Origin of the sequence: Paenibacillus brasilensis (genome assembly GCF_009363115.1) — a bacterium.
Taxonomy (GTDB): Bacteria; Bacillota; Bacilli; order Paenibacillales; family Paenibacillaceae; genus Paenibacillus; species Paenibacillus brasilensis.
Map to the genome: position 1 here is coordinate 5,517,102 of NZ_CP045298.1, position 56,878 is coordinate 5,573,979.

General features: G+C 47.0%; 63 protein-coding genes (1 of these 63 running past the window's edge). 6 read left to right on the forward strand and 57 right to left on the reverse strand.

What is annotated here, in order from left to right; genetic code table 11:
- Nucleotides 1-92: 92 nt before the first annotated feature.
- The gene (locus tag GCU48_RS26190; protein ID WP_152382001.1) at nt 93-962 is read left to right on the forward strand and encodes a YitT family protein; all 870 of its coding nucleotides are present in this window, start codon (nt 93-95) and stop codon (nt 960-962) included.
- A gap of 94 nt (nt 963-1,056) precedes the next feature.
- Here the strand turns inward: GCU48_RS26190 and GCU48_RS26195 are convergent, their stop codons facing one another.
- The 8 genes from GCU48_RS26195 to GCU48_RS26230 form a co-directional block, all read right to left on the reverse strand.
- The gene (locus tag GCU48_RS26195) at nt 1,057-1,902 is read right to left on the reverse strand and encodes a sporulation protein YpjB (RefSeq protein WP_152382002.1); all 846 of its coding nucleotides are present in this window, start codon (nt 1,900-1,902) and stop codon (nt 1,057-1,059) included.
- Between the two features lie 131 nt (nt 1,903-2,033).
- Entirely contained in the window at nt 2,034-2,684 is a 651-nt protein-coding gene (locus GCU48_RS26200; protein WP_152382003.1) for a DUF1405 domain-containing protein, read from the reverse strand.
- 278 nt (nt 2,685-2,962) lie between these two features.
- Complete coding sequence (locus GCU48_RS26205) at nt 2,963-3,142, reverse strand: IDEAL domain-containing protein (RefSeq protein WP_025718907.1); 180 nt, start codon at nt 3,140-3,142, stop codon at nt 2,963-2,965.
- 22 nt (nt 3,143-3,164) lie between these two features.
- Nucleotides 3,165-3,671: a gamma carbonic anhydrase family protein gene (locus GCU48_RS26210; protein WP_025718909.1), complete on the reverse strand. Its 507-nt coding sequence runs from the start codon at nt 3,669-3,671 to the stop codon at nt 3,165-3,167.
- A 51-nt stretch (nt 3,672-3,722) separates the two neighbouring features.
- Nucleotides 3,723-4,832, reverse strand: coding sequence for a hypothetical protein (locus GCU48_RS26215; RefSeq protein WP_152382272.1), 1,110 nt, complete (start codon nt 4,830-4,832; stop codon nt 3,723-3,725).
- Nucleotides 4,833-4,998: 166 nt separating this feature from the next.
- Entirely contained in the window at nt 4,999-5,601 is a 603-nt protein-coding gene (locus GCU48_RS26220) for a histidine phosphatase family protein (protein ID WP_152382004.1), read from the reverse strand.
- A gap of 32 nt (nt 5,602-5,633) precedes the next feature.
- Complete coding sequence (locus tag GCU48_RS26225) at nt 5,634-6,260, reverse strand: anti-sigma factor (RefSeq protein ID WP_152382005.1); 627 nt, start codon at nt 6,258-6,260, stop codon at nt 5,634-5,636.
- Complete coding sequence (locus GCU48_RS26230) at nt 6,257-6,853, reverse strand: RNA polymerase sigma factor (RefSeq protein WP_007430814.1); 597 nt, start codon at nt 6,851-6,853, stop codon at nt 6,257-6,259. Before GCU48_RS26230 ends, GCU48_RS26225 begins: the two co-directional genes overlap by 4 nt.
- Before the next feature lie 692 nt (nt 6,854-7,545).
- On the opposite strand from GCU48_RS26230, the gene GCU48_RS26235 reads away from it, so the two are divergent.
- The gene (locus GCU48_RS26235) at nt 7,546-8,160 is read left to right on the forward strand and encodes a class I SAM-dependent methyltransferase (RefSeq protein WP_152382006.1); all 615 of its coding nucleotides are present in this window, start codon (nt 7,546-7,548) and stop codon (nt 8,158-8,160) included.
- A 194-nt stretch (nt 8,161-8,354) separates the two neighbouring features.
- Here GCU48_RS26235 and GCU48_RS26240 read toward each other — a convergent pair whose 3' ends face one another.
- From GCU48_RS26240 to mtrB, 21 genes are all read right to left on the reverse strand, one after another.
- Complete coding sequence (locus tag GCU48_RS26240) at nt 8,355-9,443, reverse strand: prephenate dehydrogenase (protein WP_152382007.1); 1,089 nt, start codon at nt 9,441-9,443, stop codon at nt 8,355-8,357.
- 26 nt (nt 9,444-9,469) lie between these two features.
- The gene (gene hisC, locus GCU48_RS26245) at nt 9,470-10,573 is read right to left on the reverse strand and encodes a histidinol-phosphate transaminase (protein ID WP_152382008.1); all 1,104 of its coding nucleotides are present in this window, start codon (nt 10,571-10,573) and stop codon (nt 9,470-9,472) included.
- A 59-nt stretch (nt 10,574-10,632) separates the two neighbouring features.
- The gene (trpA, locus tag GCU48_RS26250; protein ID WP_152382009.1) at nt 10,633-11,439 is read right to left on the reverse strand and encodes a tryptophan synthase subunit alpha; all 807 of its coding nucleotides are present in this window, start codon (nt 11,437-11,439) and stop codon (nt 10,633-10,635) included.
- Entirely contained in the window at nt 11,436-12,632 is a 1,197-nt protein-coding gene (trpB, locus tag GCU48_RS26255) for a tryptophan synthase subunit beta (RefSeq protein ID WP_025718917.1), read from the reverse strand. The genes trpA and trpB overlap by 4 nt, the downstream gene beginning before the upstream one ends.
- Nucleotides 12,629-13,315, reverse strand: coding sequence for a phosphoribosylanthranilate isomerase (locus GCU48_RS26260; protein WP_152382010.1), 687 nt, complete (start codon nt 13,313-13,315; stop codon nt 12,629-12,631). Before GCU48_RS26260 ends, trpB begins: the two co-directional genes overlap by 4 nt.
- The gene (trpC, locus tag GCU48_RS26265; protein ID WP_152382011.1) at nt 13,312-14,106 is read right to left on the reverse strand and encodes an indole-3-glycerol phosphate synthase TrpC; all 795 of its coding nucleotides are present in this window, start codon (nt 14,104-14,106) and stop codon (nt 13,312-13,314) included. Before trpC ends, GCU48_RS26260 begins: the two co-directional genes overlap by 4 nt.
- Nucleotides 14,096-15,142, reverse strand: coding sequence for an anthranilate phosphoribosyltransferase (gene trpD / locus GCU48_RS26270; protein WP_152382012.1), 1,047 nt, complete (start codon nt 15,140-15,142; stop codon nt 14,096-14,098). Before trpD ends, trpC begins: the two co-directional genes overlap by 11 nt.
- A 75-nt stretch (nt 15,143-15,217) precedes the next feature.
- The gene (gene trpE, locus GCU48_RS26275) at nt 15,218-16,768 is read right to left on the reverse strand and encodes an anthranilate synthase component I (RefSeq protein ID WP_152382013.1); all 1,551 of its coding nucleotides are present in this window, start codon (nt 16,766-16,768) and stop codon (nt 15,218-15,220) included.
- Between the two features lie 375 nt (nt 16,769-17,143).
- Nucleotides 17,144-17,518, reverse strand: coding sequence for a chorismate mutase (gene aroH, locus GCU48_RS26280; protein ID WP_152382273.1), 375 nt, complete (start codon nt 17,516-17,518; stop codon nt 17,144-17,146).
- 3 nt (nt 17,519-17,521) lie between these two features.
- Nucleotides 17,522-18,616 (reverse strand): 3-dehydroquinate synthase, encoded by a 1,095-nt coding sequence (gene aroB / locus GCU48_RS26285; protein WP_152382014.1) that lies wholly within the window; start codon nt 18,614-18,616, stop codon nt 17,522-17,524.
- Between the two features lies 1 nt (nt 18,617).
- Nucleotides 18,618-19,787 (reverse strand): chorismate synthase, encoded by a 1,170-nt coding sequence (gene aroC / locus GCU48_RS26290; RefSeq protein ID WP_152382015.1) that lies wholly within the window; start codon nt 19,785-19,787, stop codon nt 18,618-18,620.
- A 225-nt stretch (nt 19,788-20,012) separates the two neighbouring features.
- Nucleotides 20,013-20,813 carry a CheR family methyltransferase gene (locus GCU48_RS26295; protein WP_025718927.1) on the reverse strand — a complete coding sequence of 267 codons (801 nt, stop codon included), beginning with the start codon at nt 20,811-20,813 and terminating at the stop codon, nt 20,013-20,015.
- A 30-nt stretch (nt 20,814-20,843) separates the two neighbouring features.
- The gene (gene ndk / locus GCU48_RS26300) at nt 20,844-21,287 is read right to left on the reverse strand and encodes a nucleoside-diphosphate kinase (protein WP_025718929.1); all 444 of its coding nucleotides are present in this window, start codon (nt 21,285-21,287) and stop codon (nt 20,844-20,846) included.
- Between the two features lie 111 nt (nt 21,288-21,398).
- Nucleotides 21,399-22,373 carry a polyprenyl synthetase family protein gene (locus tag GCU48_RS26305; RefSeq protein WP_025718931.1) on the reverse strand — a complete coding sequence of 325 codons (975 nt, stop codon included), beginning with the start codon at nt 22,371-22,373 and terminating at the stop codon, nt 21,399-21,401.
- The gene (locus tag GCU48_RS26310) at nt 22,370-23,236 is read right to left on the reverse strand and encodes a menaquinone biosynthetic enzyme MqnA/MqnD family protein (protein ID WP_152382016.1); all 867 of its coding nucleotides are present in this window, start codon (nt 23,234-23,236) and stop codon (nt 22,370-22,372) included. The genes GCU48_RS26305 and GCU48_RS26310 overlap by 4 nt, the downstream gene beginning before the upstream one ends.
- Nucleotides 23,193-23,855: a UbiX family flavin prenyltransferase gene (locus tag GCU48_RS26315; RefSeq protein ID WP_025718935.1), complete on the reverse strand. Its 663-nt coding sequence runs from the start codon at nt 23,853-23,855 to the stop codon at nt 23,193-23,195. Before GCU48_RS26315 ends, GCU48_RS26310 begins: the two co-directional genes overlap by 44 nt.
- Nucleotides 23,855-24,727, reverse strand: coding sequence for a UbiA-like polyprenyltransferase (locus GCU48_RS26320; RefSeq protein ID WP_152382017.1), 873 nt, complete (start codon nt 24,725-24,727; stop codon nt 23,855-23,857). The genes GCU48_RS26315 and GCU48_RS26320 overlap by 1 nt, the downstream gene beginning before the upstream one ends.
- Nucleotides 24,720-25,448: a demethylmenaquinone methyltransferase gene (locus tag GCU48_RS26325; protein ID WP_152382274.1), complete on the reverse strand. Its 729-nt coding sequence runs from the start codon at nt 25,446-25,448 to the stop codon at nt 24,720-24,722. The genes GCU48_RS26320 and GCU48_RS26325 overlap by 8 nt, the downstream gene beginning before the upstream one ends.
- Nucleotides 25,449-25,457: 9 nt before the next feature.
- On the reverse strand, nt 25,458-26,327 hold the full coding sequence (locus GCU48_RS26330; RefSeq protein WP_152382018.1) for a heptaprenyl diphosphate synthase component 1: 870 nt from the start codon (nt 26,325-26,327) through the stop codon (nt 25,458-25,460).
- 114 nt (nt 26,328-26,441) lie between these two features.
- Nucleotides 26,442-26,993, reverse strand: a complete 552-nt coding sequence (locus GCU48_RS26335; RefSeq protein ID WP_152382019.1) for a hypothetical protein — start codon at nt 26,991-26,993, stop codon at nt 26,442-26,444.
- Between the two features lie 98 nt (nt 26,994-27,091).
- Nucleotides 27,092-27,322, reverse strand: a complete 231-nt coding sequence (gene mtrB, locus GCU48_RS26340; protein ID WP_013310730.1) for a trp RNA-binding attenuation protein MtrB — start codon at nt 27,320-27,322, stop codon at nt 27,092-27,094.
- A gap of 157 nt (nt 27,323-27,479) precedes the next feature.
- Between mtrB and GCU48_RS27255 the strand changes: the two genes are divergently transcribed.
- Nucleotides 27,480-27,653, forward strand: a complete 174-nt coding sequence (locus tag GCU48_RS27255; RefSeq protein ID WP_167518787.1) for a hypothetical protein — start codon at nt 27,480-27,482, stop codon at nt 27,651-27,653.
- An 86-nt stretch (nt 27,654-27,739) separates the two neighbouring features.
- Here GCU48_RS27255 and GCU48_RS26345 read toward each other — a convergent pair whose 3' ends face one another.
- From GCU48_RS26345 to GCU48_RS26445, 20 genes are all read right to left on the reverse strand, one after another.
- Nucleotides 27,740-28,012: an HU family DNA-binding protein gene (locus GCU48_RS26345; RefSeq protein WP_013310732.1), complete on the reverse strand. Its 273-nt coding sequence runs from the start codon at nt 28,010-28,012 to the stop codon at nt 27,740-27,742.
- Between the two features lie 248 nt (nt 28,013-28,260).
- Nucleotides 28,261-29,247 carry an ABC transporter permease gene (locus GCU48_RS26350; protein WP_025720965.1) on the reverse strand — a complete coding sequence of 329 codons (987 nt, stop codon included), beginning with the start codon at nt 29,245-29,247 and terminating at the stop codon, nt 28,261-28,263.
- The gene (locus GCU48_RS26355) at nt 29,244-30,761 is read right to left on the reverse strand and encodes a sugar ABC transporter ATP-binding protein (protein WP_152382020.1); all 1,518 of its coding nucleotides are present in this window, start codon (nt 30,759-30,761) and stop codon (nt 29,244-29,246) included. The genes GCU48_RS26350 and GCU48_RS26355 overlap by 4 nt, the downstream gene beginning before the upstream one ends.
- A gap of 73 nt (nt 30,762-30,834) precedes the next feature.
- Nucleotides 30,835-31,950 carry a sugar ABC transporter substrate-binding protein gene (locus tag GCU48_RS26360; protein WP_152382021.1) on the reverse strand — a complete coding sequence of 372 codons (1,116 nt, stop codon included), beginning with the start codon at nt 31,948-31,950 and terminating at the stop codon, nt 30,835-30,837.
- Between the two features lie 686 nt (nt 31,951-32,636).
- Nucleotides 32,637-34,115, reverse strand: a complete 1,479-nt coding sequence (gene spoIVA / locus GCU48_RS26370) for a stage IV sporulation protein A (RefSeq protein WP_025720972.1) — start codon at nt 34,113-34,115, stop codon at nt 32,637-32,639.
- Between the two features lie 492 nt (nt 34,116-34,607).
- Nucleotides 34,608-35,183 carry a histidine phosphatase family protein gene (locus GCU48_RS26375; protein ID WP_025720976.1) on the reverse strand — a complete coding sequence of 192 codons (576 nt, stop codon included), beginning with the start codon at nt 35,181-35,183 and terminating at the stop codon, nt 34,608-34,610.
- 36 nt (nt 35,184-35,219) lie between these two features.
- Nucleotides 35,220-35,570 (reverse strand): 2Fe-2S iron-sulfur cluster-binding protein, encoded by a 351-nt coding sequence (locus tag GCU48_RS26380; RefSeq protein ID WP_152382023.1) that lies wholly within the window; start codon nt 35,568-35,570, stop codon nt 35,220-35,222.
- 43 nt (nt 35,571-35,613) lie between these two features.
- Nucleotides 35,614-36,264: a hypothetical protein gene (locus GCU48_RS26385; RefSeq protein ID WP_152382024.1), complete on the reverse strand. Its 651-nt coding sequence runs from the start codon at nt 36,262-36,264 to the stop codon at nt 35,614-35,616.
- Between the two features lie 177 nt (nt 36,265-36,441).
- A complete protein-coding gene (locus GCU48_RS26390; RefSeq protein ID WP_025720982.1) occupies nt 36,442-36,717 on the reverse strand; it encodes a stage VI sporulation protein F in 276 nt (91 codons plus the stop codon).
- Between the two features lie 173 nt (nt 36,718-36,890).
- Nucleotides 36,891-37,931, reverse strand: coding sequence for an NAD(P)H-dependent glycerol-3-phosphate dehydrogenase (locus GCU48_RS26395; protein ID WP_152382025.1), 1,041 nt, complete (start codon nt 37,929-37,931; stop codon nt 36,891-36,893).
- Nucleotides 37,924-38,532: a glycerol-3-phosphate 1-O-acyltransferase PlsY gene (plsY, locus tag GCU48_RS26400; RefSeq protein ID WP_152382026.1), complete on the reverse strand. Its 609-nt coding sequence runs from the start codon at nt 38,530-38,532 to the stop codon at nt 37,924-37,926. Before plsY ends, GCU48_RS26395 begins: the two co-directional genes overlap by 8 nt.
- Nucleotides 38,533-38,543: 11 nt before the next feature.
- Nucleotides 38,544-39,866 carry a ribosome biogenesis GTPase Der gene (der, locus tag GCU48_RS26405; RefSeq protein WP_025720987.1) on the reverse strand — a complete coding sequence of 441 codons (1,323 nt, stop codon included), beginning with the start codon at nt 39,864-39,866 and terminating at the stop codon, nt 38,544-38,546.
- A gap of 146 nt (nt 39,867-40,012) precedes the next feature.
- Nucleotides 40,013-41,239, reverse strand: a complete 1,227-nt coding sequence (gene rpsA / locus GCU48_RS26410) for a 30S ribosomal protein S1 (protein ID WP_152382027.1) — start codon at nt 41,237-41,239, stop codon at nt 40,013-40,015.
- 120 nt (nt 41,240-41,359) lie between these two features.
- Nucleotides 41,360-41,953 carry a lysophospholipid acyltransferase family protein gene (locus tag GCU48_RS26415; protein WP_152382028.1) on the reverse strand — a complete coding sequence of 198 codons (594 nt, stop codon included), beginning with the start codon at nt 41,951-41,953 and terminating at the stop codon, nt 41,360-41,362.
- Nucleotides 41,950-42,657, reverse strand: a complete 708-nt coding sequence (gene cmk, locus GCU48_RS26420) for a (d)CMP kinase (RefSeq protein WP_152382029.1) — start codon at nt 42,655-42,657, stop codon at nt 41,950-41,952. Before cmk ends, GCU48_RS26415 begins: the two co-directional genes overlap by 4 nt.
- A gap of 129 nt (nt 42,658-42,786) precedes the next feature.
- Nucleotides 42,787-43,446, reverse strand: a complete 660-nt coding sequence (locus GCU48_RS26425) for a flagellar brake protein (RefSeq protein ID WP_152382030.1) — start codon at nt 43,444-43,446, stop codon at nt 42,787-42,789.
- A 173-nt stretch (nt 43,447-43,619) separates the two neighbouring features.
- Nucleotides 43,620-45,005 carry a germination protein YpeB gene (gene ypeB, locus GCU48_RS26430; RefSeq protein WP_152382031.1) on the reverse strand — a complete coding sequence of 462 codons (1,386 nt, stop codon included), beginning with the start codon at nt 45,003-45,005 and terminating at the stop codon, nt 43,620-43,622.
- 263 nt (nt 45,006-45,268) lie between these two features.
- Nucleotides 45,269-45,964: a glutamic-type intramembrane protease PrsW gene (prsW, locus tag GCU48_RS26435; RefSeq protein WP_025720999.1), complete on the reverse strand. Its 696-nt coding sequence runs from the start codon at nt 45,962-45,964 to the stop codon at nt 45,269-45,271.
- 83 nt (nt 45,965-46,047) lie between these two features.
- A complete protein-coding gene (locus GCU48_RS26440; RefSeq protein ID WP_025721001.1) occupies nt 46,048-46,662 on the reverse strand; it encodes a genetic competence negative regulator in 615 nt (204 codons plus the stop codon).
- Between the two features lie 198 nt (nt 46,663-46,860).
- Entirely contained in the window at nt 46,861-47,229 is a 369-nt protein-coding gene (locus tag GCU48_RS26445) for a hypothetical protein (protein WP_025721002.1), read from the reverse strand.
- 93 nt (nt 47,230-47,322) lie between these two features.
- On the opposite strand from GCU48_RS26445, the gene GCU48_RS26450 reads away from it, so the two are divergent.
- Nucleotides 47,323-48,222, forward strand: a complete 900-nt coding sequence (locus GCU48_RS26450; RefSeq protein ID WP_152382032.1) for a polysaccharide deacetylase family protein — start codon at nt 47,323-47,325, stop codon at nt 48,220-48,222.
- Between the two features lie 107 nt (nt 48,223-48,329).
- Here GCU48_RS26450 and GCU48_RS26455 read toward each other — a convergent pair whose 3' ends face one another.
- Together GCU48_RS26455 and GCU48_RS26460 are read right to left on the reverse strand one after the other, a co-directional pair.
- Nucleotides 48,330-48,671 (reverse strand): hypothetical protein, encoded by a 342-nt coding sequence (locus tag GCU48_RS26455; RefSeq protein ID WP_152382033.1) that lies wholly within the window; start codon nt 48,669-48,671, stop codon nt 48,330-48,332.
- Complete coding sequence (locus tag GCU48_RS26460) at nt 48,668-49,255, reverse strand: type II CAAX endopeptidase family protein (RefSeq protein WP_152382034.1); 588 nt, start codon at nt 49,253-49,255, stop codon at nt 48,668-48,670. The genes GCU48_RS26455 and GCU48_RS26460 overlap by 4 nt, the downstream gene beginning before the upstream one ends.
- A 469-nt stretch (nt 49,256-49,724) precedes the next feature.
- On the opposite strand from GCU48_RS26460, the gene GCU48_RS26465 reads away from it, so the two are divergent.
- Together GCU48_RS26465 and serA are read left to right on the forward strand one after the other, a co-directional pair.
- Nucleotides 49,725-49,949: a hypothetical protein gene (locus GCU48_RS26465; protein WP_025721010.1), complete on the forward strand. Its 225-nt coding sequence runs from the start codon at nt 49,725-49,727 to the stop codon at nt 49,947-49,949.
- 18 nt (nt 49,950-49,967) lie between these two features.
- Nucleotides 49,968-51,560 carry a phosphoglycerate dehydrogenase gene (gene serA, locus GCU48_RS26470; RefSeq protein ID WP_152382035.1) on the forward strand — a complete coding sequence of 531 codons (1,593 nt, stop codon included), beginning with the start codon at nt 49,968-49,970 and terminating at the stop codon, nt 51,558-51,560.
- A 192-nt stretch (nt 51,561-51,752) separates the two neighbouring features.
- Here the strand turns inward: serA and GCU48_RS26475 are convergent, their stop codons facing one another.
- The 6 genes from GCU48_RS26475 to GCU48_RS26500 form a co-directional block, all read right to left on the reverse strand.
- Nucleotides 51,753-53,213: an ATP-binding protein gene (locus tag GCU48_RS26475; RefSeq protein ID WP_025721014.1), complete on the reverse strand. Its 1,461-nt coding sequence runs from the start codon at nt 53,211-53,213 to the stop codon at nt 51,753-51,755.
- A gap of 1 nt (nt 53,214) precedes the next feature.
- Entirely contained in the window at nt 53,215-53,931 is a 717-nt protein-coding gene (locus GCU48_RS26480; protein WP_152382036.1) for a response regulator transcription factor, read from the reverse strand.
- Between the two features lie 109 nt (nt 53,932-54,040).
- Complete coding sequence (locus GCU48_RS26485; RefSeq protein WP_025721016.1) at nt 54,041-54,799, reverse strand: pseudouridine synthase; 759 nt, start codon at nt 54,797-54,799, stop codon at nt 54,041-54,043.
- A gap of 78 nt (nt 54,800-54,877) precedes the next feature.
- On the reverse strand, nt 54,878-55,408 hold the full coding sequence (locus GCU48_RS26490) for a spore maturation protein (RefSeq protein ID WP_152382037.1): 531 nt from the start codon (nt 55,406-55,408) through the stop codon (nt 54,878-54,880).
- Between the two features lie 7 nt (nt 55,409-55,415).
- Nucleotides 55,416-56,150 carry a nucleoside recognition domain-containing protein gene (locus GCU48_RS26495; protein WP_025721020.1) on the reverse strand — a complete coding sequence of 245 codons (735 nt, stop codon included), beginning with the start codon at nt 56,148-56,150 and terminating at the stop codon, nt 55,416-55,418.
- A gap of 68 nt (nt 56,151-56,218) precedes the next feature.
- Nucleotides 56,219-56,878 carry the 3' portion of a D-alanyl-D-alanine carboxypeptidase family protein gene (locus GCU48_RS26500; RefSeq protein ID WP_152382038.1) on the reverse strand. Its footprint extends 603 nt past the window's final position, so the window shows 660 of its 1,263 coding nt (coding positions 604-1,263); its start codon lies beyond the right edge, outside the window — the gene reads right to left on this strand; it ends in the stop codon at nt 56,219-56,221.

Sequence of the window (56,878 nt, forward strand, 5' to 3'; positions counted from 1 at the left end):
TACCATAAAAAGGTATACTAAACATAAGGATCTACGGTTTTCCCAAATTACAAGAAATCGTTCATCACCAAACTGCTATTGCGAGGGATTATATGAAGATATCCAAATTCATCGAACAGCTTAAAATCATTTTACCCATTCTGCTCGGCACTGCTATCTATGCATTCGGTCTGCTGTATTTCATTATACCCAGTAAACTGATGGAAGGCGGCATTACAGGGATTACGCTATTGCTGAATTATGCTTTTTCGATTTCCCCCTCGCTCTCCACATTACTCCTGAATATTCCTTTATTTTTGATCGGATGGAAAATGCTTGGCGGCAAGCAAATTATATATACGGGGGTAGGTATCGGATCGCTCACTTTTTTTCTGTGGCTGTTTGAAAAAATGATTCATCGGGGATGGATGGGGACTTTTCAAACCGAACACGATATTATACTTTCTTCATTATATGCCGGGGTTACACTCGGGGCCGGGTTAGGTATTGTATTCCGCTTTGGCGGGACTACTGGCGGCTCGGATATTATCGCTCGAATTTTAAATCGAAATTTCGGCTGGAGTATGGGAAGGATTCTGCTGGTGATTGATATTGTCATTATCGGCGCTTCATTACTTTACATACCAAAAGAAAAAATTCTCTATACACTAGTCGCCGTGTTCATCGCGTCCAAGATTATTGATTTTATACAGGAGGGGGCTTATTCAGCCAGAGCTTTTATGATTATCAGTGACCATACGATGGATATTGCCGATATGATTACAAAGGACATGGATCGGGGAGTTACGATTATTCCCGCTGTAGGAGCATTTTCCAAGCAGGCCAAGCATGTTGCCTACTGCGTTGTGTCTCGTCAGGAAATACGGCGTTTGCATCAGATTGTGAAGTCCGTCGATCCTCGAGCGTTTATCATCATTCAGGATGTGCATGATGTACATGGAGAGGGATTCAAAGAGGAATAGCCCGGAAATCCGGGCGAGGACAAACGTATATAGAACAGATCCAAGGCTCCAGCTGCGACTGCTCGAGCAGTTCGGACAATTCAGCTGCTCAGCGTTATCTTGAAAACCCGGTTCGATATTTCCGATACCCTACATAAGTCAGCACCAGCAGTACAATCGTCCCGATTGCCAATTCCGCTCGGCGTTCGCTCTCACGGGGGATAAATGGTGCCAAAGCAGTGGCGTCTTTTTCACGTCCAAACAAGGCATTAAAGGTCGGGTTCCCTTGCTCCAATGCTCCCCTAATCGCTGAAGCATCTACGCTTTGCTGATCCCCCAATCCTTTTACGTAGGAAATCCATGAATCGGTCCGTACGACCTCGCTTGTCTTACCATGGATGAGGGCTGCTGTACGTATCGTCTCATAGTGATCCTCCAGCACTGCGGCTCCAGCCGCAAAACCCTTCATGTTACCTTTAGCAAACTGGGTGTTCAGGCCACTGACATCTTCTTTTAAAATTTTATAATACTGCTGCCATAAGGGCTGGCGCGGATGTGCAAGTGCATCTGTCGCAAGCCGCAAACTGGCCGCTGCCTTCACCCACTCATCAGGCGAAGCTTGCACGGACTGTGTAGCCTGCTGCACCTCAAGGATACTGCCGGATAAAGCATGAATGGCCTCTACAGATAGCGCTGCCTGTACCTGCCCAGTGCTGAACCATCGGCTCACCTCAGCAACATCCGCGCGCGCTTTTTCAATATTCCCGTCCATTACGTCCCGGTACAATATCGCAGCGGCTTGATCCAGTTTTTGAATTTCTTTTGTATTAACAGTAGGTTTTGACTGATCGCGTGCTACCGCTATACCTGGAGGGACGCAGACGAACAGCAGCAGGACCATAGATAACACAATACTCGATACAACACGTAACGTAATACGAAACCCCCGACCCCAAATCATGGGACATCCCTCCTCACCTTACTGTATGGCAAGGTTACCGGGACTAGAACTGGCTTTAGGTGCTTACTGTATGGCAAGGTTACCGGGACTAGAACTGGCTTTAGGTGAATCGTTCGAAACCAGGCTACGACTCAAGCTGTATCTCGATGATACGATGTCTTTTGATTGCGTGCCAGCATAGCCAGCCATCCCGCTACGATACTGAAAAACGTCAGTATATAGGTAAAAGCACACACTTGCGGTACATCATCCGTTAGTGTCTTTGGAAGGTACGGATAAATGCCAAATGTATAATCCATCGTATCGTTTAACAGTGTCCATATAGCGGCCAATCCTAAAGCAATCCAATTGCAGGTAAAAAAACGTACGAATAGCAGTGCTTCAACTGCCATGGCCGTATGAGAAGCCACCAGCATCCAATCCTGCCATATCATATGGTCCCCCTGCGCCACACCCCAAAAAATAATAGTCGAGGCCCAGATACCGTACTTTATACTCGTAACCACAGCCAACGCCTCCATCACCTGACGAATCAGTCTCAAGCTCTTGAGACGTGGAGGATAAAGCAAAAATATGATAGAGAATGTAAAAAACAGACTGGCCGTCGGGCTATCAGGCACAAATACAATTTGCCACAGCGGGTGAAATTTTAGCGTATATTCCAGCTGTCCTCCATACCATATGTACCCATACACTGTTCCAATCAGATTGCACCAGAACAACAGCCACAAAAAAGGCCGGCTCGTCAGGAACGACCGGCTCCACAAATAAGATAACGACATGACCTTCATCCTCCGTTCAAACGATAGAACCCCCACAGGCTCCATCCTTCCAAAACTATATCATATCCAATCGTATAAGAAAAACGTCTATCGACGTACTTTCACGGAAGTCGATCTTGCTTAGCGGAAGTTATTCTCCGATTATAGGATTGTTCAGCTCCGCCTGAAAATTTATAATCTCCAAAAAAACCTGGCCGCAGCTACGGTCAGGTTTGTGATTTATGATCTTGAACTGACGATGGGCCTGAAATGCCCAGCTAAAGCTCCCTAAAATCGTTTCAACTCATCGCTCTCAGCTCATCCGTAAGATGACGGAAAGCTACTTCATCTCCGGAGGCCAGCGCCTCATCAATATCCTTGTAGAGCTTTTCACTCCGGTGTTTACGTAATGCCTCGTCCAAAACCATTTCAGCAGACAGCCCCAACATTACTTCATAAGTAACCTTCATTTTATCCATAGGATGCACCTCCAACATGAGTTTAAGAGATCCTATATTCTTTTCCTTTCGCCACATAGCTGAGTGCCGTTCGTGACATCCGCTGCAAGTCCGCATCGGTCAATTCACGCACCACTTTGGCAGGTGTACCGAGAGAAAGAGTATAGGGTGGTATTTTAGTATTTTCCGTAACGACCGACCCTGCTCCTATTAAAGCATATTCACCAAGCTCCGCTCCGTTGAGTACAATGGCCCCCATACCGATTAAAGTGCCTTTGCCTACCGTACAGCCATGGATAATGGCAGCATGTCCCACCGAAATATCATTCGCCAGCACTAGAGGCTGGTCCGTGTTCACATGGCCCACGACCCCATCCTGAATATTGCAGCGTTCACCGATGATGACAGGCGCCATATCCCCGCGCAGTACGGCATTAAACCATACGGAGGAATCTTGGCCGATCGTTACCTTTCCGACAATTTTTGCTCCTTCTGCCACATAGACAGATGAATGGAGCTGTGGCATATTTCCGTTATAGTGAATCAGCATTATCTTCACCCTCTCATTTTGGGTGAATTCTATCAACATGCGTGCTGCTTGTCAATGGAGCCGTATACCCGGGCCGTTCCGCCCAATGCGGCAGTCCCCAGCCAGCTTCAGCCCCCAGGCCGTCATCTGTACAGATGGTTTTATCGGGTCCTCACCTTGACGAAGCATACCCAGATGTAGCATCATTCGGAGGATCCTCTGATCAAAGACCGAACGGGGCGTATCATAGTAAAACGGTCGGATCAGCGGCCCGATATGTACAAAAAGCGACTCTGAGGATGTCCAGGGCCTGGCACATTCTCCAATCCAATAGACTAGAGAAAGCAGATTGGGAACAGCTCCTTTATACAATCTTAACCAAAACCTGAATAGCTGCATCATTTCATCCTCTATTGCGTGCTCTCTTTGCGCCTCCCCCTTTGCCGTCAGCACAACCCGATCTCCCTTCTCCTCAATGTACCTGGAGTGACGGGCATAATCATACAGTAGTGCCATTCGGTCTGGATAAAACTTAAAAGAGGAACCGTATCCGAAACGCCAGCCTCCCTTGCCCAGCAGTGGCTCCGCAATATGCAAATGCTCCATTAGTTGCTGCTGATTGCGACGGTACCATGCCCCCTCGGGATTTAGCGGAACCTCATGCTCCCCCATGTACTGAAGGAAGAGTCGTAAATCCTCCGCCAAAAGATGTCCCTCTTCCCGGTACGATGACGGTTCACTTACCCGGGACATTCCGTTTTGGAGATCACGCACCATAACACGGCGAAAGCGCTCCTTCATATCCAACGGAATTTGGTACAAATATCTCGTGCTATGCGTAGAACCGTTGAACAGCCAGCCGCTAGAGCGCAGACGGGTCACGATGTCCCGTGGCCGTTCACCATTATTCACGTCCCCATCGACAGATTGTTTGGCAATCGCAATCAATTCCTCCATACTGAAGTAAGGTCGGTCATCGAACAACAGTGCATTCAAAAACCTTATTTCTGACAACCTCAGCTCCCTAACCTGCGTCTCAAAAAAACTGCTGCTGCCAAGCTTCGTCAAAATACCCTGGATTAACTCATGCTTGGAATTGGGCTTACAGTCACAATCGTAATACACCGCAATTCTGTTCAAGTGCACAATATCCGCAAATGTCAGCATATCCGCCAGATTCATCGTTCCATCGCCTCGCCACTGGACTGTCATCCGGAAATGATTCTTACCTGTTGTACCCACAGCTTTGACGGAATGTTCAGACTCTAAACCTATTTTTTGTAAAGGTATAATTAAAAAAACAAAAAGACCACGACTTCTACGGTTCGTAGAATATCGTGGCCTTTCTTTATCTTTTTGAATTACATTCACTTTTTTCTTGTAAATGCTTCATACAATTATACAAAAGGGGTGTCCAATCAGGACCTTCACGCTGAAGTATACTCAATGACAAATTTCCAATTCGTTCCGTATATTTTTCCTGATACAGCGCCTTGTACAAATTAGCCAAAAAACCCCCGTGGGAAACAACCAACAGATTTTTCTCGCGATTTTCCGACCAGATGGCCTCCATAAAAGCCAAACCGCGCTGCTGAAGAGCCTCATCGCTCTCCTGCCCAAGATCAAGCAGGTGCCAGTCGATCCCCCACTTCTCTTCACGTTCAGCCTGTGTCATCCCCTCGACCTGGCCATAAGCACGTTCTCTTAGTCGATCATCCGGCCCCAGCAGCGGAAGCTGCAGAGCAGAAGCAATAATTTCCCCCGTCTCTTTCGCTCTGGAGAGGCTGCTTGTAATAAGCCCGTCCCAATGATAGGGTTCTTCCCTTAATCGCTCTGCCAGCAGGCGTGCCTGCCGTCGCCCTTCCTCATTCAACGGAATATCACTGTGGCCCTGAATTTTACCCACCGCATTCCAGTCTGTCAATCCATGTCTGATCAAACCAATAAGCATTGTGTCGTTCCTCCGCTATTCTGTTATTCAGGCTAATTTCTAACCCTTCTTGTCCGATGGATCCAGCCCAGAGAAAATAAAGCAAGCGCAAGCGCCAACACAGACAACAAGATCCAATATTGCGGGTAAGTAGGAACAATGCTTGCAACCAGCGGTTCCATAATGCCTGTATTCATATCTTTAATGTGATATTGATATTGTGGAGATGTACTTGTAGTTTCCAGCAAGCCTGTCGGTAAAATGCCTGTATCCATGACAGGTGCCGCTTGAGGGGGAGTTTCCTGAGAGGAGCTTCCATTCCAATTCAAAAACAAAAAGCTGCACAAAAATACGGCTAAAAAACCAGCAATCCATACAGACATATACTTACGGGCTGCCGGGTTCACACGCGCACGTCGGTGCTCGCCGGGAACAAGCCACGGTGACTCTTCATAAATGCGATCCATAACCCGGCGATTCATCGCCTCTACCTGCTCATCTGTTATTTCAAAGGAAATATCGCGGATAGCGGATCGACCCTCTTTTGATAAATTCCATTCATTTTCTTCCGAACCAAGCTCCCACTTGTCAGACGAGCTTTTGGCTCGTCTGCGCTCCGAGTCCTGTTTCGATACATTTTTGCCTGTAGCGAACAAATCCTCAGCGTCCCTGGATTTCATTGGCTGCTCATCCCTTCGTTTTCCTCATAGAGAGGCTCAAAAAAATAAGGCTCCAACTGCGTCTTCACACTGGTTCTGGCCCGGAAAAGCAACGACTTCACCGCACTGACCGTCTGTCCTAAAATAGTAGCAATCTCCTGATAATCCAATTGCTCATATTCACGCAAAATCAGCGCTGATCTCTGCTTTTCAGGCAATCTGTTGATCGCTTCACGGACCATCTCTACCTTCTCGCCGCGCAGGACGGCCTGCTCCGGAATTACATCCGGTGGTGCTACCGGTACATAACCGCTCTCCTCCAATGGAACCTGACCGCTACGATGCTTGCGAAGCTCGCTTAGCACTGTATTGCGTGCAATCGTATATAACCAAGTGGAGAACGATGCGTCAACCTCGCGAAAAGAATGCAGGCTCCGGTACGCTTTGTAAAACGTCTCCGAACATAAGTCCTCAGCGATCATTTCCAGGTTCGAACTTTTTAGCATATGATAAACAAAAGCTAAAATTTTACGTTGGTGCCGCCTCATTAATTCTGAATAAACCTCAACATTACCTTGTTTGATTTCCTGAATCATCTGGGAATCTGTCATCATTCGAGTGAGACCCTCCTCGCCCATACATGTGCTGTTTCCCCATCCGATTCTGTCTATATATACCGAACAGGTCAAAAAAAGTTGCGCCCTCTGCGCAAATGATGAAACAGCATCATGGAACATTTGTTATTTTTTTACCCTATGTACTGTCAACATTAACAGTGCTATCCCCGACAATACTCATTATCCCAAATGGACTTACCTATTGTACCACAAAATACCCGCCAGTAAAAAAGTCCAAAATCCCCACGATTTCCATCATTGCCTCCCTAACGCTGGCAACAGATTCAAATATACGACTTTTCAATTGATTTTATGTTTTTTCAAGATAAAGTAGATGGAGTGACTGGTCTATTGAACCCGCTTTATTTTTGGACGCACGGTTTAAATAATCAGTCAAAAAGAAAACGTTTTAAAAAAACATTGACAAAATGAAAACGTATACATATAATAAAAGTACAGTATGGTTTCTCTCCACTCCTATCCTACTCAGCTACTTCAGAAAAGTAGCTACCACCCGGGGCTTTGCCCGGGTGGTCTTTTTTTGTTTTCAATTACTCCTCTTTAGAGTATTCAGTTGCCTCACATGTGGGTTGATAAACTCCGATTTTCAATAATTTACCAATTATTTGATTATTCTATTAAAACACATTATTATATAATAAATTTTTTCAATGGGTAGGAGGCAAGAAATGAATAATAACTGGAACAAGGCAATATATAAGATTTGGTCTCCAATTTATGATAAGTTTTTCAATTCAGGTAGCTTCCTCAATTCTAGAAAGATCATATTTCAAGAAAAGTCATTTCATAGCGCGCAAAAAATACTTTTTGTAGGTGTAGGAACTGGGGCAGATTTAGAATTGATAAATCACTACGGGCTGGATATTACTGCCATAGATTATTCACCTGAAATGCTTAACAAAGCAAAAAAGAAATTTACCAATACCTCCATACAATTCTTAGAAATGGATGCTCAACAAATGAATTTTATGGATGAGCAATTTGATATAGTAGTAGGAAGTTTAATTCTCTCGGTAGTACCTGACGCAAATAAATGCTTCGATGAGATGGTGCGAGTTTTGAAAAAAGACGGGGAACTTATTATTTTCGATAAGTTTTCTCCTAAAGGAAAAAAGCCCTCATTATTCAAAAAAACGCTAAGGCCCGTTATTAAGGTGTTAGGAACCGATATCGGGTTGAATTTTGAAGAACTGTATGAAAAACAAAAACTAAAATTGCGGATCAAAGAGGATGTACCTATAATGTTCGACGGTATGTATAGAAAAGTCATAGTAACCAAGTAACACCTAGAATGATTCCATTTGCTCTTTAAGCAACAAAAAAGCGAGCATAAGAGAACCTTCGCTCGCTTTAAATCTTTTCCTGCAACTTCACTCCCAGAAAGTGTGGTGCTTTTAAGGTGGTCCGTAGCGCAGAGGTTCATTTGAATCTGGAAAGCGGAGCGGTCTCCTTAACGCACACCCACTTTCCCCAATCTTCACACCACTACTTTATAGCCCATCGAACCTAGCAGGCTCTTGGCACGCTCCCAATCCTGCTCCTGCCGGAAGGAAAGCCGCATAATACCGGGGACGTCCTCCCGGCTCTCAATGATTTGCATATTGCTCAGGTTAATGCTGTGATTTCCCAGCTCCATTGCAATCCTTCCGATAATACCGGGCGTATCCGGTACATCAATATACAGATCAAACGTTGAGACGATGACACCTTTGCGGCGCTCCGGCAGTTCACTGCGGAAATGCCCAGCCGTCAAAAACTCGTCAGCGATTCCCTCTCCGTCTTGTGTTCTCAGCAAATGGGTAAAACGCTCAATTTGCCCGTTCCATTCTTCCAACAGGCCTAGCAAAACATCACGATTACTTAGCAAAATGTCCCGCCACACAATCGGATCACTAGAAGCTATCCGCGTAATATCACGGAACCCACCAGCAGCCAATGTCCGGTACAACGGATTTTCATCATTGTACTTTCGCACCTGATTTACCAGTGCGGCTGCAATAATGTGCGGAAGATGGCTAATCGCGCCGACAATATCATCGTGCATGTCAGGTTGGACGCGCACAACCTGAGCCCCTGTGTATTTTAAGAGCTGCTCCAGCGAGCCGTATGCTTCCTCGGGCACATCCTCAGCGGGGGAGAGTACATAATAAGCGTTCTCAAACAGCAACGCCGAAGCAGCCTTTACACCGGAACGCTCCGAGCCAGCCATCGGATGACCGCCGATAAAATAAGCGTTACGCAAAGAAATTTCCGATGCTTTTTTGGCAATCGAGGATTTCGTGCTGCCTACATCAGTAATAATACAACCTGCTTTAAGCGGCAACTGACTTAACAGCTCCAGATAATACTCCAGTAAACCAACAGGGACGCATAAAAAAATAAAATCGGCATCCTCTGCCGCCTCTGCAACCGAAAGAGTCGCGGTGTCCACGACACCACGGCTTAACATCGGTTCCATCAGTTCAGGGAGGTGAGCATGACCCACAACGGTGATGTCCGGCTTCCCTTTAAAACAAAGTGCGAGGGACCCACCAATCAGTCCCACGCCAAAAATGGCAATCTTCATCAATTATCAAATCCCATCTGCGGAAATTATAGGCGTGCTTTCGCCGCTTCCGCCCCCAGGACCTGTTCCAGCGCACGGACAAACAACTCATTTTGCGGCTGCGATCCAATTGACACCCTAATATAAGTCGGATATTTATGATGACCAGCGCGAATGATCACGCCTTTACGAAGCAATTCCTGAAATACCTCACCGGATGGACGACGCACATCCAGCATAATAAAGTTACCGTGTGCCGGAAAAGACTCCAACCCAAGACGCTTCAGCTCATTTTGCAAATAAGCTCTGCCCTCTGCGTTGCGATCCCGACATTCCCGAACAAATTCCTGGTCCTCCAAAGCCGCAATCGCCGCAGCCTGTGCTACCCGTGAAGTATTGAACGGCTCACGAACCTGATTGATCAAACGGATAGTGGACTCGGCTCCCATACCATATCCAATACGCAACGAAGCCAGACCATAGATTTTGGAGAAGGTACGAAGTACAACCAAATTTTCATACGCTGACAACAAGCGGATGCCATCTGGATACGAGCGATCCGTCACAAACTCGGCATAAGCTTCATCCAGCACAACCATCACATGCTTAGGCACCTGCTCCAAAAACGCAAGCAGCTCTGCTTCGGGTACAATCGTGCCTGTCGGATTATTCGGATTACAAACCCAAATAATTTTTGTACGGTCATTGATTTGAGCCAGCATAGCATCCAAATCATGCACACCATCGCGCAAAGGCACCTCAACTGCAACCGCTCCCTCAATTTCCACGTTACTTTTGTATACGGAAAATGTCTGATCAGCCATGATGCTTTCTTCTCCGGGAAGAAGAAATGCACGTGCAATTAACGCAATAATTTCGTCAGAGCCACAGCCAAAAATAAACTGCTCCTCTTTCAAACCCGTCTGTTTGACCAGCGCCTGTGTCAAAGCTACCGCGCTTCCATCAGGATAGACACTAATGTTGGCAAATTCCTGTTGAATCGCCTGCAATACTTTGGGAGAACTGCCATACGGATTTTCATTTGAAGCGAGCTTGATTACTTCATCAAGTCCCAACTCGCGTTTCACGTCTTCAATCGGTTTACCGGGCTGATATACTGGCAAATGTACAATATGCGGTTTAGGTTGCATGCCTCTACCTCCTCTATCCAATCAGAACTGAATTTATTGCTCTCTATATTGACGCCAAATTACTGCTTTAATTGTGCCACAAAATCGTGAATTTGCAAAAGCCCTTCTTCTCTGCGCGCAGAATCCTCCAGCAATGGAATAGCTTCCTCCACCTGACGCACAATGGCACTGCCGACCACAACTCCATCGCAAATGTCTGAAAACCGGACTACCTGTTCCCGAGTTGAAATACCAAAGCCGATCGCCACCGGAATGTCGGTATGCCGTTTGACCTGCGTGATAAAGCCCTCTATCCCTTCAAAAAAGGAAGCTCTCTCCCCGGTTACACCAAGCGAGGATACACAATATACAAATCCACGGGCATTACGGACAATCCGCTCGATCCGCTGCTCAGAAGTTGGAGCCACCAGCGGGATTAGATGCACCCCTACCTCTGCCGCCCGTGTTCCCAGTTCTTCCGCTTCCTCAAGCGGAAGGTCGGGAATAATCAGACCGCTGATACCGTGCTTCTGCAGGCCAGCAAAGAAAGCATCCATACCCATCTGTAAAACAGGATTGTAATACGTAAACAAAATAAAAGGCAGGCTTGAACCTGCCGCCCTAGCCAGAGAAGCTGTCTCCATACAGGTACGGATCGAGATTTGCCGTTTCAGCGCACGCTCAGACGCACGCTGAATGACAGGACCGTCAGCCAACGGGTCGGAATACGGAACACCTAGCTCCAATATATCGGCTCCGGCAGACTCCAGCTGCCGAATAATCTCCACCGTAGTCTCCACATCCGGATCGCCCACCGTCAGAAAAGGAATTAATGCCGTTTTGCCTTCATTTTTAAGGCGTTCAAACGCCTGATCAATTAAATTCATGACGGATTTCCTCCCAAATACTTGATAATGGAGTCCACATCTTTATCCCCGCGTCCAGACAAGCAAATAACGATAATATCATCTGCCGTCAACGTAGGTGCCAGTTTGACGACCTGAGCAATTGCATGTGCCGACTCTAATGCAGGAAGTATGCCTTCCGTACGGCAGAGAAGCTGGAGTGCATCCAACGCTTCCTGATCGGTAATTGGAACATAGTTGGCCCGTTCAATATCTTTCAGATACGAATGCTCCGGTCCAACGCCTGGATAATCCAGTCCGGCCGAGATGGAATGCGCAGGCTGCACTTGCCCGTATTCATCCTGAAGCAGATAACTCATGGAGCCCTGGAAGACCCCTTGTGTTCCCTTGCTCATCGTTGCCGCATGGAATTCTGTTTCTACACCTTTTCCAGCAGCTTCCACACCGATCAAAGCAACGCCCTCATCCTCAATAAAAGGATAAAACATGCCGATGGCATTGCTTCCGCCACCAATCGCTGCTACGACGACATCCGGAAGTCTGCCTTCCTTTTCCAAAATCTGACGACGTGTTTCATCACCAATCACACGCTGGAAGTCCCGCACCATCATCGGATACGGATGGGGACCGACAGCCGAACCCAAAATATAGAAGGTATCATGGACATGACTCACCCAGTAACGCAAGGCTTCATTCCCGGCGTCCTTCAGTGTACGTGTACCCGAGGTCACCGGAATGACCTCTGCACCCAAAAGCTGCATCCGGAATACGTTTAGCTGCTGACGCACAGTATCCTCTTCGCCCATGAACACCTTGCATTCCAATCCGAGCAACGCAGCCACGGTTGCTGTCGCGACACCATGCTGTCCCGCGCCTGTTTCGGCAATGACCTTCTGTTTGCCCATGCGTTTTGCCAGCAATCCCTGTGCCAATGCATTATTGATTTTGTGGGCCCCGGTATGATTCAAATCTTCGCGTTTCAAGTAAATTTTAGCCTCGCCCAGATACTTACTCAGACGCTCTGCATGATAAAGTGGTGTTTCCCGGCCAGAGTAGTCCTTTAGAAGTCCGTTCAACTCTGCTTTAAATTCCGGATCATCTGCGTACTTCCGGTAGGATTCCTCTAATTCAATCAGTGCGTTCATCAACGTTTCCGGTACGAAGCGTCCGCCAAATGTCCCAAAACGTCCGTTGCTATCAGGTAATTGTGTCATGCCTGCTTCACCCTTTCTACGAATGCCGTGATTTTTGAAATGTCCTTGACTCCATCTGTCTCTACGCCGCTGGACACATCCAGCCCTTCGGGATGATACTCGGTAACCAGCTTTTCCGCATTATCAGCAGTCAGTCCGCCGGCTACAAACAAAGGAATTCCATGTTGATGGGTCCAAGCCTGATAGGCAGGAATTCGATCCCATGCAAACGTTCTGCCAGAACCGCCACCATACAGGGGATCATATGTATCTAGCAGTAAAGCGTCAATTGTACCTGCATAGGCTTCCAATTCGTCTGCCGGGCGTTCCGTCTGGCCCTTCCCCGTCGGCTGATGACTGTCTACAGACCAAGCTTTGAATACCTGCACACCAAAACGCTCCCTGATCTCGCTACAGCGCTGCGGACTTTCCTGTCCATGCAGCTGAACGACATCCAATGGAGCTTGCTCCATCACGTCATTTAACAGCGCATCATCAGGATTCACAAATACACCCACGCTGCGCGGTCTGCTGCCCGGAGTCCATTCATCCAATACGCGAAGCAGCTCTCCAGCCTGAGCGCCGTCAATCCGGCGCTTACTGTCGGCAAACACAAAACCTATATAATCGACCGGTAAGTTTATCATAGATTTTAGCACTTCAACGCTTTGAAGTCCACAAATTTTTACGCCCGTTTTATTCATGTTGTAACCCCGTCCATCAAATCCGCTACAGCTTGACCCACATCATTCTTACGCATCAGATGTTCTCCTACCAGAATACCGTGTGCCCCTACCGAATGCAGGTACTTTACATCTTCAGGCCCGGCTATGCCGCTTTCACTAATAAACGTAACTCCTTTAGGAATCAGTGCGATCAGATCTTCCGTCGTTTGGAGGCGGGTCTCGAACGTCCGCAAATTGCGATTATTGACCCCAATCAAGGTTGCTGTGCCCAAATCCAGCACCCCTTTAAGCTCCTCACTGTCATGCACCTCCACCAATGCGTCCAGTCCCAGGTCTCTGGCAATCTGTAAAAACGATCCCAAAACACTTGTCTCCAGTATCGCTGCAATTAACAGCACCGCATCGGCTCCCAGTAGACGAGCTTCATAAATTTGCCGTTCATCAATGATAAAATCCTTTCGCAACAACGGAATGTTCACTTGCTCACGAATTTGGTGCAAATATTCAGGGCTGCCCTGAAAATACGTCACATCTGTCAGTACAGAAATACAATCCGCTCCAGCTCCCTCATAGGCACGAGCAATGTCCACCGGATGGAAATCCGGTCGGATAAGCCCTTTGGACGGTGAAGCCTTTTTCACTTCAGCAATCAGCCCTAGCGGCCGGTTGCGACGCACGGCTATTGCGTCCTCAAATCCTCTTGTTGCAGGCAAATTGGATACCAGCCGTTCCACTTCACTGATATTAAAATGCTCCTTTAGCTGCTCCACTTCCTGTCGCTTCGTCACCACAATTTTATCAAGATACATATTGATATTCCCCCGTCGCCTGTATTAATTGATCCATCTTGGACAGTGCCAGCCCGGTGTCAATGGCTTCCGCCGCCCGTGCTACTCCATCCACCAAGGTAGCTGCCGCGCCCGATACATAAATACACGCGCCAGCATTTGCTAATACGACGTCCCGGTAAGCGCCGCGCTCTCCGTTCAGAATCCGCCGTATAATGTCGGCATTAACCTGCGCATCACCACCCAGTACCTGATCGAGATTATGCATCTGCAAGCCCAGGTCCGACGGCAGAAGCTCAAACGTGTGAACCTTGCCATCCTTCAGCTCAGAGACTCGCGTCGGAGCCGAAATACTAATTTCATCCAATCCGTCCAGACTGCTGACAACCATGGCCCGTTTGGAGCCGAGCTGATTCAGCACCTCGGCAATCACTTCCGTTTTTCCAGCGTCATAAATGCCCAGCAGCTGTCGATCTGCACCAGCCGGATTCGTCAACGGACCTAGCATATTGAACACTGTCCGCACTCCAAGCTCACGTCGCGGCGCAGCAGCATGCTTCATCGAAGGATGATATAGCTGCGCGAACAAAAAGCAGATGCCGATCCGTTCCAGACATGACCGAGCCTGATCACTCGTCAGGTGAATGTTGACTCCCAAAGCTTCTAACACATCTGCACTCCCGGCGTGGCCGCTTGCAGAACGATTGCCATGCTTCGCCACCCGTACAGACACCGAAGCGGCAATGATAGCTGATACTGTAGAAATATTAAACTTGTGAATGCCTGAACCTCCAGTTCCGCATGTGTCCAGCAGACGAGTTTCACCTTCTCCAGTCTGGACTGGACTAGCGTAACTGCGCATCGCCTCGGCAAATCCGGTGATTTCATCCACCGTCTCCCCTTTGATGCGCAGAGCTGTCAGCAGCCCGCCAATTTGCGCCTGTGTAGCACTCCCGCTCATAATCTGCTCCATTACGCTACGGGCCTCCGCACGCGAAAGATGCTGTCCCTCGATAACCCGGCTTAATCCCACTTGCATCATGTTATGTCCTTCCATCACCGTCTCCTCCTCTAAATCAGATTTTTGTGTATTCCGTCTCCCGCAATGAAGTATTACCTGATCAATACTTACTTAAGGAGTATACAAATAATCCTGGTTGATGACGCTGTTGTAGGGCTGTGTCGTTGCCGGGAACATCGCCTCCGCCGTACGGATTGCTTTCAGCAATGCCTTGGCCTTGTTCACCGTCTCCTGATACTCGCTTTCCGGAACCGAGTCCCACACAATTCCTGCTCCTGCCTGGACATAGGCCCGGTTCTTTTTAAACACGATGGTGCGAATAGTAATACAGGTATCCATGTTGCCCGAAAAGCCCAAATATCCAATAGCCCCTGCATAGGGTCCGCGCGCTTCCCGTTCAAGTTCGGCAATAATTTCCATTGCACGCAGTTTCGGCGCCCCCGATACGGTGCCCGCTGGCAGGCAGGACAGGAAAGCATCAAAGAAATCTTTATCCTCGCGTAGTTCACCCGACACATTGGATACAATGTGCATAACGTGGGAATAGCGTTCAATCTCCATAAACGTATCGCATTTGACTGTACCGAACTGAGATACGCGGCCCAGATCATTTCTACCCAAATCGACCAGCATCAGATGCTCGGCACGTTCTTTTTCATCCTTCAACAGTTCTTCAGCAAGCGCCGCATCCTCTGTCTCCATGACGCCACGTGGCCGCGTCCCTGCAATAGGGCGGGTTTCTACCCGACCGTTTTCTACCTTGACAAGCGCCTCCGGCGAAGTGCCCACGATGATCTCGTCATCCATTTTCAAATAATACATGTATGGCGACGGATTCATCGTGCGCAGCACGCGGTATACCTGCAAAGGAGAAGCCTCAGTATCAATGTGAAAACGCTGGGATAGTACAACCTGAAAAATATCACCAGAGCGAATATATTCCTTTGCCTGCTCCACGTTTGCAATAAACTGCTCCTTCGTCACATTCGATTGAATCTCACCCAGTTCCACATCATCAGGAATGAAGGCCGATCCCAATCTCTCTGGTGGTGTCTGCTTGCGCAGATACTGCGCCGTCTCCTCCAGCTTGCGCTCCACCTCAGCATAAGCAGCACGAATGTCCTCATCGCTAAACCCTTCGCCCACATGCACATTACCAACCAGCAAAATTTGCTGCTTTACATGATCAAAAACAATCACTTGATCACAGAACATAAAACGAATATCATCCATATTCAAATCATCTACCGAATGCTCTGGCAGCTTTTCATAGTATTGAAGCAGATCATATCCAAAAAATCCGATTGCTCCACCTGTAAATGGAGGCATTTCTTTTAGTTTGGGACTGCGATATTTGCGAAGCAATGCCTTGAGCGCTTCAAGCGGCTTATCGTTTAAAATTTGCCGTTTACCATGTTGTTCCAAAATCAAACGGCCTTTTTTGCCCGAAACCATCAGGAACGGATCGGTTCCGATGAATGAATGGCGCGCCCACTGCTCGCCTCCCTCTACACTCTCTAGCAGAAAGGCTCGGTCCCGCCCTGCATACCGACGGAAAATCCGAATCGGCGTCTCCATATCGGCCAGCACTTTTTTGTACACAGGAATCAGGTTAAAATCATTCGCCATCGTTATCACTTGCTCCACATGCGGCGTTAACATGAGATCACTTCCTTTCCAATTTGGTGCAGAACCAAAGGAGAGAATAAAAAAGCCCCTACCTGGAAGGTAGAGGCTGTCAGTTATTGAAATTATAAGAATGCTGCCATATGTAAAATGACTACAGCAAACGAGCAAAGCATACACTTTTCCCTTGCTTAATCGCAGGTACCCTCAAATAAGCTTATCTCTCGAAGAAAATCTCTTCAGGGCAAAAGCTCATTCCGCTACCCGGTCTCTGTCATCTCATATGGAATTGGCTAAGGCTGCACTCTTCTCGTCTCAACTCTGGCTCTGGCTAACTCTACTCAACTCTGCTACACACACTATATCTCATAGGATGTCACTTTGGCAACCATCATCTAAAAAAATGGGCGATTATTTTCCTTGGGAAGCCAGATCCGGTCTTAGCTCCTGCGCTCCGTTCAAGTATACATGTTTGATTTCCCGCTGCGATTTATGGGTGTTCACCTGTACCATTAAACGGATACATTTGGGCAAACTACCCGCAACAGGAATTTCCAATGCACACATAAGCGGAACCATATCCCATCCCTCAAGCTGACGTATTGCCTTCGCTGGAAACGCAGTATCCAGATCGTGGGTCACCGTAATCCAGACGTTACTAATATCCTCAGGCTGAATTTCATTGTAGGCTACAATTTCATCTAGCAGTTGGCTTGTCGCTTCCAAAATTTCGTTTTCTTCATTATTCGCCACGGTCGTCGCACCACGAATTCCACGATTGTACATCATTTACGCCTCCTCTTTTAACTGTTCAATGACTTGCCTTATGTCAGAGACGGAAATATCCTTTACAACCTCCACACGCCCGATGCTGCGTGGGACGATAAAAGTAATGCTGCCTTCTTTAAACTTTTTGTCATGCATCATCGCATCCAGCAGCCGATCCGTATTGAGTTGTACTGGAAGGGAGGTTGGTAGCCGCAGCGAGGACAGCATATCTCTTGTTTCTTTGACCACAGAGGTGTCTGCTCCCAGCTTCACACCCAGAAGCGCAGAGCCGACCATACCTATAGAAATGGCCTCCCCGTGTAAAAACTCCCCATATCCCGCTATCGCTTCAATAGCATGACCAATCGTATGGCCAAGGTTTAAAATAGCACGTAAATCATTTTCTCGTTCATCGCGTGAGACCACTTCGGCTTTCACGGAGCAGCCCTTCTCCAGCCCGTACTCCAGGGCTTGCGCATCCAGAGCCAGCAAATCTGCCGCATGATCACGGCACCACTGGGCAAAATCAGCATCCCAGATCAAGCCATGCTTGATCATTTCAGCCAGTCCGGCGGATACTTCACGCGGAGGCAATGTAGACAACGTATCTACATCGTAAAGCACGAGTTCCGGTTGATGGAGAGCTCCAATCATATTCTTTGCCAGAGGATGATTGATGCCAACCTTGCCGCCCACGCTGCTGTCATGGGCGAGGATCGTAGTAGGAATCTGCACAAACTTGACGCCTCTCATATATGAGGCTGCCACAAATCCGGCCAGATCGCCCACTACACCACCACCAAGTGCGATAACGGCTGAGTGGCGATCCAAACCGCCCTTAATGGCTGCTGTTATAACCTGCTCAAATACAGCAATCGACTTGGATGTTTCACCCGGCTTGACGACAAAGGATACCGTCTTGTACCCCGACTCCTGAAGATTGCTCTCCAGTGTCGCTAAATACAATGCAGCTACATTTTGATCAGAGACAATCAACAATGGACTTTTTTGCGTAATTCCTCGTTCCTTCAAAAGCTCTCCGGCCCGATGCAGCAGTCCTCGCCCGATATGAATGGGATAGGAACGTTCTCCAAGTTGTACCGTCAGCGTACTCATCTTAGTACCTCTCCAGTTGTTCTTCGTAGGATGCAATATTCGCCCGAATCTCTTCAATCGAATCTCCGCCGAATTTTTCAAGCAAAGCCTTCGCAATCTCCCAGGCTACGACATGCTCCATCACTACGCTTGCCGCGGGTACCGCACATGCATCCGAACGCTCAACCTGTGCGGTGAACGCTTCCTTCGTATCAATGTCGACGCTTTGCAAGGGCTTATACAGTGTCGGGATCGGCTTCATGACGCCGCGAACCACAACGGGCATTCCATTGGTCATGCCACCTTCAAAACCGCCCAAACGATTGGTACGGCGGTGATATCCACGCTCCTCATCATACAGAATCTCATCATGCACCTGTGAGCCGCGCAGTTCTCCTGCTTCAAACCCGATGCCGATTTCCACACCTTTAAAAGCATTTATGGACATGACACCTTGGGAAATACGTGCATCCAGCTTCCGATCATATTGCACATGACTGCCCAGACCAATCGGAACGCCTTCCACAATACATTCCACTACCCCACCGACCGAATCGCCTTCTTGCTTGATCAGGTCAATGTACGCTTCCATTTTCTTTTCGGTTTCTGGATCGGTCACTCTCACGGAAGAGGCCTCCGTCACGGCAATCAGCTCGTCAATCGGCAACTCACGGTAAGGAGCCTCGATTTCCCCAATGCGGATGACCTGACCTGCCACCTTGATTCCGAACTCTGCCAGCAATTGGCGGGCCAAGCCACCACATGCGACCCGAATCGCAGTTTCACGCGCACTGGAACGCTCCAGCACGTTGCGCAGGTCCTTCAGGTTGTATTTCATTCCACCGTTCAAATCGGCATGACCCGGACGCGGACGGTGAACCCGGCGCTTTTCTTCATCACTGCCTTCGATCGGCTCAATATTCATAATATTCTGCCAGTGCTTCCAATCGTTATTTTCCACAATCAGTGCAATCGGTGCACCTGTGGTATAACCGTGACGCACGCCTCCGGCAATGCTCGCCGTGTCCTTTTCAATCTGCATACGCCGACCCCGTCCATACCCTTTTTGACGACGGTGCAGCTGGAAATTCAATTCCTCAAAATCCAATTTTAAATTGCTAGGCATGCCCTCTACAATTGCAGTTAGCTGGGGACCATGCGTTTCCCCCGCGGTTAAATAACGTAAACTCATGACGCGTTCCCCCTTTAAACTGTTAAACTGTGCATCGCTAAAATCTTTAACTGTGCTTCATTATAGTATACGCACCTTTCTTTGACAAGAAAAGCCACAGCTATGCAGATAAACAAAAACACGCCCCTTAGGCAAAGCCAAAGGACGTGCACTTCCGATAAGCAAGCTATCAATATGCTATTATCTGAAAAACATTTATTACGAATTGTCGATAATATGTCTGAACTATGCCTTTTTACGATAAAAAAAGGTTTCCGTCGATTCCAGACCATATTGGTTGGGAGAAAAAATTTGCTCTGTACTGCCAACAAACAGTACACCACCGGGACGAAGACTAGCTGCAAACTTCTGGTACAGCTTATGCTTGGCCTCTTCAGTAAAATAAATCATAACATTGCGACAGATAATGAGGTCATAGTTATCTTCAAACGTATCCAGCAGCAAATTTTGCTTTTGAAATTTCACAGCCTGTTTCAAACGGTCATCCACCCGAAACATTGCACCATCCGGTTTGAAATATTTGCTGGCTACCTGCTCAGGCACATCCTTGAGCGAACGCTCCAAATATCTGCCTTCCTTGGCTTTAGCCAATGCACCGTCATCAATATCGGAAGCCGTAATGGAACAATTGTCCAAGATTCCCTTGCCGTCCAGAACCATAGCCAAGCTGTAAGGCTCCTCGCCAGTCGAGCAGGCCGCACTCCACAGCTTGAGCTTCTGCTTGCCTACAAGCAACTGTGGCAGAATTGTATCCCGCAGTACTTCCCACCGATTGGGATTACGCCAAAATTCGGAAACATTGATCGTCATGCGATCGAGAAATTCATAAAACAGGGGTTTTTCCTTCATCATGGCATCATAAAAAGAAACAAAACTGGGAAACCCGTTTTTGTTGCGAAGTGTCGTTAACCGCCTTTTCATCTGTGCTTCTTTGTATTGCGCAAGATCAATACCTGTGCTGTCCTTAATTTTGCGGATAAACGCCGTATAATCGGGGTCCGTCTGACCCAGTTCCAGATCCGTCATGCTACCATCCTTCTTCATACGAGATTAAACTTACACCCAGGTCTCCACACTTTTCTCATACCGAACCGATTCTTCCGGCATGAAAAAATTCGCAATCTCGCGTTCCGCGCTCTCCGGTGAATCCGAACCGTGTATGAGGTTAAACGGTGTATGTGCAGCAAAGTCTCCCCGGATCGTGCCCGGTAGAGCCTCTGTTACTTGTGTTTTACCAATCAACAAGCGGGAAAGCGTAACAATGTTGTCCCCTTCCCAAATCATGGCAAATACAGGGCCTGACGTGATAAAGCCTACAAGCTCTTCAAAAAAGGGCTTGCCCACATGCTCCGCATAATGTCGTTCCGCCTGTTCTCTAGATACCTGCACAAGTTTGCCAGCCGTCATTTTGAAGCCTTTGTCCTCCAGGCGACTGATAATACGTCCAATCAGCCCGCGTTGTACTCCATCAGGTTTAACCATCAAAAACGTGCGATCCATCGGCTCACTCCCAATCCAGTCTTAATGTATTTATACAGTACTAATCTGTATTGTAACAGAAAGCTTGGATTCGGTTAAAGTATTTTGTCACAGCTAACCCAAAACACAACTTTAGTAGGAGCGGCGCGTCACAAAATGAGCAATATCGCGAAGCGTTTTTTTCGTTTTGACATCTGGCAGTAAGTCCAGCGCGTTCAGCGCTTTCTTAATATATCGGTCAGCGAGAATTTCAGCTTTAGCGATTCCTTCACTTTTTTTGATCAAATCCACCGCTTTACGAGTATCTCCTTGCCCATCCCCGTCCTGAATACGACCTATTTCAGCCAGCAGATCCTCACGCAGCTCAGGCTGCTTGAGCGCATAAATAACCGGAAGCGTAATATTCCCCTGCCTCATATCGCTGCCTGGCGGCTTGCCGATTTTTTTTTCCGTACCGCAGAGATCGAGCAAGTCATCCTGAATTTGAAAAGCCATACCCACGTTATAGCCATAGCTGTACAACAGGGAATTGACTCTTTCCCGTGCCCCCGCAGCCATAGCGCCCAATTGGCAGCTAACCGCAATAAGCAATGCTGTTTTACGCCGTATGCGCAGCAAATAATTACGCACACTTTGATCCACATTAAAAAAATCGCGGATTTGTTCCATTTCACCAATGGACATCTGTACTAACGCCTTCGATAGCACCCGGTGAATATCCGGGCTCGGCAATTCAGCAACTATAGACAGCGCACGTGCATATATGTAGTCTCCTGTGTACATTGCCACCCGATTGTCCCATTTGGATTTGACAGTGGGTTGACCGCGTCTCATTTCGGCATCGTCAATCACATCATCGTGAACGAGAGAGGCAGAATGAATCAATTCGAGTGGTACCGCTATGTGTTTGAGCTTGTCCAGATCGTATTCTCCAAACTTGCCTCCCAGCAGTACAAACACTGGACGCAAACGTTTGCCTCCTGCCTTAAGCAGATGGAGCGATGTATCATTAATCAACGGCTCCGTACTATCAATACTGCGGTACAGCTCTTCCTCTATGAAGTTCATATCCTTCTTTAATAAACCAAACAAATCCAATCGTTTCATTCTTTCACCCGTGTCAGCGTATTGTCACTCCAGAGAAGCGGCTTCACTTGTCGGTCAAGCAGCCCCAGTTCATGCGCATATTGAAAATAAAGCTCTAAGCCTTTTTGTTGCTTCTCTCCAAAATCATAACACAGATTAGTAAAGTAGCGCTCCCAATAATCTCGCAGGCCACCAATTTCCTTGCAAGCCTCGGAGACAACCGAGGTCAAATCAGACAAACTGCGCTGCTTGCTTGCACGGAACGCATTAGTAATTTCAGCTACGGCTTCGGGATTCTCAGCTGCAACAGCACGGCGCACTGCCCATACGGCAAAGGTCATGCTGTGCCCAGTCCAGCGTTTCCACTCTTCGCCCAGGTCCGTTACATGCAGATCTTCACTCCGCCAAGAGGCCTTGATCGCGTGATCTCCAATCAGCAGCCCCGCATCCGCCTGTTCCAGCATCAAATCCAAATCCGGTTCACAGTCAAAATAGGACGGCTGCCCTTCCCACGCTTTTTGCATCAGAATTTTCAACAAATTCACGGATGTAGCAGATGTATTCGTTAATGCAATCGTTCCGTTTTTGATGTCATCAAGCGGCTTGCGTGAAAACAGGAAAATGGATTTCACAGGACCATCTGCACTGACAGATAAGTCCGGCAGCAGCAGCATTTCCTCCGCGCCTGATGCAAAGGCAAAGGACGACATCGCGCTGATATCCAGACTCCCGTTCAGCATACCGCGATTCAATTCCGCCGGAACTTTTGAGATCATCTCTGCCGGGTGAACAAGCTCTGAAGGATTAAAATAATGAAAAATTGGCCAAGCGTTTGTATATTTAATTTTTCCGATTGTGATCATCTTGGTGTCTGGCGTTGGCATCGGAATCCCCCCATCTCGTAAACAGTTGATGTTCGATTCGCAAGCTGTCTAATACTTTGCCTACGAGGAACAATACAATATCATCCAGTGTCTTTGGATGAAAGTAAAAAGCCGGCATGGCCGGAATCATTTTGACGCCTAGTCTCGCAAGCTTAAGCATATTTTCCAAATGAATGGCATGAAGCGGTGTTTCACGAGGCACGAGGATCAGTGGACGCCCCTCCTTCATCATGACATCCGCTGCACGTGCCATCAAATTATCGGACGAACCATGTGCTACCGCAGACAACGTTCCCATGGAGCACGGCATAATAATCATCGCATCCACCAGATAGGAGCCGCTCGCAATAGATGCTCCGATATCTGTGAACGGATGGTATACAAGAGAACCGGGACGGCCTCCGAATTGTTCATCCAAAGCCCCCTCCCGGTCAGTCACGTTCCAGCCCAATTCCTCTTTCAGTACCCGCCAGCCGGCATTGGAAACAATCAGGTGAACTGTGTATTTCAAGTCCAGCAGTGTCTCTACCAGTCGTACACCATAAATGCTACCGCTCGCGCCTGTAATGCCGATAACGATTCGTTTGCCTTGATGGCTACTCACCTGATCAGAATTCATTAGTATTGACGCACCACCAAATCAATCAGTGTAAAAGCAAATACGACCATGCTAAGCACACCGTTCATTGTAAAGAACGCCGTCTGCAAACGGCTCATATCTTTCGGAGAAAGGATATAATGCTCATAAAATAGAATAATGTACGAAATAATCATACCTGCCAGATACCACCAGCTTAAATCTGCAACAAAGAAAAGGACAATAAATCCGATTGCCGTAATGACATGGAATGCCCGGGCAATGTTGAGTGCACCTGCTATACCAAAACGGGCAGGAATGGAATAAACACCCTCGTTCTGGTCAAAATCAATGTCCTGACAAGCATAAATAATATCAAAGCCAGCCGTCCAAAATGCAATTGTGAGATACAATACAAGAGCAGTCATATCCATCTGTCCCGTTACTGCAACCCACGCCCCCAGCGGCGCCAAACCAATCGTTAGGCCCAGTACAACATGACAAAGCCAAGTGAAACGCTTGGTATAAGAATAAAAAACAAGCATAAAAAAGGCCAGCGGGAACAGCTTGAACGCTAGCGGACTTAGCTTGAATGATGCCCAGAATAACAACAATAAACTGATGATAATGAAAATAACCACTTCGCTTGATTTGAGCAGCCCTGCCGGGATCGCTCGTCCTGCTGTACGTGGGTTTTTCCCGTCAATGACACGGTCAATCATGCGATTGAAGCCAAAGGCCGCACTACGTGCGCCAACCATAGCCAGTAAAATCCACCCGATTTGCGGCCATGAGGGAAGGCTGCCTGTCACGACAACCGCCCCCAATACAGCCCCCATAAATGCAAATGGGAGCGCAAATAACGTATGTTCAATTTTAATCATTTCCAAAAAAATAGCAATTTTCTTAAACATGCTGACTCTCCTTGATTCCAATATGCAATGCCGCGATGCCTCCGGTGAGAGAATGAGCCTGTACATCCTTTAATCCGATTTCACGGAAGATGTCGGCCAGCTCATCCCTTCCTGGAAAAAGCGCCAACGAATCAGGGAGCCATTTGTATTGCTCATAACGTTTGGCGAACAATTTGCCGAGCATGGGCAAGATGTGTTGAAAATATGCGTAATAAATCCCCTTGAACGGCTGCCAGGTTGGCTTGGACAGTTCCAGACATACGACCTGTCCACCAGGTTTGACGACTCGTTGCATTTCCTGTAGCACACGGCGCATATCTGGCACATTGCGCAGACCGAAACCAATCGTCGCATAATCGAATGAATTGTCTTCAAAAGGCAGTTCCATCGCGTTGCCCCGAACAAGCTTGATCTGCTTTTCCCGGAATTCTGATTTAATCTTGTGCTCACCTACATTAAGCATGTTTTGACTAAAATCCAATCCCACGATGTGACCACTTTCACTTGCACGCGCCATCGCAAGCGTCCAGTCACATGTCCCACAGCAAAGATCAATTGCCGTTTTCCCGTGCTGCATATTCATTTTTTTCATCGTAAATTTCCGCCAAGCCTTGTGTCTGCGAAAGCTCAGTATATCGTTCATCAAATCGTATTTACCTGCTATACTTTCAAACACGCCATGAACGAATTGCTCTTTCGGCTTGGTGTCGCTGGTTCCCATGACGTTCACCTAACCTTCCCTCACAACCGGGTGCGGACTATTCAGCAGCTTCAGGAAAGGTTCCAGCATGCGTCCAAATTCCTCGGTCCCCGTATTTTGATCATCAGACAGAATTTGCCGGATGTGCAGAACAGCCGTTCGAAGCTTGTCCATTATCGCATCCTCGGCTTTGTATTTCTGAACAAGACTAAGCCATGCTTCCGTATCAATACCAGTCTCTGAAAGCAGCGCCAGCTCGCTCTGATCCCCGTTATTGTAAACATGCCAGAACATATATCCGAAACGGGACTTGTCCGGCTTTGCTCGCTTGTCCCATTCCTCCACCAGCGTATCACAGAGGGCAAATTCGTGGAGAAGCTGCTCCCAAACATCCCGATCCTGTTCTGCTACAAGTGAAGTCAACGATAAAAAAAGCTCCTTTTTAAAACGAACTATCTGGGATAAATACTGAGCCGCATCCAGGCGGAGGTGCTTCATCTCCCAATACAGGCTCATCTTACCGGCATTGACCTCACATACGGCATCACTCAGCTTTGAAATGATTGTAATTCGGCCTGCCAGTGCAAGCAATTGATAAAAACGGCTGCTAAAATAATCCCCAGCCAACACTTTCAGCTGCCTGGAACGCATCTCTTCCGGACTCCGAATTCCGGATAAAGTGTCGATCATGTCGTGCGTATCCAGCCCCATCTGCAGAAGCGAGGTGACCAATGCGTACAGCTCATCCTCGCTTGCATGCAGCTCCTGCATATTCCGGTTCAAAAACACAAATAGCAAACGGGTACGGCTGTCAGGAAAAGCCGGCATTTCCGTATGTTGTTGAATCATGTCGTATTCCACATATTTCCTTGCTAATTGGGGTACGCGATACGCTTTCATCCTAAGCCTCCGAGCCATGACTTTCTGGTGTATCAAATAATTGCAATGCCTTATATTATATCACAATTTAAAATGATTCGCGACTAAAGCACCGTAGGTCCAAAGGTAAAACTTCTAATCTGTGTATACACCGTCAAACCTCTTTTGCCACATGGGTGTAACTGTAATGCGGAAACAGGATTTCAGTTGCTCAGGTAATTCTGCGCCTTCCCGGCTCCTTAGCTGTTCCAGGGCTTCGTTCGTCCACTCATTCCGGCGTATATCGGATGCCAGTAGCAAATGGCGTTCACCCGACCATTCGTCCTGCGTCACCACCCGGAACAGCAATTGCCGTACATTTGTCGTTCCGTAAAAGCTAAAGGCAACAAGCTCCGCCATATTTTGATAAATCTCCAGCGGTGCAGTTTCTTCCTTTGACAGCCTTACATCTAGGGTCAGGACTGAATGTTCCCAGCTTACGCTGGCAATCGGTGTTGTCAAGGGAAGCTCCTTGAGCGTATCCACCAGATTGTCATCGGTCAGCAGCACTCGCTGCTGAGGCGATATCGCCGCCTGGGTCTCACGGACAGCTGCGGTTCCCGAATCCAGTGCCTGTAAGAACGGCAGCAATACAGCTGCCGCAGCGGTTATGAGAATCGAGCTGGCGAGTACAATCCAAGGTTTCATCCGAGCCTCCCCTGACCCCTACCCCATAATGTGGGCTTGCTATGGTAAAGGTCCTCACTCTCATTGTACAACAAAAAAAAGCAGGCTATGCCTGCATTTTAATCCTCTGTATCCACAACTCCGTGTTTGGTCATAACTACGGCTTTACCGCGAATTTTAATAGCAGAGGTGTGATCCGTAAACTGAACGATTAGCACCTCACCCTTGTCCAGTTTTTCTGAATGATGCAAGCGTGTATCTTGACCTCTAGTTAGACCAAAAACCTGACACCCGTTACTTTTTGCTTTTATTACGACGTACTCACTGCTACCCGTCACGTTATCTTCCATTTCTTTTCCCCCCTGAGAGCCGAAGCTATACTTTTTATGATGGAGATTTGAGCTTGTTTTGTCAACCACATGCTTCCGGCTTTACCTGCAACAATTAGCGTGTCGCGAGCCATACTATCCGTGCAACCTTATATGTTTACGAAAGGAGCCAAATCAGATGAAAAACTATCGTCCCGCCAAGCTTAATCCTGCCCAAATCGAGCGACTCCAGCAGCTGGAGCATGAATTTGCCGAGCTGACAGGTGAGCCACTAATCCTGATCGCTTATGCCTCGCGGAACGATAAAATAGCTTCCTCTTCTTCTGTCCAAAGTACCTCTACCCTAGTGTAATCTATCCCGTAGCAAACAGGACAAAAAGAAAAGGCCGTGAATCAAATTCACGGTCTTTCCAGCGCAATGGGAATATGTAAGAAATCTTATTTGATTCCGTCCTTGAGCGCTTTACCCGGTTTAAATGCCGGAATTTTGCTCGCAGGGATTTCGATTTCTTCTCCTGTTTGCGGGTTACGTCCTTTGCGTGCGGAACGTTCACGAACCTCAAAGTTACCAAAACCTACCAGCTGCACCTTATCTCCGCTTTGCAGCGCTCCGGAGATCGCCTCAAAAACAGCGTCAATGGCTTTGGTTACGTCCTTTTTGGACAACTCGGTGCTTTCAGAAACCTGATTGATCAAATCCGTTTTATTCAAAATATTCACCTCCTAATTCAAGTGTAGTCCAGCATTAAGGTTATCGGTGCTGTAGACCCGATACGAAGTCGCCTGTATAAAATAACCCGGGCGGCATACTGCCTTCCATAATGTTATCATCTGTTTCCGTTTCGTCGTTAAATATACATAGAATATACCTAACCTCCGCAATATAGGCCGAAACTGGCGTTATATGGCACCCTTCTTGCGTGGAACAAAGTTTATAGTAATACAGTCCACAGACAATTTCAAGTACGGCGACGGTTTAACACGTAAAAAGTAACAGCCAGCGCAAGCACCAGCACTACGCCTTTGACGATATCATGAACGAAATATTGCACATTCATCATCGTCAATCCATTAACCAGCACCCCGATCAGTACCGCGCCAATAAAAGTACCGATGACATTGGGTTTGCCGGCTCCAAAGACCGAAAAACCAACGAAAACAGCAGCGACGGCCTCCATAAGTAATGGAGAGCCTGCGTCAATTTGACCAGAGCCTACACGGGAAGCATACAATATACCAGCTATCGCCGCAAACACGCCCGAAGCCACGTAAGCAAGTGTGCGGACTTTTTTTACCCGTATGCCAGACAAACGAGCGGCTTCCTCATTGCCTCCAGTAACATACATTTGACGCCCATGCTTTGTGTAAGTCAGGAAAGTATGCACCACCGCTACGGCCAGCAGCAGCAAAATAACTGAAATCGGGATACCCAGCCATTTACCTTGTCCCAACAGAAGAAATGCAGGAGATATCTCTCCTGACGCCTTGCTGCCATCAGGAAACTGCATATGATTGTAAATGGTGTAGCCTTGTGCGTATGTTTTATGAATCCCACTTACAATATACATGATTGCGAGGGTTGCCAGCAAATCGGGAATACGTAATTTGATGATCAGCAATGAATTTAATAGTCCAACCAAAGCTCCGACAGCCAAAGATACGATGATGACCACCGCAACAGGCTGTTCATACCAAACCATCAACGAAGCTGAAACTACTGTCGTCAAAGATACCGTAGCTCCAACCGACAGGTCAAAACCGTCCACGATCAGTGACAACGTCACACCAATTGCGACAAAAGTTACGATAGCAATCGAACCAAGAATGTCCATTAAGTTATCGTACGTCCAGAAATAAGGTAATGTGGCTGAAAAAAAGGCCAGCACACCAATAATTACAACGATAGCCCCGTAACGAAATGAGACGTTTAACCATTTTTCCTTCATGAATGCACCTCTTCACCGCCGCTGGCATATAACAGAAGTTGCTCCTGTTCCACTTCGCCCCGTGCAAATTCCTTAATTATTTTGCCATCATACATCACTGCAATCCGATCCCCAATGCCGATCCCTTCAGCAAATTCACAGGTGAGATAAATGATCGCTTTTCCTTGTGCCGCCAATTCACCAATGATACGGAAAATATCACTTTTTGCCCCGATATCCACACCTTTGGTCGGCTCGTCAAAAACAAACACATCCGCCCCGGAATGCAGCCATTTCCCAATTGCTACCTTTTGCTGATTCCCGCCGCTCAAATATTTAACATTTTGACGCAGAGATGATGTCTTAATGCCAAGAGATGCGACGACCTTATTACCGTTAGCACGTTCTTTGGGTCGACTGATGAAACCAAGAACACTCAGCTGGCCCAAGAGCGGGAGACTAAGGTTTCGTTCAACGTTCTCCTCTATTAGTACCCCCTGCTTCCGCCGCTCCTCGGGTATAGACACAATCCCTTGCACGACCGCATCCGCAGGCTCTCTCAAACGAATGGAGCGGCCTTTAAAGACCAGTTCACCCCGATCGGGCTTGTCTGCCCCTGTAAGAAGCCGTGACAGTTCCGTCTTGCCTGCACCAACCAATCCCACAATAGACAAAACTTCTCCACGTCTGACCTGCAAATCTACGCCGTGAACTCGTAAACCCTTGCGCAGCCCTCTCGCTTCCAAAATTGCTTCCCCAATAGGAACCTCTGTTTTCGGAAACTCCTCTTCAAATGTTTTCCCAAGCATATACGTAACAATGTCGCCTACACTTAAATCAGAGGCAGGACCCGTGAACACACGCTCACCGTCACGCATCACCGTAACACGGTCACTATGCTCAATGACCTCCGGCAGCCGATGTGTGATAAGGATGCATGCAACCCCCTCGTCCTTGAGGGTATGGATCGTACGGAACAAGCGCCGCGTTTCTTCCTCGCTGAGCGGCGCTGTAGGCTCATCAAAAATGATCGTCTTCGCTTGCTGTGTCAAAATACGTGCGATAAGTACAAGCTGCTTCTCTGCCAACGTTAATTCAGACACATATTGTCTTACATCAATATCAGCCCCCAGCCGTACCAAGGCCTCACGAGCTCGTCTGCGCATAGAACCCGGCATGGCCCACCATCGTCCTTCAGGTGCTGACAAATCGTCTAAAATAATGTTCTCACCGACGCTTAACTGAGGTACAAGCGCCGAATCGACCTCCTGATATACACAGTGAATTCCGGCTCTTTTGGCCTCCCACGGTGAGCTAATGCTCAGTTCCTCGCCACCGGCTACGATGGCTCCCTGATCCGAACGATATGCGCCGGACAAAATTTTCATCAACGTGCTTTTGCCTGCCCCGTTAGCACCCAACAGCGCATGAATTTCGCCGCCATGTACTGTAAAATCCACGGCTCGCAGGGCGTCCACACCAGCAAACCGCTTGCTGATTTTCCTCATCTCCAGTGTATATGCTTGTGAACTCATTACTCATAGTAACCCCCTCGGCTTGCTTATGATAAAAGCGCGCCGAAGCGCGCCTGTGCATGATGCGTACATTTTATTTGGATGTTTCATATTCCTTCATCCAATCCTTATAGCCTTGCTCGCTTTGGCCCCATCCCTTCACATATTGAGACAGCTCGGATGTGGAAATTTGCTTATCTGGCAGTGCTTCGCGTTGCACATATACAGCCTTCAATACCACCTTCTCCTCCGGGTTATCCCCATGCAGCTTCTGATATGCATAGCGCACTTGTACGCGCCCGATATCTGTTGGGTCTACGGCCGCCGAAGCCACCCAAGGGTTTTTCGGGTCCTGAATCATTTGCAAGTCCTCGTCGCTCATATCAATACCATAGACTTTAATTTCCGTACGTCCCGCTTGTTGGATAGCGCGGGCTGCACCCTTGGCGAATTCATCCCAGGCGGCCCAGACAGCTGTAATTTCGCCCTTAGGATATTGCTTCAACACAGCCTCCATCTTCGCTTGTGTATCCAAAGCAGGATTCTGCGCAGAACCAAAAGTCGCAATTTCTTTTATATCCGGATTAGATTTCAAAAATGCATCGTAAGCAACCTGACGACGTTCCATCGGTGCAAATCCGGCAACCCATACTTTTACGATGTTGCCTTTGCCGCCAATATCCTTTTTCATTTGCTCCAGCGTTAGCTCAGCCATGTTTTGATCATCCTGCGAGAGCACTACCGCGCCCGGAACGTTGACGTCAGCATCGAACACGATAACCGGAATATTGCGGGAAATTGCTTTTTTCAGTCCTGTCTCCAGCAACGCATCACCATGATCGGTTAAAATCACATCAAACTGCTGGTTAATTGCGCTATCAAGCAAGGAGGCCATTTTAGCCTTATCGTTATCTGCTACAAACTTAGTCAGCGTTCCACCAAATTTCTTAACTTCCTCTTCCACACCTTGAACATACTGCTGGGAAAATGTGCCTGTGTTAAACTCCATGATCAGCGCAACACGTTTACCTTTTAGATTTGAGCTACCCGTTTTTCCCTCTGCTGTATTCGATCCCGCAGTGCTTGTCCCTTGAGCGCCGCTCTCTGTTTTCGGCCCGCCACATGCAGTGACCAGCAGAACCAGCACCAGCAGCATGATGGCCCCCAGCCCTAGCCTTTTGTTTCTTTGGAGCTCTTTTCGGATATTCATGATTTCATTTCCCCCTCGTTCAATCCACAAAATGATTCAAATTTGATACTTAATATATCGCGTTAAACCAAGTATGTAAATAGGTTTTGTTAATATAAAAATATTTTCCGAATTTATACGACAAAATACGACAATTTTATAAGAAAAATAACTTAGATTCCGACAAAATAAAGTATTAGCCGGCTTGTTTAGGGCCCTTCTTCCCCCAATTCAAAACAGAAAAAATTAAACAACCGTTTCCTGATTGAATACCAGTTGCTGCTTAAAGGCTATCCCGGAGATACAGACCTCCTTGTCATTTTTAGCTTCGATTTTCCTATTCGCTACAAACAAATTCATCTTTCTGTATGCAAGCGCATATTTCCTAGAGTTGAAGTATTCTTGCCGGTTGACGATTCTGCACACAAAGTATTTGAATACTTGGGGTGGCCTGTCGAGTGTCAGAACTACGCTGTCAATCAATAGTCAGTCAAATCGCTGCATGATCGCTCCAGAAAAAAATCGTTTATTGCAGATTTAATTACAAGTGTATCGTTGCAATAGAAACTACATTCCGTTAACGAGAAATGTACGCTCAATAAAACAGCGGCAGCCTAGGACTTTATTTCTCGTCCGTAGCTGCCGCTGTTTCGTTTTGTGAGTTAGTCTAATACTTTATTTACTTGCACTTTTTCATTGGATTACGCTTAAAGAATAATAGCAATGAGACCACCGGAGCCTTCATTAATGATACGACCCAGCGTTTCCTGCAGCTTGTAGCGTGCATTGTCCGGCATCATGGCAATCTTGCCCTGAATCCCTTCACGAACAATGGAATGCAGCGAACGTCCGAAAATGTCTGACTCCCAAATTTTGATCGGATCATTTTCAAAGTCCTGCATCAGATAGCGCACAAGCTCTTCACTTTGCTTCTCTGTCCCGATAATCGGAGCAAATTCCGATTCTACATCGACACGGATCATGTGAATGGAAGGGGCTGTCGCCTTGAGGCGCACCCCAAACCTCGTACCCTGACGAATCAACTGCGGTTCATCTAGTGCCATCTCGGCCAGCGACGGTGCGGCTATGCCGTATCCCGTTGTCTTGACCATTTCCAGCGCCTCAGCGAAGCGATCATATTCCCGTTTGGCATGGGCAAAATCCTGCATCATTTGCAGCAAATGGTCTTTGCCACGAATCTCCACCCCTACAACCTCAACCAAAATCTGATCGTACAGCTCATCCGGCGCATACAAGTCAATTTCAGCTACACCCTGCCCCATATTCATCCCGCTCAAACCGGCTCTGTCGATGAACTCATATTCCATAAACTGGCCGACCACCCGATCTACATCACGCAGGCGTCGGATATCTTTAACCGTATCGCGAACGGAATTTTCATAATTGCTACGCAGCCAGTGATCTTCGTTCAGTACCATAACCCAGCTCGGCAGATTTACATTCACCTCATGCACTGGAAATTCATACAATACTTCACGAAGCACGCCTGTAACATCATCTTCCGTCATCGTCGCTGCGCTGAGTGTCATGACCGGAATATCATACTTGGCAGCCAACTCACTGCGAAGCTGGAGTGTTTCATCACTGCGTGGATGCGTGGAGTTAATGACGAGCACGAATGGCTTGCCAACTTCCTTCAACTCCTCAATGACACGTTCCTCTGATTCCACGTAAGAGCTGCGTGGAATTTCAGCAATCGTGCCGTCTGTCGTGACCACAACACCAAGCGTCGAATGCTCCTGAATAACTTTCCGTGTACCAATTTCCGCCGCTTCCTGAAATGGAATCGGCTCTTCGAACCATGGTGTAGAGATCATCCTAGGACCATTTTCATCCTCGTAACCCTTCGCTCCTTCTACTGCGTATCCTACACAGTCGACCAGACGTACATTCACATCCAGTCCTTCCGTTACTTTGATCTGGACGGCATTATTCGGTACGAATTTAGGCTCCGTCGTCATGATCGTCTTGCCTGCTGCACTTTGCGGCAGCTCATCTACGGCGCGGGCACGATCCGCCTCACTTGTAATGTTAGGCAGAACAATCGTCTCCATAAACCGCTTGATAAACGTTGATTTTCCTGTTCGTACAGCCCCAACGACCCCAAGATAAATATCTCCTCCGGTGCGTTCGGCAATGTCTTTAAAAATGTCCACTTTCTCCAATGAAATCCCCTCCTCAAAAGTCTCCGAAGGAAAAATGCTTAAAGAGCATCCGCTTCGTGTTCAACCAACTGCTTGATCCCAGATGCGGCAGAACAGCCTTTAAAATGCCCGGAAGTCGTCCGCCGCCGAGATTCAGGAGACTGATGGAATCGGCGAAACGGCGTAAACTCGTACATGCATTTGGACTGATACCATCATATGTATCCCCTCCGTAAAATATGTTCATTTTTTTGAAAAAATAGAGTAGGTCACAGCCATCACTGCAAAACAATATTTTACGTTTGGGTCCACTCATCTAATATATGCGTAGAGGGACTCCCCCATGACTTCGGCGCCAGACTTCATATAAAAAAGGACGTTCTCCTGACTGACCGTTTTATAGTCGTCGGATAACATCCTTTGTTGTTTATTTTCCACCAAAGTATAACCCGCCGTAAATTGATGGGCTTATGTTCGGTATTTACTATCGTTTTCGCTAGTTTAAAATTGTTGTTAATTGAAGCTCCATAATCTTTTAACTTCTACTAATTCTTGACCATTAAATTCCATTTTATAGATATCCGGCTTAGATGTATGTAGCAGAAAATTCAAATCGTACTGACTATCGTAATACCCCATCATTAGAGTCATTACGGCTCCATGTGTGCCAATTGCTATTTTCTGTCCTTGATATGTCTTTAATAATTCTTTTAGGATCTTTATGGCTCGATTCTGACAATCCGCATTAGACTCCCCACCCGACAAAGTAAAGTTTGGATCAGAAAATGACCGATTTAGTAAAGGCATTAATTCACTATCAGGCATTCGGATATCATCTGCGGAAAAATTTCTTTCTTTAAGATCTTCATAAATTAAAATTTCTTTTCCTGAACATTGTGCTAACTCCCGAATAGTTAGGATTGCTCGTTGATATGGACTTGATACGAAAATTTCGATCCCCTCAGTTTTCAATAGCTCAGTTATTCGATTCGTATCCACTTTTCCTTTATCTGTAAGCCCTCTTGTTCTTTCATTCCCTTCTGTCTTTGGTGATTCACCATGCCTTACCATGTAAATATAAGTTTTCATCATAGCCCCCAAAGAAAAAATTTTTTTTATTTGACATTACCACAGTTCGTCATCCATCGCTTGGCGCTCAAGTTGCCGCCTGACAGCAGCCTTAAGTTTATCCTCCGGTATCGTAACCTCTACATCACCTTGAGCGCGAGCCTGACAGGACAATCGTATGCCTTCTTCCAGTAAAGGTCCCAGCTTACGCTGCTCTGCATCATTGGGACGACCTGCGAATGCAGCCCATTCCGTCGATATATGTACCTTACACATGAGGCAGGCCGCTTTCCCGTCACAGCGAGTGGGAATATGTACACCTGCTTTACGGGCAGCCTGGAGCAATGTTGTACCCTGACCGACCTGTACACGCCTGCCTGACGGCTTGAACGTAATCTGCACATTCATAAGAACGATCCTCCCTTTATCTGCCCTCTTAACACACACGAAGCTATTTAACATGCCCCATCCGAATGATGGAATGCAACTCCGGCCAAGGCAAAAGCTCCATCAGCCTGTCCAGCTGCTCCTCTGCCCAAATGTTACTGATCAGCAGTTGCTTGAGTATCACGAGATGACGCTGTGGATCACGCTTCATGACCTCTGCAATCGCTCTATATCGGTCAGGGCGATTTCGCAACAGATTAAACAGCAACTCGTGACTGAGTGGCATCAGATGTAGTGAAGCACGCCCCAAATTAAGCTGGATTCCTGCCGACCAAAGGAGCCGCTCGATCTCCAAGCGGTATAAGGCTCCGCCACAGAGTACTTCGAATCCCCCCACCAGCTCAACTGGAAATCCCTCCAGCTCATAATGGCTTAGCAATGAAACGTACGAGCCGCTGCGGTCAACCTGCTGTTGATCTATATTTACACCCAGGGGGTGAGCATGAAGCTTCTTTGCTGCCTGAATATCCGCATAAATATCAATGTCCCGAGGCAGGCGATCCAGCTCAACTCCCTGCACCAGTAGTGAACAGCTTCCTCCCAGCATCCACGGAACAGACACTGTTGACCAACGATCAGCCAAGTGACTCAGCGCAGCTGTCAAATCGTGAGGCAGCCTGTTTAATAGCGCCGATGATATAGCCTCCTTCAACATTGTTTCCTCCTTACTGTCTTTCAACCCGTTTCCTATTGGGCATCATTATATCATGTTCAGCATGGTAGTTCGATATTTTGTGTAGTGAAAAAGAGGGCAAAAGCTGCTGCATATATAAAAAAAACCGCGAACCTGCCCGATTCACGGTAAAACCTGGCCATTTGCGGCCAATCTTTTTTATTTTTTCATCATCATTTTCATTAACGCTTCCATGTTGGAAGAATTCATTCCGCTCTTTTTGACGGCACTGACAATATCCCTTACTGTATCTTCCGACACCGGAATGTTGGCCATTGCAGATACCTGCCTTATAAGCTGACGCAGCTGTGCTTCATTTTGAAGCGTGTCCGCCTTCACCGTGCCTGCCAGCTTTTTTACTGCATTCTCGGATATGTTTTTGCCGCCTTTTTTGTTAATGGCCTTCAACGCTTCTTTCGGAAAGTTTTTATTCACAATCTCCCCTCCTCCGCCATTGCTCAACTCAGTCTATGAATGGTGGAGATAAAAGGTGATTAAGCTTACAAAAGACATGCCTAATGCCTAACTAAAAAAGGCTATCTCATTCGTAGAAAAATCTACTTACGAGACAGCCTTTACTATACATTACTTTTGGGATCATCCGGTCTTTATGAATGCCATTGCTCCCAAGTTTGCAGCGGCATGACTTCCATCTCGGTTTTAGGGTCACGACCCATCAGGGCCTCGACAGCTTTGCGGACGTCACGTCCTTCGAACAGCACCCCATACAGTACTTCTGTAATAGGCATCTGAACGCCCAGCTTTTGTGAGATAGCGTATGCCGCTTTTGTTGTGCGAATGCCCTCTACCACCATGCCCATGGATTCCAGCACAGCCTCAAGCTGTTGACCCTGTCCCAATAACGAACCTGCGCGCCAGTTGCGGCTGTGACGGCTCGTTGCAGTGACAACAAGGTCACCAATGCCAGCCAGGCCAGCAAAGGTCAAAGGATTAGCGCCCATCTCAACCCCGGCACGGGTAATCTCAGCTAACCCACGGGTCAATAATGCCGCTTTGGCATTATCACCGAAGCCAAGTCCGTCTGACATTCCCGCGCCTAGAGCGATTATATTTTTTAACGCCCCGGACAGCTCTACGCCAAGCAAATCACGGTTTGTATATACCCGAAAATAGGAGTTCATGAACAGCTCCTGTGCTACCTGTGCTGCCTTCTCATTGGAGGAAGCTACAACGACCGTTGTCGGGCATTTTCGCACCACTTCCTCCGCATGACTCGGACCAGACAGCACGGCAATATCACCCTCCGCGATTTCCAGCTCTTCCGAGATCACCGTGGACATACGCTTGAGCGTTTCGGTTTCAAAGCCTTTAATGGCGTGTACCACCAGCATATCCTTGGTAAAGTGGTCCTTTAGACTACGTGTTACCTGGCGAGCTGCAGACGAAGGAGATACGATAATAACAGCTTTTGCACCAGATACGGCAGCCTCCATATCGGTTGTAGCTGTAATTCGATCCGACAAAATGGAGCCGGGCAAATATTGCTCATTCGTATGCTTTTCATTGATTTCAGCTGCTTGCTGCTCATTTCTCGTCCAGACAGAGACATCGTTGTTATTGGCCGCAAGAACGGAAGCCAGGGCTGTTCCCCAGCTACCCGCGACCAGCACAGCTATTTTCTCAGACAAGACGATCTCCTCCTTTGGAGCCAAGCTTATTTTCATTTCCCCGGACCAGCTTGACGATATTGGTACGGTGTCTCCACACAGCAAACAAGCAAATGACTAAAGCTGTCCAAAAGAATGGCCATTCATATCCAAGTACAAGCAAAATCCAGGGGGTCAGAATGACAAAAATCAGTGATCCAAGGGACACATAGCGTGTGATCACAATAGCAAGAATCGCAATGATCCCGGCATATAAAGCGGGAAGCAAGGTCAGCGATGCTAATACACCGATAGCGGTAGCAATACCTTTTCCTCCGCGAAAGTGAAAATATACCGGCCAGTTATGGCCCGCAATCGCCGCGATGCCGCACAAACCCGATAGCCAGGAAGATTCTCCACCCAGCCAGTGCCCCAACAGCACCGCCATAACCCCTTTAAGTACATCCAGCAGCAGTACCAGAATAGCTGGGCCTTTTCCCAGCACGCGCAGCGTATTCGTCGCACCGGCATTGCCGCTTCCATGCTGGCGAATGTCGATTCCTTTTAATTTTCCATACAGCAAACTAAAGCTGACAGAGCCAAGCAGGTAACTGAGTAGTATAGCAACGATCTGTAAAATCAACCTATTCGCTCCTAACTTTCGTCAGACTTGCGCCGTGTAAAGATACGAATTGGAGTCCCCTCGAAATTGAAGGCGGCGCGAATTTTGTTCTCCAGATAACGCTCATAAGAGAAGTGCATGATTTCCGGATCATTAACAAATACAACCATTGTAGGCGGCTTGACAGCAACCTGGGTCACATAGTTAATGCGCAGACGGCGTCCTTTATCTGTTGGTGGAGGATTGATCGCCACTGCATCGGAAATGACATCATTCAGCAAATGCGTCTGAATTCGCATGACATGCTGCTGCGCCACATGCTGTACAACCGGAAGCAGCTTTTGCAAGCGTTGCTTCGTTTTGGCAGACAAAAATACAATCGGAGCATACGTCATGAACAGGAAGTGATCGCGGATTTTAGTTTCAAACTGATGCATCGTTTTATCGTCTTTATCCACGACATCCCATTTGTTAACAACAAACAGCGATGCTTTACCCGCCTCATAAGCATAGCCGGCAATGTGCTTATCCTGCTCAATAATACCTTCCTCACCGTTAATTACGACCAGCACAACATCTGCACGCTCGATAGCTCGCATGGCACGCATAACACTATATTTTTCTGTCGTTTCATATACTTTGCCGCGTTTGCGCATTCCAGCCGTATCAATCAGTACATATTTCTGGCCGTCTTTTTCAAAAGGCGTATCAATCGCATCACGTGTCGTGCCTGCAATATCACTAACAATAACCCGTTCTTCTCCCAGAATGGCGTTAACGAGTGAAGATTTACCTACGTTCGGGCGACCGATCAAAGCGACACGAATCACGTCCTCATCATAGTGCTCTTCTTCAAGCTCAGGCAAATTGGACGTAATTGCATCTAACAGATCACCTATACCTGTACCGTGGCTACCGGAAACAGGGATAGGATCTCCAAATCCATAAGAGTAAAACTCATAAATCAGATCGGCACGATTGAGGTTGTCCACTTTGTTTACCGCTACAATGATCGGTTTACCCGAACGATACAGCATTTGAGCTACCTCTTCATCCGATTGCGTAATTCCTGCTTTCGCATCACTCATGAATACGATAACATCTGCTTCTTCTATTGCGAGTTCGGCTTGCATACGGATGGATTTCAAAATGATATCCTCACCATCAATTTCAATCCCGCCGGTATCAATAATACTGAAGGATTTACCATTCCATTCCGATATACCGTATATCCGATCACGGGTGATTCCAGGTTTATCTTCCACGATAGACAAACGATCCCCGATAATCCGATTAAAAATAGTGGACTTTCCCACATTCGGGCGACCAACGATAGCCACAACGGGTCTTGCCATAAATTCACTCCTCCTGACATTCTCAGCTATCATCATAGCAAAAAACATTCTTATTGGCGATATTGGTCACGTAACAACAATCGGCGAACCCTCTGGGTCCGCCGATGGTGTACGTTATGCTTATTATAAAGTGTATTGATTCAAACTCATTTAAATTTGTTCAGCTTATCACCAAAACGTTCGCCAAGCGTAATGCTCAGACCGGAATTGTTGAGCGATACGTTAGGATTGTTCAGTTCCTCACGAGGCGCACGAGCTGCACGTGGTGCTCTTTCTGCTTTTGGAGCCACTTCAGGAGCTTCTTCAGTTTCTTTGATGCTCAGGCTAACACGTTTCTCAGAAGGATTCATTTCAAGAATTTTAACTTTCACTTCTTGTCCTTCTTCCAGAACCTCTTGTGGAGTTCCGATGTGTTTGTGGGAAATTTGGGAAATATGAACCAAACCTTCTACGCCAGGAGCGATTTCAACGAATGCCCCGAAGTTAACCAGACGTTTTACAACACCAGTTACGATATCATTGTTGTTAAATTGTCCAGCAGCGGATTCCCAAGGACCAGGCTGTGCAGCTTTCATGCTCAGGCTGATTTTTCCTTTTTCAGGGTCTACCTTCAGCACTTTTACTTTTACTTGATCTCCTTCAGAAACAGCATCAGAAGGCTTATCAACATGAGTCCAAGCGATTTCAGATACGTGAACCAAACCGTCCACGCCACCTACGTCTACAAAAGCACCAAACTGAGTGAGACGTTGAACCGTACCTACGATTTCTTGTCCTTCTTTCAGCTCAGCCATTACTTTTTGCTTGTTGGCTTCAAATTCTGCTTCCAGAACGTCTTTTTGAGAAAGAATCACTTTGTTGTTTTCGCGATCCAGCTCTTTTACAACAACACGCAATGTGCGGCCTTTGTAATCGCTGAAATCTTCAACGAAATGACGTTCTACCATGGATGCAGGAATGAATCCACGAACACCCACGTCTACCACGATGCCGCCTTTAACGACGTCGTTTACTACGACTTCAAACACTTCTTTGCTTTCGAACAGCTGCTCCAGCTTTTCCCAAGCATTTTCACTGTCGATTGCACGTTTGGACAGAACAAGCTTTTCTTTGGCATCATCAATGCTAATGATTCTAGCTTCGACTTCTTGGCCTACTTGTACTGCTTCTTCTGCGTTATCCAGACCAGAAGACAACTCGCGAATTGGAATAACTCCATCGTATTTATATCCAATGCTTACTACCGCTTGGTTATCTTCCAATTTCACGATCGTACCCTTAACGGTATCACCTTTTTTTAGGGAGACGATTTGATCGAGCTCGTCTTGATTTGCCGCTTCAGCAGCTTCTTGATTTTTAATTTCTTCCGACATGTCAATACCCTCCTCAATTCAAAAAAACCATTTATTTAAACCTGCGCATGGCAGAGTTCAAAACATCAATTAAACTTTTGTCCTAGTTTTCCGAGCTTAGACATAATTCATGCAAGCCTTTCAGTTATTCGTAGGCTTGCCTGTTTCCTTCATCGTACGGATACGTGACATAATTGCTTCTGTCGCCAATTCAAGCGGGTCTCCCTCGATATCAGCACCCTTTTGGTAAGCATCCAAATTGACTGGCTTGCCGTATATCACTTTCGTTTTACGGAAAAGCTTGTAATCACCAACAATGGCGACTGGAACGGCAGCCGCTCCACTGCGCAGCGCAAAGCTGGCGGCACCCTTTTTTCCAATTCCTCCAGCTCCCCTTGAGCCTTCGGGGAAGATCCCCATCACCTTGCCGTCACGCAAAATGTTCAATGCCAGCTTGATGGATTCCTTACTCACACCACCACGTTTGACTGGAAAAGCTCCCAGCTTGTCGATCAGTGGACCCAGCACGGGAATATTAAACAGCTCGGCTTTTGCCATAAAGTGAACCTTTCGCTTCAGCAAAATACCAACTGTAGGAGGGTCAAAATTACTAATATGATTAGAGCACAACAATACTCCGCCTTCAGCAGGGACATTATCCCTGCCTACCGCCTCGAGTCTAAACAAAATGCGGTAAATGAGACGCAAAATACTGGCGCATATCGTATATATCATTGGCTGATCTCCCCATCCTTCTTCGCCATGCAATAAGATACGATCGTATCCACGACATCCTGAATGCCCAAATGGGTCGTATCCAGTACGATGGCGTCCTCACTGCAACGAAGTGGGGATACATCCCTTTCCTCGTCAAACTTGTCACGTGCGGCAATGTCACGTTCGAGCTGCTCCAGAGTGATATCATCAGCTCCGTTCAATTCTTTAAAACGCCGAGAAGCACGTTCCTGAACACTTGCGGTCATGAATATCTTAACTTCCGCATCGGGAAGCACAGTTGTTCCAATGTCCCGCCCGTCCATAACGACGCCCTTACGCGCAGCCATTTCACGCTGGTTTTCAGTCAAACGTGTGCGTAAACCCGCAATACTTGAAAACTGTGATACCTTGCTGGTCACTTCCATAGAGCGGATTATTGTGGTTACATCTTCCCCGTTACAATAAACCTTTTGGCCTGCGGGGTCCGGTACTAATTCAATCACCAGCTCAGGTACATGTTGAAGCACTTTTTCTACATTTTCCGCCGGAATTTCCTTGCACATCATGTACCAAGTTGCTGCCCGGTACATGGCTCCGGTGTCCACATATACATAAGATAGTGCTTTCGCCACCAAGCGGGCCACTGTACTTTTCCCTGCACCAGCAGGTCCATCAATAGCTACATTTATTTTATTGTTTAAAGATACATGCTGCCTTGCCAACGGGGAATTCCTCCTAACCTAACCTCAAGAAAAAAGCAGGCATTGCCTGCGACGTGAAAATTATACCACACATTTATAGACGATGCAAAATGAACGGCAGGTTTACTGAAAAAGAAGACGCTTGGTGGATTACGCTCTTTCCCGAAATTCCAGCTGTTTCTCGAAGCAATATTTAATCAGTTTTTGGCGTTCCTGGTCAGCAATTTTCTCATATTTCAACATGATGAGCCTGCGGCCATTTTCCATTTCCTGAATGCGTACAACTTCAGACTGGAATGAAACATGCTCCAGCGTGCCGTTTTTATACGGAACCAAAATCCAGCAGGACAAGGATTCTCCTTCTTCTAGCTGCTGCGCTTCCTGTGTCTGAAAAGAAACGCCCCCGCCTCCTACATCGTGCGTCTCTGCTACAAACCTTGATTCGTTTACACCGTACTTTACCGCAATTTCCAGGTTGGCCTTAACCCGGAGATAGTTTCGACGCTGAATTTTGCTGATGCTGTCCGGTTCCGGCTTTTGAATGCGAACCATCCGCAGCACATCCTCTTTAAAGCCCGTGACATGCGTGTTAAAATAGTTTTTAATTCCGCCCTCACTCATAAAAAATATGGATAACTCTTCCCCCAAAAACAGCTTTTTCAAATGCCCACTCGTTTGTGACATGGGGATTTCAATCAGAAAATTCTGTGAGTCCTCTTCCGCAATACGCGATTTGAATTCAAAAAGTTCATCCTTGTGATCGTTACCAGCCACTTGTATGTATAACACATCATTAATTTTAGGAAACAAACCATTCACCGTCCTTGTCCATTAAACGCTCTAATTAAGGTCTATAATACCACGACTTTATTCCTATTTTAAGAATTTTATTTGTTAAAACCATGACTAAAGTGCAAAAAACCTCCTTAATTCAAGGAGGTTTAGAGCGATTAATGATTCATTTCTTCACACAACAGCACTAATTATACATTGCTCGCAGTAGCCTGAGGCTCATCCGAATCTTTCACTTGCTCAATCGTTTCTTCCATCCCTGTATCGGCATTAATGTAAATCCGATAAATGGAGCCATTAATTTTACCGCCAAATTCATAACACAGAACCTCTTTTGACAGTTCATTTTCAATTAATGCTTTGCGGTGGTAAGTTTCACGAAACTCAGGATTCAGCTTCGCCCGTGCAGCCTTCAAATCCAGTTTGGCCTTCGGGATATGACGGTGAGGATTGTGCTCATGCACATAGTCGCTCGCTTGAAGCCCAGTCACTGTTCCGTTATCCAGGCCCGATCTAACTGTGATTTTTTCCGGATAGATAATCACGTCCCCTTGCACGCTTGCATATGTGATGGCGGCTAAATTTGTTCTTTCATCATAAGCAACCGGCTTCATTCCTTTGTAGCCCTTTTGTGCAAGAAATTCACTTGCATGCCGAATCGCCTCATTGCGGGTGACTTTTTTGGGACCTACTTCTCTCATATCGTGATAGGAAATGAGCTTACCGCCCTTTTTCGTAAAATCCATGGTGGCCACAGCTTTCTGCTTGTTAAGCAGGGTAGCCGTATAAGACGCCCATTCAGTTCCTTTACCGTTTTCTTGTACACGAATCTGGCTTTCCGGTTTGCCTGTAAACTCGGCAGCATTCCGTTTAATTTGCTCGGCACTCACGACCGGGAGATTCAATTTTTTAACAGAACGCTTGGCATAAATGGTGGCCACGGAAGGTCCCCAATCCAGCTCCTTGTAGCCCTCCACCTTTTTGTCCACGGTTTTGAAGCCATCAATAATCGTGTTATCCTTTGGACCGGTTTGTGCGCCTGGGGCTTGCTCTACATCAGTCCATCGCAAGTTTTTACTCAAGGCCTTTGCTCGAACTTCGTGCATGCTTTTCGAAATTTCTCTGGAATTGTTATATAACGTTTTCAGATTGGATAATTCTTTCTCATTCAAAGGCTCGTGATCTAGGTCACGCACGGCAGTCTGATACGAAAATGTAGATACATGTGACAGCAAATCCTTGGCATGGTTAAATGGCATCACATTGAGAGGCAACTGATTGACCTCATTTTGGGCCTCACTTGTAATTCTCCACACGTTCATCAAACATTTGCGATGCATCGCGTGTGAAGTATTATGGACAGCAACCGCATTACCAAGTTGGGAATGCAATTGATCCATATGAAACGACAAATCATGAAACGCACGCTGATATTGATTTTCCGCTTTAATCGACATACTTTTTGCCTGAAGAGATACCTGTTTTCTCATCTGGCTCTCCCGATAACCCCACACAAATGCTCCTATCATGAGCAGGGCAACAATCGGGAACAATACCGAACTAAGTCGCTTATACATATTGGAAGTCTCCTTTCTTCAATTACACTACCGATAGTGTGACAAGAAGAAAGCTCTCTTATGCATGGTTTTCCATGAGTTCAACAATAAACTCGCAATGATCGCATATACAACGCTTAAAGCCGGTCTGAATTTGCCCTTGCTCCATGCGTCCTCTAAGCACAAAGCGTTCCCCGCATCTTTTACAATGAATTCTCACTTTTATACGCAAAAAAGACACCCCTTTCACTAACAGGTTTGTCAGATCAGTGTGTCCCTTTTTGTTACATATTAACCTTTTCTTCCCGCTTCAATAATCTAAAAGGAGAACGGTTGTTAGCTCGAGTGATTTTTGCCATGCCTCCATACCACAAAAATGCCATTAGAGGTATGATAAACCAAACCCAGTCATGTTTGAATTTCGTTAAAATCAGATCATATACTCCGTGCCAAAACCATGGAAGCACCAATGACAGAAGCAGCATGTATTTGCTCCTCCACTCTTCTGAAAACTTGGCTTTGCCCATGTAATAGCCCATCACTACTCCAAACATCGCATGACCGGACACCGGCAGCAGTGATCTCATTAACATCATACTCACAGAAGCGTGCCCCGCCCAGGCATACAATAGATTTTCAACCGTTGCAAATCCGAGCGAGACCGCAGTAGCATACAAAATGCCGTCATAAGGCTCATCGAACTCAGTATGATTATATATAACGTGATACAACAAAAACCATTTAAAAAACTCTTCCACACCGGCCGAAATGCCGAACACCTGGATTAATGTGTTATCACCTAGCCAGAGCAGCAGTCCGCGTTGGAGAATCATGACAGGAAGTACCACCAAAAAGCCGAGTAGAAACACTTTTACAACCATGTGCAATGGCTCCGAATCATATCTGTCCTTCAAGTAAAAATACATCAATAAGGCGAGACCAGGCGCTGTGGCTGCCGCTAAAACCGAAAACAGAAGCACCGATCATCCCTCCATAAAAATGAGTCGGCCCTGCATTCAGCGCAGAGCCGACAAATTCAATCAATATACTTTCTAAAGCCCGATTAAGAACGGCTGTCAAAATGAGTGCAGATGACTGCAACGGCCTGTTCAGGAATGATTAGCTTGCCGTACTCCTCCAGCATTGCTGGTGTTACCGATGAGCCTTCACCGAATTCGGCAAGAACCGCTATCAAGGCCGCAAGCTTGGACTCCTCTACCTCTTCCGGCTCCAAATGTAGAATCCATTTTCCTCTATAATGATACAGCTTACCTGCTTCCGTAGTGTTGCTGCGGAGCATGTGAGCCGCTTCTATGAGTACTTCGAAATCACTAAACGCGTAAACGATGGAATCACTGTGTTCGAGCGTGACTTCCATTTCGTAGACTTCCTCTGGAAGCTCCTCATCAGGACCAGAACCATACTGTTGATGATCGTATTTACCCCGAGTGACGATAACAACCATTCCCTGAGCAGGAAGCGCAAAGACTTCGACAGCTAACGGTCCCGTGGCATCGAAGCCCAGCTCGCTGTATGCCTGATCCATCATTTCGGTAAACAGCTCATGAACCCTTGGAATTTCTTGCCACATGTCGTCTTTTTGAATACCGCGTTCGCTCAAATCGTCAAAGGTAAGGAAAATCCGTATCTTGTCCTGACTTAATCTTTCTATTTTCATACTGGACCCTCCTCCTGGCAGCCGAGTGTTATTAACAGATTATGATGCAATTATGGTGCCTGTGATGAAAATGGTTCTATGTAATCATGTTATCATTTTATAATCGTAAATGCACGAAATAAAAATGAGAAAAAAAAGAATCATTTGAACGGCTTTCACAAAAAAGCCGCAAAATGATTCGAGATAGAGGTTCCGGGGTTATAATCCCGGTACGGCTGTATGAGTTTCCTTGAGTATTTGCTCAACCTCACGTTTAACATCAGGACTGCTGCTAATAAAGTCTTTAATCAACTTCATATTTTCTTCTTTGTTTTGGAGCGTATGAACGTTATTATCTGTTTTGGAACGATGATCATGATCCTTATGGGTGTCTTGTTTATTCAACTTAATATCGCCCATTCCAGGAAACGCAGCGTCCATCATTTTGGTGCGGGCTTTCTGCACCAAATTGCCACCTTTTTTCCCATCCATGTCCATGGATAAGCCCAACATGTTGCGGTTACGGGAGATCAGAGTGCTTGCGACAGCGCCCAAAACGATTCCCAGGAAAAATGAAGATGTTTTCACAATTAGAACCTCCCTTTGTGGTAGAATCGAGCTTAGTGTTCGTCAGGAAAGACAAACTCATACGGCATAAATACAGGAAGGTGAGATGAATTAATGGGCACAAAAACAGCAGCCATTTTATTGACTGCATGTCTGCTGCTTAGTGCTTGTACGGCGAACAAGCCAGAATCGGCAGCGTCTGACACAAGTACCAGCACCAAAGAACAGAAAACCGTTTCTTCCGAGACAAGCTATCGTAATCAAACGAACCGTGATGATCATAACTCAGCAGGTAAAGCAACGGTACAACTAAACAAGCCCGTCGTTGACAGCAGCAAAACAGGAGAGTCAGCTACGGTGTCTGCCACCGATAAAACATATCATTTGGACAAGGCATATAATGTGGTTCCCAACCAAAAAGGAGCCGAAAAAAAGGTGATTTTGCTTACCTTTGACGATGGTCCCAAGGAAGCGTCAATGATTAATAAAATCATTGATACACTCGACAAGCACAAGGCCAAGGCTATTTTCTTCGTAAATGGTTACCGTGTGAAGGAGCATCCTGAGTTGCTCAAGCTTATCCATGACCGTAGACAGCCCATCGGCAACCATAGCTGGGATCACATCGTGCTAAAGAACAAATCGGAGGCTGAGGTCAAAAAACAGATTGAAACTGTGCAAAAAATTGTCAAGGATACAACGGGTCAAGCACCGGTGTTTTTCCGCCCTCCTCATGGTGCAGGCGGGGACGTAGGCCGCAAGGTTGCCAAGGAAAACGGACTTCTGTATATGACCTGGTCCGTTGGTTCACTGGACTGGACTATGAAGAAAAATCAGCCTAACAAAACGGATGCAATTCTCAAAAATGTAACGGAGCAGCTACATCCAGGCAGCAATATTCTGATGCATGAGCTCCCATGGACAGCCGAGGCGCTCGATGACCTTTTGACCCGCCTTGAGCAAAAGGGCTACCAGTTTGTTGATCCACAATACATTGAGCTTCCTGCCAACTAAGAAGCTTGTGTTCATGTTCTATAATCAACGAAAGATGATTGTGAAAAAGGCCTTCATCGCCGCATAACGTTGTGCGGAGGTGAAGACCTTTTTCATACACCCTTTTATCACCAGAGCAATTTACTGATAGGTGGTGCACCCTTGATGCCCCACCATAGTAGTGCTGCTGTAATGAGTACAAAAAGTGTGCTCAAAAAATTCAAAAACCACTTGCTTACCCGGAGACGTCGGGATGGAAACATTTCTGCCCGCGTACGGTACTCACTAACAGGAGTGTCATCCTCCATCATCACAGCAATTTCTGGTGCAGCGGCAACGTGGCTCAATTCAGGCACGGGCCGTGAGGCACGGGAACGGACTGGTTTTGATCCGGGCCTGTCCTCCTCCTTGCCTTTGCGACCCTTTCGACGACTACCATAGGTCTGCACTCTGCTGAGCTCCTGATTCATTCTTCATACCTCCGAAACCGTAACGCTAAACCAGATATAAGGTCAATCACAAAATGACAAATGATCGGCGCCCACAGGCTGCCAGTCTGTACGTAGATATAGCCCAAACCGTAACTGCTAAGGAACACCCAGCCGGTTGGAATCCAATGCCGCAAATATCGGATATGGATGACCGCAAACAAAATACTTGTCCAATAAGGGCCAAAACTATACTGAATTGCACCTCTGAACAAAAATTCCTCACAGATCGAAACGACGGCAGCTATACAAATAATATGCCAAATCGGACGATTTTGAAACAGTAATTGGTTAATACCGCCGTCATCCATGGCATTCTCAGGCATAATTCGGGATAACACCAGATCCACTAGAAGAATAGCGGCAGCCAATCCCAGGCCCCACCATAGAACATGTAAGCTGTTTGGCAATGCAAACAAATTCAACACATTTCTTTTCTGAAAAATAATCCAGATTGCACCGACCAGCAGGGTAAGCCCCTGGGTTAGATACAAATTGTAAAGCAGCAAGCGGTCATTCAACTCGTGAATTTGCGCTCTTTTCCATTTCACTTTGAGCTTTTTCATGTTTAGTTAGTCCTCTGCATAGTCTTCTTTAGCATCATAGCCAAAAAGTCGGGCGGATTCAAGAAGACCTAAATCTAATTATTCCGCATGCTATAGCTATTATCTAGTCAGCTATCCGCACATGTCGTATCTCCTATTGACATGGCTGTGTAAGCCGTGATACATTATGAAAAAATTATTAACGACAACAACCATGATGGAGAAAAGATGTTGATTTCGTCCTCAGAGAATCGGTGCTTGGGTGGAAGCCGATGGCGGAGTAATGTTCTTTAGCGCTCCTGAGTTATTGCACCGAGGCTAGGAAATTTATTTCCCGGCATTAGATGCAATCGGCAGAAAACCGTTATCCTTTCGGTCATTTTATGACCGCTGAAGGCAGTCCGTTGCGAAATGGCTGCGAATTAGGGTGGTACCACGATAACTCTCGTCCCTTACTATGGAGATAGTATGTGATTTGGGAGTTTTTTTGATGCCTGAAAACCGCAAAAGCGGCTTTGTTCAAGGCTTCTGTTCATCAGCCCTTGTCCGTCAGCTTGGTACGCAATGCTATTTTATCCCTTTTCTGCGTCAATGCGTTATCACACAAGTGTTTACCGCGACTCTCCTGTACTTTTTAGAAGCATTTCAAGTTTTTTCATGTTCTTTATGGAATGTATTTCAGTTTGAAGTACATCCTGTCCATAAAAGAAGTTAACTTTGAGGAGGAAACCAAATGTTTAAAGTATTAGTATCCGATCCGATCAGTGACCTAGGCATTCAGCAGCTGATGGATGCAGACGATGTCACGGTGGACAAGAACACAGGTCTCAGCGAGGATGAATTGGTTCAAATTATTGGTGATTATGACGCACTGCTCGTCCGCAGCCAAACCCGGGTAACTGAACGCATCATGGCCGCAGGTAAAAACCTCAAGGTTGTCGGACGCGCTGGTGTCGGTGTGGACAACATCGACCTTGAGGCGGCAACGCAACGCGGAATTATCGTTATTAACGCTCCTGACGGCAACACAATTACGACCTGTGAGCATACTTTTGCCATGATGATGGCTCTGGCCCGTCATATTCCACAGGCGTATGCCAAAACTATCGGCGGTACATGGGATCGTAAAACATTCCTCGGTGTCGAGCTGCGCAACAAAACGCTTGGTGTCCTCGGTATGGGACGCATCGGCAGTGAAGTAGCCAAACGCGCCAAAGCATTTGGCATGAACATCCTCGGCTATGATCCGTTTCTGACAGAAGAACGTGCCGAGAAGCTGGGCATTAAGCTCGCCAGTGTGAACGAAATCATTCGCAACGCAGATTTCATGACCGTACACACCCCTTTAACACCGGAAACAAAGCATATGATTGCACGCCCGCAGTTTGAAGTGATGAAAAAGGGAATGCGTATCATTAACTGTGCCCGTGGCGGTGTTATTGATGAGATGGCTCTTGTTGAGGCCATTGATGAAGGAATTGTTGCCGGTGCAGCCTTTGACGTATTCGAGTCGGAGCCGCCAGCACAGGACCATCCTTTCCTGAGCCATCCGAAAATTATCGTTACACCGCATCTGGGCGCATCCACAGTCGAAGCTCAAGAGAACGTAGCTATCGACGTATCCGAGCAGGTGCTGCATATCTTGCGTGATGAGCCGTTTAAAAATGCGGTCAATATGCCTCCAGTACCATCCAATGTGATGACGCAATTACAGCCATATTTCTCACTTGGCGAGAAGCTGGGCAGCTTTGCTGTTCAGGTGACGAATCAGGCTGTAAGTGAAATCCAGGTGGATTACGCTGGCGATTTGTCCACTGTAGATACACAGCCGCTGACTCGTTATATTTTGAAAGGCGTACTCAGCCGTCACCTGGGCAGTGATGTGAACATTGTAAACTCTGTCCATCTTGCCAAAACACGTGACATCCATCTTGTCGTATCCCAGGCTCCGGCCACCAAAGGCTTTACGAACCTGATCACTGTTACGCTTAAAACACAAAGCGGCGAAGAGCAACGCGTAGCTGGTACCCTGCTGGCAGGGTATGGCGAGCGGATTGTCCGGTTGAACCAATTCCCAGTAGATGTGGCACCGGAGGCTCATTTCCTGCTCATTTCCCACAATGATAAACCAGGCATTATCGGCCGTGTCGGCACCCTGCTTGGTGAAAATGGCGTCAATATCGCCTCCATGCAAGTAGGACGTAAAATTGTTGGTGGCGAAGCCATCATGATTCTCACGGTTGACAAAGCTGTGCCAAAAGATGTGCTCGTTCAACTGGTTGGACTGCCGGAGCTGAATACCGCTCAAGAAGTAGTGCTGGGTTAATAATAGAAAATGCTAGAGAAAGTCCATTTTACTTTCTCCTTAAAAGCGAGGCGCCTGGATACTCAGGCGTCTTTTTCCTATACCAGTGTCAACATCTATCTTGATGCTGATGTTCCACGTTGAACAAGATAAATGTTGATTTTTCAACAAAAAGCACCCTCTTCCGAGGATGCTTTCGAACTGGGAATTTAGCTAAATCGACTTAGTCTGTGACAGAGCCTGACTTTGTTTTTTGGAGATTGGCAGCAGAATCGTGAACTCTGTCCCCTTTCCTAAAACGCTGGCAGCAGATACAGAGCCTCCGTGAGCTTCTACAATATTTTTGACAATAGCAAGTCCCAGGCCCGTGCCCTTGTCCTCGCCTCGCACTCTTGCCTTGTCAGCCTTGTAAAAACGGTCAAAAATGTAAGGTAAGTCCTCGCTGGCAATGCCTACCCCTTCATCCTTAATCCGGATGCGCACAAGCTCATGTCGTTCTCCTAAAATTCGATCCGCCCCAATAGTAACCTTTTTCCCTTCGGGTGTATGTCTGAATGCGTTATCCAGTAAATTCGTTAGTACCTGCTCCAGCCGATCCTCATCCACATCAGACAAAAGCAGCTGTTGGCCCTGCTCATGATAATCGAGAGTCAGCCCCTGTTCCTTCGAGCGTACCATAAATTTACGGTGAACACGCTCAATCAGCTCGTTCACATTCACTTCCTGACGATGCATGTCTGTATGACCTGCCTCCATTCGAGCCAGATCAAGCAGATCCTTAACAAGCCTTCCCATGCGCAGTGATTCATCATAAATGACCTGAACCAGTTCCTCGGATTCCTCCGGTGAACCAGCCATACCATCAAGCAACGCTTCACTGTAGCCCTGCATCATAGATAAGGGTGTACGGATTTCATGAGATACATTGGCGACAAAATCGCTTCTCATCTTCTCCAGCTTCACTTCTTCCGTGATATCCCTGAGCACAGCTACCGTGCCGCGAATTACATTATCTGTGTACAGAGGAGCCATCTGTACCGACCAGGAGCCCTTCTTTACATGAATATGGTCTCCCACGTCCTCTCCTTTGTCCATAACCGTGTGAAACAGTGGCAACAACGGGTCTGGTACAGATGCTCCGAACTCCTGCTGATCATGCCCTTGCCATTCCAGCTCTTTCCAGCTATCCAGCAGATTTTGAGCAGGCGGGTTCGTCAAGATAATTTGCCCGCTTCTGTCAAAGGTAATGACAGCGTCAGACATGCTTCGCAGCACACTGGATAGATGGTTTTTCTCCTCATTCAGACTGCGGATCGTCGCTTCCAATTCCGTAGACATGTGATTAAAAGTTTTCGCCAGCTCCCCGATCTCATCACTGGTAACCAGTGAAAGCCGGGTATCATACTTTCCCTCACGAATGGCATTCGCCGCCTGAATCAACAGCTGCATAGGCTGTGTGATTTTAGTAAAAAGAAATAAAGCAAAAAAGGTCGTTAATAAAAATCCGACAATACATGTATAAGTGAACAAATGCTTGATTTCCGTCGATTCGTACGCCGCAAAATTCCTGTTAATATACGGCAACAAAAAAAGTCCCAGAAAAATAAGCACAGAGCCTACAAGGCAAATGATGGTGATCCACAGCTTGCCTACCAGCGATCTCCAAAAGTTCACGTTATTTTGGAACCTCCAGTTTATAGCCCACACCCCAAACCGTTGTAATCATAGCCGCTGCCTCTGGGGATACCTTATTCAGTTTTTCACGAAGCCGCTTCACATGCGTATCGACGGTACGCAGATCACCAAAAAATTCATAATTCCATACATCTTTCAGCAGCTCTTCGCGCGAGAAGACCTTATCCGGCGACACTGCCAAATAGTGCAACAGCTCATATTCTTTAGGTGTGAGACTGATCTCAATTCCGCCTGCACTTACCCGGTGTGCATCATGCTCAATAATAAGATTTGGAAAAACAATGCTATTGCTTGGTACCGCCTCTTTGGTTAAAAAGGCAGTTTCCGAAGAACGGCGCAATATCGCCTTAACCCGATAAATGACTTCTCGTGGACTAAAAGGCTTGACCACATAGTCATCGGCCCCAACTTCAAAGCCCTGTACACGGTTTACCTCTTCTCCTTTGGCGGTCAGCATAATCACAGGCGTTGCTTTGTTCTGACGCAGACGTGTACATACTTCAATCCCATCCATGCCCGGAAGCATCACATCCAGCAAAATAATGCTGTAATCGCTTGCAGTCGCTTTTTGGAGAGCCATCTCTCCGTCCTCGGCTTCATCAATTTCATAACCTTCTTTTTCCAGATACATCCGCAGAAGGCGGCGAATGCGTTCTTCATCATCTACAATTAATATGCGGTTGCTATGTTCTGACATATTCCCAGTCCCTTCGCTAAAAAAAGCATTCTCTCTATTTTACTATTTTCCCGTGCGCGGTCAAACTTTACTCTTGTTCAACAGTCTCTTTACACCAAAAAGGCCGGGGTTATGACCCCCGTCCTGTCCGTTTCTTTTTCGTGTTGTCTGATTTGGCAAGTTGAATGAGACGGTTAATTTCGTCCTTGGTGAGGGGTCTGGTCAGACCACGCTTCAAGTTCTGCAACAAAAGATCCCCGAAGGCAATTCGTTTGAGTCTGATAACCGGGTGTGAAATAGCCTCAAACATCCGTCTTACCTGACGATTTCTGCCTTCATAAATGGTAATTTGGATTACTGACTCCTTACCATCCGGGTCTACATCTTTATATTCTACCTCGGCTGGTGCAGTAATGCCATCTTCCAGCACGATCCCTTTTTTCAGCTTGTCCAGCTCAGTTCCATGCGGAACACCTTTAACAGTCGCTACATATGTCTTGGGCACATGATGCTTGGGATGGGTGAGCAAATTGGCGAACTCGCCGTCATTGGTAAGTAACAGCAGTCCTTCCGTATCGTAATCCAGACGACCTACCGGATATACACGTTCCTTAACACCTTTCAGGTAGTCAGACACGATTTTACGGCCCTCCGGATCGGAGGCACTCGTGATAACCCCTTTAGGTTTATTCATCATCAGATAGATTTTTTTCTCGGTTTTAATCGGTCTACCCTTTACCGTAATTATATCCTGATCAGGGTCCGCCTTCGTTCCCAGCTCTGTTACGATAACCCCGTTCACTTCCACGCTGCCTGCCTGAATAAGCTCCTCACATTTCCGTCTGGATGCTACCCCGGCCTGGGCCAATATTTTCTGCAATCTTTCCATGTTCGCTAATTCACCTCATGCTAATGATACCCATCTACGAACAAAATCACAACCCCCGTTCAAAAAACGATGCAGGAATCAAAATACAAGCAGGCAAATGGCAATGGCTGCCACAAAACCAACCACGTCGGAAAATAGTCCTACCTTCAAAGCATATCGCCCATTGCGGATACCTACCGCACCAAAATATACAGTCAGTACATACAAAGTCGTATCCGTGCTGCCTTGAATTGTAGAAGCGATCCGACCGATCATGGAGTCCGGGCCATAGGTACGAATCAGATCAGTCGTGAACGCAAGCGAACCGGTGCCCGTCAAAGGGCGGAGCAGACCTAAAGGCAGTACCTCACCGGGGACGCCCCAGCCTTTGATCCATGGTGTGACCCAGGATATTAAATAATCCAGAGCCCCGGAAGCTCGAAAAATACTTATCGCTACCATCATGCCTACAAGATGAGGAATGATACTGATTGCGGTGGAGAAGCCGTCTTTGGCTCCATCCACAAAGGAATCGTAGACGGGTACCTTTTTGGCATATGCATATAAAGGGATAAAAGCGAGAATAAACGGAATGGCCCAAGTCGATACGAGGTTAATAAAATGAAGCATGCCTCCCTCATCCTTTCCAAGTGGTATCCCTGCCCTTGGCAACGGTGATTCCCGTCCGTGGAGCTGCAGGTGAAGATACAGGCGGTGCTGTCGAAGCGGACACAGGTGTTTGAGGAGGCTGAGGACTCAATGCTGTCTGAGACGGCGGTTTCGCAGGGGGACGTCGCAGTTCCCGACTACGATACCAACGATCTGCCGCTATCGCAGCAAAGGTCGCTATCGCTGTCGCCACCAGTGTCGTGCCGACGATTTCCGCCGGATGTGCGGAATGATAATTCAGCCGAATCGCGATCAATGTCGTGGGAATCAACGTAATACTGGCTGTATTTAACGCCAGTAACGTACACATAGCAGGAGTAGCAGTTTGCTTATCCGGGTTGAGCGTTTGCAGTTCCTGCATTGCCTTGATGCCCATTGGAGTCGCTGCATTTCCCAGGCCCAGCAGATTGGCGCTCATATTGGACAAAATGTAGCCCATAGCCGGATGATTACGCGGAACATCCGGGAACAAAAAGGCAACGAAAGGGGCGAGCAGCCTGGATATTTTCTGCAAGAGCCCTCCGTCTTCGGCCAGCCGCATCATGCCCATCCAGAACACCAGCACGCTGATCAGTCCAAAGCACACTGTAACACCCGTGGCCGCCCCATCAAAAGCAGCCTTGGTCACCACTTCAATATTTCCCTGTGCAGCAGCAAATGCAAATCCGATACAAATCAAAGCCACCCATATGAGATGAATCATGATTGATCCCTCCCTTTCATCAATGATGTGACACATGTCGGTTCATAGCAATTTAAGCCTGCTTGCCCCTAAACTCCAAACAGATTTCTTATAATTACACTCCATCCGCTCGTCCAGCTGCGTTGCTGAGTGCCGCTTAAAGGAGCCTGAGCAGTCGGAACTTCCTGTTGGGGCTGTATCGTTCTTGGGTTCGGCAGCTTGCTGCCTTTTTCATATACAGGAACGGAACCGATCAGTTTGCCTTCCAGCAGAAACTCGACACGTCCCCGCAAACCAAAGGATACGTCCGCTCTCCCTGCAGAACGGGACTTTTTGTATAGTACTAATCTTTTATGCAGCCGGGTCTTCTCACCGTCGTGCAGAGGATAAGCAAAGCTAGCACCCGTTAATAGCGGATACCCGTTAATCGGTTGTTGCTTGTCCGTAATCGGAATGAGTGGATAATATCGAAACCCGTAATCAAGCATACGGGCATGGTCATTCCAATCATCCCCGTCATTCAAGGTAACAGCGGCAAGCTGGCGACCATCCCGCGTGGCCGAACTGACGAGACAACGGAAGGCTTTCTTGGTAAAGCCGGTTTTCACACCGTCAGCCCCTTCATAGAGCCGCAGCATTTTGTTTTTGTTATGCCACGAGTAATCCCAGGAATTGTTGGGATTCGGCGCCTTTTTCAGTTCAGTCTTAACGATACGGGCAAAGGTTGGATTATGCAGCGCATAGGCGGT

What these genes read in the sequence shown, in the direction of transcription:
- rpsA (WP_152382027.1), bottom strand. Translation starts at nt 41,239, where the DNA reads ATGTCGGAAGAAATTAAAAATCAAGAAGCTGCTGAAGCGGCAAATCAA.
- GCU48_RS26295 (WP_025718927.1), bottom strand. Translation starts at nt 20,813, where the DNA reads ATGACGGATCTGGAACTGGGTCAGACGGACCCCGATTATACGGCGTTT.
- GCU48_RS26495 (WP_025721020.1), bottom strand. Translation starts at nt 56,150, where the DNA reads ATGATTCATCTCATATGGGTGGCTTTGATTTGTATCGGATTTGCATTT.
- der (WP_025720987.1), bottom strand. Translation starts at nt 39,866, where the DNA reads ATGGCAAGACCCGTTGTGGCTATCGTTGGTCGCCCGAATGTGGGAAAG.
- GCU48_RS26215 (WP_152382272.1), bottom strand. Translation starts at nt 4,832, where the DNA reads ATGAATCTGGCGGATATGCTGACATTTGCGGATATTGTGCACTTGAAC.
- GCU48_RS26360 (WP_152382021.1), bottom strand. Translation starts at nt 31,950, where the DNA reads ATGAATATCCGAAAAGAGCTCCAAAGAAACAAAAGGCTAGGGCTGGGG.
- GCU48_RS27255 (WP_167518787.1), top strand. Translation starts at nt 27,480, where the DNA reads ATGAAAAACTATCGTCCCGCCAAGCTTAATCCTGCCCAAATCGAGCGA.
- GCU48_RS26325 (WP_152382274.1), bottom strand. Translation starts at nt 25,448, where the DNA reads ATGGGAACCAGCGACACCAAGCCGAAAGAGCAATTCGTTCATGGCGTG.
- GCU48_RS26355 (WP_152382020.1), bottom strand. Translation starts at nt 30,761, where the DNA reads ATGAGTTCACAAGCATATACACTGGAGATGAGGAAAATCAGCAAGCGG.
- GCU48_RS26205 (WP_025718907.1), bottom strand. Translation starts at nt 3,142, where the DNA reads ATGGATAAAATGAAGGTTACTTATGAAGTAATGTTGGGGCTGTCTGCT.
- serA (WP_152382035.1), top strand. Translation starts at nt 49,968, where the DNA reads ATGTTTAAAGTATTAGTATCCGATCCGATCAGTGACCTAGGCATTCAG.
- GCU48_RS26385 (WP_152382024.1), bottom strand. Translation starts at nt 36,264, where the DNA reads ATGTTGAAGGAGGCTATATCATCGGCGCTATTAAACAGGCTGCCTCAC.
- GCU48_RS26240 (WP_152382007.1), bottom strand. Translation starts at nt 9,443, where the DNA reads ATGAAGATTGCCATTTTTGGCGTGGGACTGATTGGTGGGTCCCTCGCA.
- GCU48_RS26415 (WP_152382028.1), bottom strand. Translation starts at nt 41,953, where the DNA reads ATGATATATACGATATGCGCCAGTATTTTGCGTCTCATTTACCGCATT.
- ypeB (WP_152382031.1), bottom strand. Translation starts at nt 45,005, where the DNA reads ATGTATAAGCGACTTAGTTCGGTATTGTTCCCGATTGTTGCCCTGCTC.
- GCU48_RS26320 (WP_152382017.1), bottom strand. Translation starts at nt 24,727, where the DNA reads ATGTTTAAGAAAATTGCTATTTTTTTGGAAATGATTAAAATTGAACAT.
- GCU48_RS26455 (WP_152382033.1), bottom strand. Translation starts at nt 48,671, where the DNA reads ATGAATCAGGAGCTCAGCAGAGTGCAGACCTATGGTAGTCGTCGAAAG.
- GCU48_RS26460 (WP_152382034.1), bottom strand. Translation starts at nt 49,255, where the DNA reads ATGAAAAAGCTCAAAGTGAAATGGAAAAGAGCGCAAATTCACGAGTTG.
- GCU48_RS26315 (WP_025718935.1), bottom strand. Translation starts at nt 23,855, where the DNA reads ATGAATTCTGATCAGGTGAGTAGCCATCAAGGCAAACGAATCGTTATC.
- trpC (WP_152382011.1), bottom strand. Translation starts at nt 14,106, where the DNA reads ATGTATCTTGATAAAATTGTGGTGACGAAGCGACAGGAAGTGGAGCAG.
- GCU48_RS26465 (WP_025721010.1), top strand. Translation starts at nt 49,725, where the DNA reads ATGCCTGAAAACCGCAAAAGCGGCTTTGTTCAAGGCTTCTGTTCATCA.
- ndk (WP_025718929.1), bottom strand. Translation starts at nt 21,287, where the DNA reads ATGGATCGCACGTTTTTGATGGTTAAACCTGATGGAGTACAACGCGGG.
- GCU48_RS26440 (WP_025721001.1), bottom strand. Translation starts at nt 46,662, where the DNA reads ATGAAAATAGAAAGATTAAGTCAGGACAAGATACGGATTTTCCTTACC.
- hisC (WP_152382008.1), bottom strand. Translation starts at nt 10,573, where the DNA reads ATGCAACCTAAACCGCATATTGTACATTTGCCAGTATATCAGCCCGGT.
- GCU48_RS26210 (WP_025718909.1), bottom strand. Translation starts at nt 3,671, where the DNA reads ATGCTGATTCACTATAACGGAAATATGCCACAGCTCCATTCATCTGTC.
- GCU48_RS26375 (WP_025720976.1), bottom strand. Translation starts at nt 35,183, where the DNA reads ATGAAAACTTATATTTACATGGTAAGGCATGGTGAATCACCAAAGACA.
- GCU48_RS26200 (WP_152382003.1), bottom strand. Translation starts at nt 2,684, where the DNA reads ATGTCGTTATCTTATTTGTGGAGCCGGTCGTTCCTGACGAGCCGGCCT.
- GCU48_RS26480 (WP_152382036.1), bottom strand. Translation starts at nt 53,931, where the DNA reads ATGTCAGAACATAGCAACCGCATATTAATTGTAGATGATGAAGAACGC.
- GCU48_RS26350 (WP_025720965.1), bottom strand. Translation starts at nt 29,247, where the DNA reads ATGAAGGAAAAATGGTTAAACGTCTCATTTCGTTACGGGGCTATCGTT.
- GCU48_RS26260 (WP_152382010.1), bottom strand. Translation starts at nt 13,315, where the DNA reads ATGAATAAAACGGGCGTAAAAATTTGTGGACTTCAAAGCGTTGAAGTG.
- GCU48_RS26195 (WP_152382002.1), bottom strand. Translation starts at nt 1,902, where the DNA reads ATGATTTGGGGTCGGGGGTTTCGTATTACGTTACGTGTTGTATCGAGT.
- GCU48_RS26335 (WP_152382019.1), bottom strand. Translation starts at nt 26,993, where the DNA reads ATGAAACCTTGGATTGTACTCGCCAGCTCGATTCTCATAACCGCTGCG.
- trpB (WP_025718917.1), bottom strand. Translation starts at nt 12,632, where the DNA reads ATGACACAATTACCTGATAGCAACGGACGTTTTGGGACATTTGGCGGA.
- GCU48_RS26380 (WP_152382023.1), bottom strand. Translation starts at nt 35,570, where the DNA reads ATGAATGTGCAGATTACGTTCAAGCCGTCAGGCAGGCGTGTACAGGTC.
- mtrB (WP_013310730.1), bottom strand. Translation starts at nt 27,322, where the DNA reads ATGGAAGATAACGTGACGGGTAGCAGTGAGTACGTCGTAATAAAAGCA.
- GCU48_RS26450 (WP_152382032.1), top strand. Translation starts at nt 47,323, where the DNA reads ATGGGCACAAAAACAGCAGCCATTTTATTGACTGCATGTCTGCTGCTT.
- trpD (WP_152382012.1), bottom strand. Translation starts at nt 15,142, where the DNA reads ATGGAAGGACATAACATGATGCAAGTGGGATTAAGCCGGGTTATCGAG.
- aroH (WP_152382273.1), bottom strand. Translation starts at nt 17,518, where the DNA reads ATGTACAATCGTGGAATTCGTGGTGCGACGACCGTGGCGAATAATGAA.
- GCU48_RS26225 (WP_152382005.1), bottom strand. Translation starts at nt 6,260, where the DNA reads ATGAAATCCAGGGACGCTGAGGATTTGTTCGCTACAGGCAAAAATGTA.
- trpE (WP_152382013.1), bottom strand. Translation starts at nt 16,768, where the DNA reads ATGTTAACGCCGCATGTGGAGCAAGTGATAACGATGGCGAATGATTTT.
- GCU48_RS26310 (WP_152382016.1), bottom strand. Translation starts at nt 23,236, where the DNA reads ATGCCAACGCCAGACACCAAGATGATCACAATCGGAAAAATTAAATAT.
- GCU48_RS26490 (WP_152382037.1), bottom strand. Translation starts at nt 55,408, where the DNA reads ATGCTTCATTTTATTAACCTCGTATCGACTTGGGCCATTCCGTTTATT.
- GCU48_RS26330 (WP_152382018.1), bottom strand. Translation starts at nt 26,327, where the DNA reads ATGAAAGCGTATCGCGTACCCCAATTAGCAAGGAAATATGTGGAATAC.
- GCU48_RS26235 (WP_152382006.1), top strand. Translation starts at nt 7,546, where the DNA reads ATGAATAATAACTGGAACAAGGCAATATATAAGATTTGGTCTCCAATT.
- GCU48_RS26485 (WP_025721016.1), bottom strand. Translation starts at nt 54,799, where the DNA reads ATGGAAAGATTGCAGAAAATATTGGCCCAGGCCGGGGTAGCATCCAGA.
- GCU48_RS26230 (WP_007430814.1), bottom strand. Translation starts at nt 6,853, where the DNA reads ATGATGACAGATTCCCAGATGATTCAGGAAATCAAACAAGGTAATGTT.
- aroC (WP_152382015.1), bottom strand. Translation starts at nt 19,787, where the DNA reads ATGAGTTTACGTTATTTAACCGCGGGGGAAACGCATGGTCCCCAGCTA.
- GCU48_RS26305 (WP_025718931.1), bottom strand. Translation starts at nt 22,373, where the DNA reads ATGAAACGATTGGATTTGTTTGGTTTATTAAAGAAGGATATGAACTTC.
- GCU48_RS26220 (WP_152382004.1), bottom strand. Translation starts at nt 5,601, where the DNA reads ATGCTTATTGGTTTGATCAGACATGGATTGACAGACTGGAATGCGGTG.
- GCU48_RS26190 (WP_152382001.1), top strand. Translation starts at nt 93, where the DNA reads ATGAAGATATCCAAATTCATCGAACAGCTTAAAATCATTTTACCCATT.
- trpA (WP_152382009.1), bottom strand. Translation starts at nt 11,439, where the DNA reads ATGAATTTAATTGATCAGGCGTTTGAACGCCTTAAAAATGAAGGCAAA.
- aroB (WP_152382014.1), bottom strand. Translation starts at nt 18,616, where the DNA reads ATGAGTACGCTGACGGTACAACTTGGAGAACGTTCCTATCCCATTCAT.